The organism is Enterococcus thailandicus (assembly GCF_001886265.1).
Classification (GTDB): Bacteria; Bacillota; Bacilli; order Lactobacillales; family Enterococcaceae; genus Enterococcus_B; species Enterococcus_B thailandicus.
Map to the genome: position 1 here is coordinate 1 of NZ_JXLE01000006.1, position 57,671 is coordinate 57,671.

Genomic DNA, 57,671 nt, shown 5'->3' on the forward strand with positions numbered 1-57,671 from the left:
AACACCCTACGAAATATTTTTTGGAGTAACGTTGCTTTGGGAAATCTAAAAATCGATAATGTTTCTGTCACATTTTGTCAAAAATTGGCGAATAGTTGGTCACGTGAGCATCCAAAACGATTCAAACAATATTTAAATTATGCTGGGATGGTCTTCAAATATGCTGAAACACTTGATGAAATAAAAAAAAATCCTTTGGATCGTATCATTATTCCAGTAGTGTTTGATGACGAAAGAGCAAAGAAGAATTTCTATTCGAGAGAAGAATTATTGGACTTTTTAGCGGCATACAAAAAAGTTGATCAACCTAAACGCTACACGCTGTTCTTGCTGTTAGCCTATACAGGACTTAGAAAAGGCGAAGCGTTATCTCTGACTTGGCGTGATATTGATTTTAAGAGAAAAACAATTACAATTAATAAAACATTGGCTTCTGGTAAGAATGGTGTTCGACTTATCCAACGACCAAAAACAAAAGCAAGCAACGGTACTATTAGCATTGATGATACTGTCATTAATGCTTTAAAAGAATGGCGCGCTCAACAAAATAATATCTTGAAAAGATTCGGGCATATCGCTTCTATTGATCAATTAGTTTTTAGCCAAGATGAAGATAACTCCCTTTTGTACTCAAGGACACCACTCACTTGGCTTCAAGTTTTTTACCAACATCATCCAAACATGAAAAAAAGTACGGTTCATGGATTTCGTCATACCCATGCTTCTTTACTTTTTGAGGCAGGTGCAGATATGAAGCAAGCACAAGATCGATTAAGACATACCAATATTAAGACAACAATGAATACCTATATCCATGTTACACAAGAAGGAAAAGATGAAACAGCCTCACTCTTTGATAATTTTATGGCAAATGGTAAACATGTGGGTCAAACTTTGGGTCAAACAAAAAACCCGCTCGAATGAGCGGGTTTTAACGTTGATAAATCAACGTTTATAAGCTTATTTGTTTAATGAATCTTTTGCTTGGTCAGCTAATGCAGTAAAAGCTGCTGCATCGTTAACAGCAAGGTCAGCTAACATTTTACGGTTGATGTCGATTTCAGCCAATTTCAAACCGTGCATTAATTTTGAGTAGCTTAAGCCATTCATACGAGCTGCTGCGTTGATACGAGCAATCCATAATTTGCGGAAGTCGCGTTTCTTTTGACGACGATCGCGATATGCGTAGTTATATGAATTCATTACTTGTTCTTTTGCTGTTTTAAATAAAGTGTGTTTTGAACCGTAGTAACCTTTTGCTAATTTTAGCATTTTTTTACGACGTTTACGAGTTACTGTTCCACCTTTAACACGTGCCATGTTTAATTCCTCCTAAAAATAAATCTTCTCATTGAAATTTTTCTAAATTTGCGTTGCTTATTTCATTTTTGCTAGTTGTTGACGGATACGTTTAAAATCGCCACTAGCAACCATACGTGCTTTACGCAATTGACGGCGTTGTTTTTTTGTTTTGCCGTGGAAACGGTGACTTGTAAACGCGCGGTAACGTTTCAATCCGCCTTTACCAGTACGTTTGAATCGTTTTGCTGATCCGCGGTGTGTTTTTTGTTTTGGCATGACTATATTTCCTCCTCAAAATCTTTCGTTATCCGACCATTGACTGTTCAACAATCAGTTAGTCATTCAAATTACTTACTGTCGTTTTTCGGTGCCAGCGTCAAGAACATGCTGCGTCCGTCCATTTTCGCTTTTTGTTCCACTGTTGCAATATCAGCAGTTTCTTCAGCTAAGCGATTTAAGACTTTTTGACCAATCTCTTTATGGGTAATGGCACGGCCTTTAAAACGGATAGAAGCTTTCACTTTATCGCCTTTTTCTAAGAACTTACGTGCATTACGAAGTTTTGTATTGAAGTCATTTACGTCAATTGTCGGACTTAAACGTACCTCTTTAACATTGATCACTTTTTGTTTTTTACGCGCTTCACGGTCTTTTTTCTGTTGTTCAAAACGGAATTTCCCGTAATCCATGATTCGCGCAACTGGTGGTTTCGCACCTGGGGCAACTAACACAAGATCCAAGTTTGCTTGTTCAGCAATCTGTAATGCTTCTGCTTTTGTTTTAACACCTAACTGCTCGCCTTCTGAACCGATCAATCGTAATTCTCGTGCACGAATGCCGTCGTTAACCATCATATCCTTTGCTATGGTCATTCACCTCCAAATATTATGAGAGAAAGAAAAGCTTACCGAATTTTCGGTAATAAAAAAACGAGTTCTTTTTATCAGAACCCGCGCATAATCCACCTAAAGAATCGGCGAAAACTATCTAGCCCAGTGACTATATCAACTAAGGCGAGAAGCGCGTGCTTCTGCTTTTATTTCTCAACTTCACCAGTTTATCAAATTTACTTGAACATGTCAACTCTTTATCTAAAATAAAGGACCTATTTTAAAAAGATATCCTAGCATTTTCTCTTTATTTTATTTATCTTTAAGATAAGAAAATAATTTGGAGGCAACCTATGAAAAAGAATGATCCTATTGCACCTATCTTATCTCACCTAGAGGAAGGCGACTTTTATTTAGAAGATGAAGAACTCTTTTCAAATCTTTTAGTCAAAGATAGCGACCAAAGTTATTTATCCGCAAAAAATTTGATTATAAGAGACAGCCACATTCAAAAATTAACCATGCAAAAAACTATTTTGGAAAGTTTTGAATGTAGCAATGTCATTTTCGACCACTGTGATTTTTCCAATTTAGAATGGATTGGTGCCAGTTTTCACCAAGTAACTTTTCAACAATGCAAGTTAACCGGAACAAATTTTGCGGAAGGCTATCTTCGTGATTGCTCATTCAATGAATGTTTAGCTTCGATGGCCACTTTCAGCAACACGAATTTGAAAACTGTCCGCTTTTCTGACTGTCAACTAGAAGACACCGAATTTTATGAAGTTCGATGGAAAAACTTATCCCTGCTCAACAATCAGCTCACAGGATCTAATTGGTTCCGTACACCTCTAAAAGCATTGGATTTTAGAACAAATGACTTTACTAAAATTGCACTTTCTCTAGAAAATCTCTCTGGTTTATCAGTCGACCAAGAACAAGCTTTAGTCATCGCAGCTAGCTTGGGACTTATCATTGAAGAATAATTTATTTAATTCGACGCCATAAAGCAACTAACATCCAAACGGATAAAATCAGACTGATGACCAGCGCAATTCCCCAACCAAACACAGAGTGAGTAAATGGTAACTGTAAGTTCATTCCAAAAAAACCAGTGACGATCGTCGGAACGGTCAACAATAATGACCAGACAGTTAAGAATTTCATCGTGTCATTTAGGTTGTTATTCAACAAGTTATTATAAGTTCCAGATAACTGGTCTAAAATTTGTGATGCCAGATTCGTCATCTCGACTGCCTGCTTGGCTTCAATCAATGCGTCATCCAATTGTTCCTTTTCGCCTTCAGACATTTTACGATAAATAGCTAAAGCTTTTATCTGCTCAATCAACACAGCATTTTGTTTTGTCCCTGTGACTAAATAAACTAGTCCGATTTCTAAGTCAGATAATTGCAATAAGTTTTGATTACTTGTTTTTTCTCGTAACTTTTGATTTAAGCGTTGTCGCTCGCTATTCACTTCTTCAACTAATGGGAAAAAGGAATCTGAAATCAAAAATAAAGTTTGAAATAGCAAGCTATATACACTCATGTTAGGTGTGCGTTGTAGCAATGATTCCATTAGACGTACTACATAACCAGTATTTTCTGTAGTAAATGTAAAAATACCGTTCTCTTTCAAAATAAAGGCCATCGGTGTTGTTTCATAATGATTTTCACTTTTCCTTTGGTGAGGAACATTGTAGACAAGAAGCATTGCCTCATCAAGCACATCATATTCTACCCGTGCGCGTTCGTTTTTATCGAGAGAGTAAGTTAGCATCTCGTCGCTTAATTTATACTCTTCTTTTAAGTTTTTAACACCAATAACATTGTCACGTTGAATATTTAGCCAAAAATTTTGGTCAGAATTAAAAAAACGTTTATTACTCATTATTGACCTCCTCATAACACTTTCTCTTAACAGTATAAAGAAAAAAACTATTCAAACAAGGTAAAAGCCATTGCTTGAATAGTTTTTATTTAATATACAAATTGTTCTTGACGGATTTCAGCTAATTTTTCTTTCACGATTCGGACCACTTCATCTTTTGCTTGTGGATCTTCGACAAAATTGTAGCGATCTCCATCAATTTGAATTTTAGGACTTTCATTGTAGTTTTCGTACCATTGATCATAACGACGATTCAATTCTTGATAATAATCATATAACGATGGGTCAAAAGATAATTGCTCATATGAACGACCACGTTTCTCGATTCGTTCCAACATTGTATCAAAAGAAACTCGAATATGAATCAGTAAATCAGGATTTTTTTTGTGGGCTGCATAAGGTAGCTCTTCCATCATATTTTCTAGTAATTCATCATAGACACGCACTTCTGTTTCTGTCGCTCTTCCTAAATCTGCATTCAAATGGAATAATAAAGAATCTTCATAGATTGAACGGTCCAAAACGTTGTTATCATCTTTCATTGCTTGTTTAATACTTGCAAAACGTTTATTTAAAAAATAAATTTGTAATAAAAAAGCATATTGCTCAGGGTTAGCATAAAACAAAGGTAACACTTCATTATCATCAATTGATTCATAAAAAGCCTGACTATTAAATTCTTCAGCTATCATTTCTGTTAAACTTGACTTTCCTGCACCAATTGTACCAGCTAAAACGATCACGCTCATTTACCTCCAACTCACTTCATTACTAAATATTGTATGTGTTTTTCAATCTTTCTAAATATACCCCCAATATCTAGTAGTGTCAAATGGAATTTATTGAACGCCCTTCGAAAAAAAACTCAAAAAAATTCTTAAGAAAACAGTGATTTTTTGACAGAAAACGCATTCTTGGTTTTACTTATTGAGCGGATTTAGTAAAATAGGGAGGAAATGATTTTTGGTTTGCTTTTTTTCACATCATCAAACCAAATTCTCGTTGAGTAGCGCAACTATTTAGGGCGCTTTATTTTTTGTCTAAAAGTTACTGTTATGTGAGGAAAAGGAGTTAAGTTATGGCAAACTATGGCCAAGGGGAATCAAGCGGAAAAATTATCTTGATGGGTGAACATGCCGTTGTATACGGCGAACCAGCAATTGCCTTTCCATTTTATGCAACGAAAGTCACTGCACAATTTGAAACGTTAACTGAAGATGTTACCCAAGATCAATTGTTTTCAGCCTATTATGTAGGAAAGTTGATTCATGCACCACAAGCACTCAAAAATATCAAAGCTTTAGTCACACATTTAAAACAGGATCATGGTGTCAAGGAATCAGTCAGCCTCACCATTGAAAGTACCATTCCTGCTGAACGCGGAATGGGTTCTAGCGCTGCTGTTGCAGTAGCAATCACACGCGCCTTTTATGATTATCTTTCACTTTCACTAGCACATGAAACATTGTTAAGCTATGTTCAGATTTCTGAAAAAATTGCTCATGGCAACCCAAGTGGAATCGATGCTGCCGCTACAAGTAGTCATAACCCAATCTATTTTATCAAAGGGCAACCTTTCGAGTATTTCACAATCAACTTGGATGCTTTTTTGATTGTTGCTGATACTGGGATCAAAGGACAAACGCGGGAAGCTGTTAAAGACGTCGCTCATTTATTTGAAAAAGACTCACACAAGACTGGACAAAAAATTCAACAATTAGGACAACTCACACAAAAAGCAAAACAAGCAATCATCCAAAACAATCCCGAAAATTTAGCGCAAGTCATGAATCAGGCACAAGTTACATTGAGAGAATTAACAATCAGTAATCATTTTCTAGACCTATTGATTGAAACAGCGTTAGATGCTGGTGCTCTAGGAGCGAAATTAACTGGAGGCGGACGCGGTGGTTGTATGCTCGCTCTTGCCAAAACAAAAACAGAAGCCCAAGCGATTTGTACAGCTCTGGAAGATGCCGGTGCTGTAGCTACTTGGATTCAAGGATTAGGAGTACATACCCATGTTTAAAGGAAAAGCTCGTGCTTACACGAATATTGCACTCATCAAGTATTGGGGGAAAAAAGATGAGGAATTCATTTTACCAATGAATAATAGTTTATCTCTTACACTAGATGCTTTTTACACCGAAACAGAAGTCATCTTCTCTGATACTTTTACTAAGGATGAATTTTATTTGGATGGTGAGCAACAAGACGAAAAAGCAACGAAAAAAATCAGCACTTTTCTTGATCTTGTACGAGAAAAAGGCCAAACAACGCTCAATGCGCAAGTTATCAGTCAAAATTTTGTTCCTACAGCTGCTGGACTTGCTTCCTCCGCAAGTGGCTTAGCTGCATTAGCTGGTGCTTGTAATGAGGCACTTCAATTAGGCTTAGATAACGCAGGATTATCTCGATTAGCTCGTCGGGGCTCTGGTTCAGCGTGTCGTAGTATTTACGGCGGATTTGTGGAATGGGAAAAAGGGGTTGACGATTTTACCTCCTACGCAAAGCAAATCCCTTCCGATCATTTTGAAGATGATTTAGCCATGGTCTTTTTATTACTAAACGATCAGCAAAAAGACGTTTCTAGTCGTGATGGCATGCGTCGCACAGTTGAAACTTCAAGCTTTTATCAAGGCTGGCTTGACTCCCTAGATGCAGATTTAGCGCAGTTAAAGCAAGCCATTACTGACAAAAATTTTCAATCTTTAGGGGAAACAATGGAACGAAACGCATTAAAGATGCATGGCACTACACTAGCAGCGAACCCACCGTTTACTTACTGGTCTCCTGATAGTTTAAAAGCAATGCAAGCAGTCCGGGATTTGAGAAAGCAAGGCGTTCCGTGTTACTTTACAATGGATGCTGGACCAAATGTAAAAATTTTAGTCGAGAAAAAACATTTAGCTGCAGTTAAAACAGCTTGTAATCATTTATTTAGTGAAAAACAAGTAGTTTCAGCCCAAGCAGGTTCTGGAATTACGATTATCAAGTAAAGGGAGATTTTTATGATTGAAGTATCTGCACCAGGAAAGCTTTACATTGCTGGTGAATATGCAGTTGTAGAAACTGGGCACCCTGCCATCATCGTGGCGGTTGACCAATTTGTCACGGTAACAGTCGAAGCGGCTAGAAAAGTGGGAAGTATCCAGTCTGCACAATATAGTGAGATGCCGATTCGTTGGACTAGAAGAAATGGTGAATTAGTTTTAGATATTCGAGAAAATCCATTTCATTACATTCTGGCAGCAATTCGGTTAACTGAAAAATACGCACAAGAAAAAAATAGTTTGCTTTCTTTTTATGACTTGAAGGTAACCAGCGAGCTAGATAGTTCAAATGGCCGAAAATATGGTCTTGGTTCAAGCGGTGCTGTTACGGTCGCAACTGTTAAAGCATTAAATATTTTTTATGATTTGCACCTAAGCCAGTTAGAAATTTTCAAAATTGCTGCTTTAGCAAATCTAGCTGTTCAAGACAACGGTTCTTGCGGAGATATTGCCGCTAGTTGTTATGGTGGTTGGATTGCTTTTTCTACTTTTGATCATCGTTGGGTTCAGCAACAAGAAAAACAGCAGACAATTAGTGAGTTACTTGCAATGGATTGGCCAGGACTTTCGATTGAGCCCCTTGAGGCACCAAAAGATTTACGATTGCTTATTGGTTGGACAGGTAGTCCAGCTTCTACTTCTGATTTAGTTGACCAAGTCCATCGTTCACGAGAAGATAAAAAAACGGCTTACGAAACATTTCTTAGAAATAGTGAAAATTGTGTCAATCAAATGATTCAAGGATTCAAACAAGATGATGTGGCTCTGATTCAAAAACAAATTCGGCAAAATCGCCAATTGCTACGCAACCTATCTACCGTTACCGGTGTGGTCATCGAAACACCTGCGTTAAATGAATTGTGTAACTTAGCAGAAGAATATGAAGGAGCCGCTAAGTCTTCTGGTGCTGGCGGTGGTGATTGTGGAATCGTGATCGTGGATCAAAAATCCGGCATCTTACCTCTCATGAGTGCATGGGAAAATGCAGAAATCACACCACTTCCACTTCATGTTTATAGTTATCGCAGAAAGGATCAATCATGAATCGAAAAGACGAACATGTTTCATTAGCCAAGGCTTTTCACAATAAGCAAAAAAATGAATTTGACGCTGTTCACCTCATTCATAATGCGTTGCCCCAGCTAGCAACAACTGATGTCGACTTATCGACGACTGTTGCTGGCTTTACGTTGACCAGTCCGTTTTATATCAACGCTATCACTGGTGGCAGTGAAAAAACAAAAAAAATCAATCGTGACCTTGCAATTGTTGCACGCGAAACTGATTTGATGATCGCAACAGGTTCAGTGAGTGCTGCTTTGAAAGATTCCAGCTTAGCTGACAGTTATACCGTGATGCGTGAAGAATACCCTGAAGGAAAGATTCTTGCTAATATCGGTGCTGGAACTTCTGTTGAAAAAGCCCAAGAAGCTATTCAATTGTTCCATGCAGATGCTTTACAAATTCATCTCAACGCCCCACAAGAGTTAGTTATGCCTGAAGGTGACCGTGATTTTTCAAACTGGTTGGAATTGATTCAAGAAATCCAACAAACAATTGCTGTACCTTTAATCGTAAAAGAAGTCGGTTTTGGCATGACACGTGAAACAATTGAGCAACTTGCACAAATTGGCGTCAAAACAATTGATGTCAGTGGACGTGGTGGGACTAGCTTTACTCAGATTGAAAATGCGCGCCGAGAAAAGCGTGAATTAACTTATCTTGCTGATTGGGGACAATCAACCGTCACCTCATTACTCGAAGCACATGAAGCAAATGCCACTGTTGATATCCTTGCATCTGGTGGTATACGTTCTGCCTATGATATTTTCAAAGCTCTTTGCTTAGGGGCTCAAGCCGTTGGTACTTCTGGTACAGTTTTAACACATCTAATGAATCATGGCGTAGAAGAAACGATTTTATTGATTAAACAATGGCAAGAAGAACTACGTTTGCTCTATACTTTAGTTGGTGCTAGAACAACAAATGAGTTAAAATATCAATCACTTATTTTTTCTGGTGCTGTTAAAGATTGGTGTGAAGCCAGAGAAATATCCTTAGTAAAATATGGCAGACGAAACTAACTGTTGCTAAAAAAAGTGACTGGGACATAATCATTTTGATTAATGTCCCAGTCACTTTTTTGTTTATATTGAAGGAAATACTCTTTTATCTCACGACTATTTTCCTATGGTTGCTTTCCAATGTATGCCAAAATACCGCCATCAACATACAGGATGTGTCCATTAACAAAATCTGAAGCACCTGAAGCAAGGAAAATTGCTGGTCCAGCTAAATCACTTGGTTCACCCCAACGCGCAGCTGGTGTTCTTCCTACGATAAATTGATCGAACGGATGGCGTTCACCATTTTCTTGTTGCTCTCTCAGAGGTGCTGTTTGTGGCGTCGCAATATATCCAGGGCCAATGCCATTACATTGAATGTTGTATTGTCCATACTCAGAAGCAATGTTCTTTGTTAGCATCTTCAAGCCGCCTTTTGCAGCAGCATAGGCACTAACTGTTTCACGACCTAACTCACTCATCATCGAACAAATATTGATAATTTTTCCGCCACCCTTTTCAATCATATCTGGGATAACGGCCTTTGCTACGATAAATGGTGCATTCAAATCAACATCAATGACTTGACGGAAATCAGCAGCACTCATTTCGATCATTGGTGTCCGTTTGATGATTCCGGCATTGTTCACCAAAATATCTACCGAGCCAACCTCTTCTTTGATTTGCTTAGTCATCGCTTGAACAGCTTCTTCATCCGTCACATCACAAACATATCCTTTTGCTTCAATACCAGCTTCTTGATAGTGTTTGATTCCTTCATCGACAGATTCTTGCGTCAAATTATTAAAAACGATTGTTGCGCCTGCAGATGCTAATGAACGGGCAATTTCAAAACCAATCCCATAAACTGCACCTGTAACAAGTGCAACTTTTCCATCTAATCGAAAATTATCCATTGTAAAATCCATAATGATTCTCCTTTATATTGGTTTATTTTAATTGATCCATTTGAACCATATCCATGTCCGTATAAGTGATATTTTCGCCACACATTGCCCAAATAAATGAATAATTACTTGTACCAACACCTGAATGGATTGACCAACTTGGTGAAATGATTGCTTGTTCATTCGCAACCACTAAATGTTTTGTTTCATCTGGTTTACCCATCATATGGAATACACGCGTGTCTTCATTTGCATAATCAAAATAAACATAAGCTTCCATTCGACGTTCATGCGTATGACAAGGCATGGTATTCCAAGCACTACCTGGCTCTAAAATTGTATAACCCATTTGAAGTTGACAACTTTCGCAAACATTTGGGTGAATGTACTGATAAATTTTTCGTTCATTCAAGGTAACACCTTCACCAGTTTCCATTGGCTTGATTTGGTCGATACTAATTTTTACATTTGGATATTTATGGTGGGCTGGTGCGCTACTCAAATAAAATTTTGCTGGGTTTTCCGCATCTTCTGAAGAAAAAATCACTTCTTTCGTTTCTTTCCCAATATAGTAGCCATCTTGTTTTTGCATTGGTTCTTTTTGTCCATCAATTTCAATAAAACCTGGACCACCAATATTGATGACACCTAGTTCACGACGTTCTAAGAAATAGTCAACGCCGAGTTCTTTATCTAATTTGACTTCTAAAGTAGTTGTTGTAGGCGTCACTCCGCCAAAGATCATGCGATCGTTGTGAGTATAAGTTAAACGAATTTCTCCAGGAACAAATACTTTTTCAACTAAAAATTCAGTTCTTAATTGTTCAGTTGAATAATGACGGATATCTTCCGGACTATGTGTATAACGTGTTTTCATTTCTTGCATAATAAATACTCTCCCTATCGTATAATTTTCCCAGAGCCACAGGTTAAAAATTGTGTGACTTCTTCTTGACTGAATTGATTGCAATCACCATGAACCGTATGTTTTAACGCGGACGCAGCTGTCGCAAAGTTGATTATTTCCTGCGGCGGCATGTCCGTTAACATACCATGTAGTATTCCGCCAGCAAAAGCATCACCACCTCCAACACGATCAACGATCGGTTCGATTTCATGAACTTGTGATTCAAAATAAGTTTCATCCATCCATAAGGTTCCCACTAATTGATTTGCGCTAGCTGAATAAACTTTTCTTTTGGTTGAATAGAATGCTTTAATCATAGGAAATTTCTCTTGCATTTTTTGATAATAATAAATCAGGGATTCTGTTTCTTCTTCTGGTGCTTTATCTACTCCCAACAAGTAAAGCGCATCCATTTCTCCAGCTGAACAAATGTCTACTAAAGGTAACAATTGCTTGATTACTCGGCTTGCTTCTGCTTGTGTCCATAGTTTTCCGCGATAATTGATGTCAAAACTAATCAAACAGCCTGATTCTTTCGCAGCTTCCATCAATTTTTTTGTCATCTGCTGCCATTCGCTAGACAAAGCAGGTGTGATTCCAGAAACATGAAAGATGTCAACGCCTTCAAATAAATTTTCTAATGACCATTCGATTTCCGTCATTGTCGCAAAGCTGGAACCTGCTCGATCATAGATTACTGAGGCCGCTCGTTCTCCAACCCCAGCCTCCATGTAATATGTCCCTAATCGCTTACCACCGCGTAACAAGTAATTAGTTGACACCCCATAACTTTGAAGATGTTTCTGAACTGCATCGCCTAATGCATGAGTCGGAACTTTACTAGCAAAAATAGTTTCATGTCCATAGTTTGCTAATGAAATAGCGACATTAGCTTCACCGCCACCATAATCAGCTCTGAACTGCTCACTTTTAATGATACGCGTTCCTTGAGTTGTAGATAACCGCAACATGATTTCTCCAAGAGTTACCACTTTTCCCATCATGAATTACCCCGCGATTTCTTTCATTTTCGCCGCGTACTGCTTAGCTACTTCTGTCACTTTCTCAAAATCACCTGTAGCAGCCGGCGCAAGTAAATTACCACCCACACCAACAGTTACCACACCTGCATCAAACCAATCCTGCATATTTTCCAAGCTTACACCACCAGTTGGCATAATGTTGACTTGTGGCATAGGTGCTTTGAATGCGGAAACAATACTTGGACCAAATGCACTGCCAGGAAATAATTTCACAATATCAACCCCACTCTTCAGTGCTGTTTTGATTTCATCAATCGTCATACAACCTGGTAAATAAGGTACTTGGTACAAATTACATAGCTCTGCTGTTTCTTTATCAAAACATGGGCTCACAATATATTCTGCACCAGCTAAAATTGCTAAACGAGCAGTAACCGCATCTAACACTGTTCCAGCACCAATGACAATCTCTTCTCGTTCTTGATAAGTTGCTAAAAGTTCTTTGATTACTTGGTCAGCTTGTGGCACGGTAAACGTAAGTTCGATGCCCGTTAAGCCACCTTTGATAATTGCATGACAAGCATTCAGTGCTTCTTCACTCGTTTTTCCACGAACTACAGCAATCACACCAGCATTTTTCAATCGAGATAAAATTTCAATTTTTTTCATTTTCCCCACCTCTTATTTCCTATTTAGAAATTAAGTTTTATAATTTGGAAATCTATACTCGTATTATAAAGGAGAAAAGAAAAAATGCAAACGCTTTTTCATTTTTTTGTTAATGTTTCTTCTATTTTTTGTTTCGTTTGCTTTACTGCTGCAACAATTTGATTTTTAATTTCGCCTGTTAAACGATATTTAGGCATACTGATACTAAATGCACCAATGATTTCATTATTTTTGACAATAGCTGCACCGATACAAAAAATATCTTGTTCCATTTCTTCATCATCGTAAGCAATTTTGGACTGCTGTACTTTTTCAATCTCGCTTTTTAAACGCAGTGGATTAGTAATCGTGTATTCAGTAAATGGAACTAGCGGATGTTTCGTTAAGTATGTATCATATTGGTTCTCATCAAACTCAGCTAATACAGCTTTTCCCATAGCAGAACTATAGAGTGGTCTAGTCACACCGATTTTGGACGACATTCGGATCGTTTGGTTTTTCGCTTCTAGTTTATTGACATATAAAATTTCTTCATTATTTAAAATTCCTAGATGAATGGTTTCATCAATCGTGTCTTGGAGTTGTTCAAGATACGGACGCGTTGCTTCCACTAAATCTTGTTCCTCAATACTTTTGTTCGCATAACGGATAAATTTACTACCTAAACGATAATTTTTGTCCGAGTTTTTATTTGTATATCCTATTAAAGTTAATGTATCTAAAATTTTTAAAGCAGTTGAAGCAGTCATTCCCGTGCCTTTAGCAATTGCTTGTAATGAAGAATCTGGCGCTTCTGCTAAGTAATCTAAAATAGTTGATGCCTTAATCAAAACAGTTCCGTAAGGTTTTTTATTTTCCATATTGCACACTCCCGTTTCTTTATAGGAAAATTATAACGGAAAACTTTTGATTTTAATAGTACGACTGATTCAAACTTCAAATACAGGAGTTAGTTCTTGTGCCACAGGCGAATCCTCGTCATTGGTTTCCATAAAAGGAGCCATATACGTCCACCATTTTTGGTTAATCGGCGTTCGAGCAAAGTCTTCCTATAATTTTTCATCTGCGATTTCTAATTGAGAAAAAATATCTAAAATTGCTCTTATGTTTTAAATTTTTACATATCCTAATAATTTATAGCTAAGTGATCCTTGAAATGTTTCTCTCTTTTTTGTTAGACAAGGATTTTTTCAAAGTAATTCTAAAGGTACATATTGGAACACATATTTTTATCTTTACATAAAAAAATTGTCTGAATGAGAGAATCATCCAGACAAACTTATATGAATCAATATGATTTTAAATCCCCCACACAAATTTGAGCGGAAATTTGTGTGGGGGATTCATGTAGCGAACAGCTGCCAGCCGTACGCTAACTAGTGGTAATTATTAAGCTTTGTAAGCATCAATAATGATTTGTTTTAATTCACTAATTAATGGTTCTTTTGGATTAGCAGTTGTACATTGGTCTTCGTAAGCTAATTCAGCCATACGATCAACTGTTGTATCAAGTGTTTCTTGTGTCACACCTTGTGCTTTCAAGTTCATATCGATACCTACGTTTTGACCTAATTCATAAACAGCTTTTGCTAATGCATCTACTAATTCAGCAGTTGTTTCGCCTTTTAGACCTAAGAATTTAGCAATATCTGCATAATCTGTATCTGCACGGAAGTAGTCATATTTAGGGAACATTGCGTGTTTTTGTGGATCTTTCGCATTGTAACGAATAATGTGTGGTAACAAGATTGCATTTGTACGTCCATGAGGAATACCATATTCTCCACCAATTTTGTGGGCGATTGAATGACAAATTCCTAGGAACGCATTTGCAAACGCCATACCAGCCATCGTTGACGCATTATGCATTTTTTCACGTGATTCCATATCAGGTGTTTTTACTGATTTTTCTAAATAATCAAAGACTAACTTGATTGCTTGCAAACTTAAACCACGAGTGTAATCAGATGCCATGACAGATACATATGATTCAATTGCGTGAGTCAAGACATCCATACCAGTATCTGCAGTTACAGAGGCAGGAACTGACATAACAAATTGTGGATCAACAATTGCAACATCTGGTGTTAATGCATAGTCTGCTAATGGGTACTTAACATGTGTGTCGCTATCAGTGATAACTGCAAATGGCGTTACTTCTGAACCTGTTCCTGAAGTTGTTGGAATACATACAAATTGAGTTTTTTCAGGTTTTGCAATTTTGTACGTACGTTTACGAATATCCAAGAATTTTTGTTTTGCTCCAAAGAAAGAAGTATCTGGGTGTTCATAGAACATCCACATTCCTTTGGCAGCATCCATTGCAGATCCACCACCTAATGCGATTACTGTATCAGGTTTAAAATCAGCCATTAGTTTTGTTCCAGCGTAAACAGTATCTGTTGAAGGGTTTGGCTCAACATCAGAGAAAACTTCAATTTTTACGTCGTTTTTACGGCGAGCAAGTACTTCACGAACTGTATCACAGTAACCAAATTGGACCATTCCTGGGTCACAAACGATCATGACACGTTCAACATTTTCCATTTTTTCTAAGTAAAGTAATGAATTCTTTTCAAAGAAGATTTTTGGTGGTAATTTGAACCATTGCATGTTATTTCTCCGTTTCGCTACAGTTTTGACGTTGATTAAGTTGACAGCAGATACATTACGAGAAACAGAATTTTTACCATAAGAACCACAACCTAAAGTTAATGAAGGAATCATTTCATTGTAGATATTACCAATTCCGCCTTCAGCTGATGGTGTGTTAACTAGAATACGACAAGCTTTCATTCGTAAACCAAATTTCACGTGTAAATCTTCATTTTCTGAATGAATAACAGCTGTATGTCCTAGTCCACCAAGATTTAACATACCTTCACATAATTCAAATGCATGGTCTGTATTGTTTGCTTTAACCATTGCTAAAACTGGTGATAATTTTTCACGTGAAAGTGGGTAATCAGCACCTACACCTTCTAATTCAGCAATTAACATTTTTGTTCCTTCTGGTACTTTGATACCTGCTAATTTAGCAATTTCCATTGCTGAATGTCCAACGATTGCTGGGTTAACAGCATACTTACCTTCATTCATCACTGCATCTTCTAATTTTGCTAGTTCGCTTGGTTTTACGAAGTACACTTGATGCGCTTGGAATTCTGCTTTTACAGCTGCATAAATTTCTTTATCAACAATTACTGCTTGTTCAGACGCACAAATCATTCCGTTATCAAATGTTTTTGATACGATCAAATCGTTCACTGCACGTTTTACTTTTGCTGTTTTTTCAATGTATGCTGGCACGTTACCTGGTCCAACTCCTAAAGCTGGTTTCCCAGTTGAATAAGCAGATTTAACCATTCCTGCTCCACCTGTTGCTAAAACAATTGCAATTCCAGGATGGTTCATCAACATTGAAGTTGCATCAATTGATGGATGCTCGATCCATTGGATACAGTTTTCTGGTGCACCAGCTGCGATTGCCGCATCACGAACAACACGTGCTGCTTCTGCAGAAGATTTTTGTGCACTTGGATGGAAAGCAAACACGATTGGATTTCTTGTTTTCAATGCAATCATTGATTTGAAAATCGTTGTTGAAGTTGGGTTAGTCGTTGGTGTTACACCACAAACAACTCCGACTGGTTCAGCAATTTCGATTAATCCTTTTTGAACGTCCTCATTAATTACACCAACTGTTTTATCATGTTTAATGTTATTCCAAATATACTCTGAAGCATACATATTTTTAATTGCTTTATCTTCATAAATACCACGACCAGTTTCTTCAACTGCCATTTTTGCTAGAGGCATATGTTGATCTAAGGCAGCCATTGCCATTTCATGTACGATATGGTCCACTTTCGCTTGATCAAAGTCTTCCATTTCCTTTAGGGCTACATTTGCTTTTGTTGCAAGATCATCGATCATTGCTTGCACGTCGATCGTTTTTACTTGTTCTTTTTCCAATGTCTTAGCCATTGTCTTCCTCCTAGTGGGTATCACATTTGTTTGTTAATTATTTCACATATGTATCATACAATAATTTATTTTAGTTGTAAATAGTTTTTTGTGATTTTTTTCACAGTTTTAAAATCAAAGATAAACCTTGATATTATAAAGTTATTTAGCTATAAGCATTTTTTGAACTATCTAAGAAAAAAATATTTTTTATTTATCAATCACGTTCACTATTGAACTTATTTTCTCGCTTTTGATTTTCAAATAAAAAAAGAGACACAACTAATTAATTAGTTGTGTCTCTTCAGATGAAAAATAATCATAGAATCTATGCTTATTTCTCGTCTTTGTTTTCTTCAGAAACTTCTTCTGTTACTTCTTCAGTGATTGTTTCTTCTTTTGTTTCAACTGGTTCTTCGATAGTTGTCACTGTAGCATCGTTTTCTACAGTCACTCCTGGTTTAACCGTTTTGATTGACGCACGGTCAAACTCTAAGAAGATACCTTCACAGTCTAAAACGACTGTGCGTTTGTCTTCATCGATTTCTGAAATTACGCCATGCAAGCCACCAATTGTAACAACTGCATCGCCTGGTTTCATACTATCTAACAAGTTTTGACGTTCTTGTTGTTGTTTCTTTTGTGTACGTGACATAAAGTACCACATTGCTAACAACGCAACGAACATCACAATCATTGGTAATGATCCCATTTTTTTCACCTCACTCAATCTATCTACAAAAAACACTTTAGCATAAAAAGTACTATCTACACTAGCTTTTTACCTAAATTTCACATAAAAGTCATGAATTTAGAAACTCTTAGCATTTTCTTTGTTAAATCCGTATTCTTCAAAGAAGGCTGCTCTGAATTCTAATAAGTTATCATCCATGATTGCTTGACGAACTTGTTTCATCAAATTCAATAGGAAATAAAGATTATGATAAGAAGTTAAACGAATACCGAATGTTTCATCACACTTGATTAAATGACGAATATAAGCACGAGTATAGTTTTTACATGTATAGCAATCACATTTTTCATCAATTGGACGAAAATCATGTGCATATTTTGCATTTTTAACAACTAAACGACCTTGCGAAGTCATACAAGTTCCATTACGTGCGATTCTTGTTGGCAATACACAGTCAAACATATCTACTCCACGAATTACTCCATCAATCAAGGAATCAGCTGCACCAACCCCCATTAAGTAGCGTGGTTTGTCTTCTGGAATTAATGGTGTCGTAAATTCTAAAACACGGTTCATGTCTGCTTTTGGTTCCCCAACAGATAATCCTCCGATTGAATAGCCTGGGAAATCCATGCTAACTAAATCTTTCGCACTTTGACGACGTAAATCTTCAAATCCTGCCCCTTGGATAATTCCAAATAGACCTTGTGTTGCTGGATTTGCGTGAGCTTTTAGTCCACGCTCTGCCCAGCGTGAAGTACGCTCTACAGATTTTTTCACGTAGTCATAGCTTTCATCGAATGGTGGACATTCATCAAAACTCATCATGATATCTGAACCCAATTTATTTTGGATATCAATTGCTTTTTCAGGTGATAAAAACATCCGAGAACCATTCAAATGATTTTTAAAATGGACCCCTTCTTCTTCAATGTTACGCATATCACTTAATGAAAATACTTGGAAACCACCAGAATCGGTTAAAATCGGTTGATCCCAATTCATAAATTTATGCAAACCACCAGCTTCAGCGACTAGATCTTCTCCAGGTCGCAACCACAGATGGTACGTGTTACTTAAAATGATTCCTGCACCCATCTCCTTTAATTCTTCAGGAGACATAGTTTTTACTGTCGCCAATGTTCCGACAGGCATGAACATGGGAGTTGGAAAAGTACCGTGTGGCGTAATAATTTCACCTAAGCGGGCACCCGTATGTTTTTCTTTTTTGATTAAACGATAGCGAATGGCAGGTTGTGACATTCAATTCCCTACTTTCTCTATAAAATAGCGTTGACAACTCACACAATCATAATCGTTTCGGCACTTTTTTGCAAGAGTTTATCTATTGTTTCTGTTCTATTTAATCCTCTTTTTTTAGAGACATTTCCGGCATAATCAATGCAAGATGAAAGGCAAAAAAGTGAATCTTTGTTATAATAATTTTAACTTATGGAAAAGGAGTGAAAAATAGATGAAATCTTCTGCTGAATTAAAATCACAAGCTAAGGCTAGTTTGAAAGGTCGTTGGGGGCAAGCGGTATTATTGAATTTGATTCCGTCGTTAATTGCTATTGCACTTATTCTTTTGATTCTTGTACCATTCATCTTGTTTATTGCAAGTATGTCAGATGTTTCAAGTATCTAGGAAACGATTGCTAATGATAATGGTGGATCTGGTGCTGGCGGTGGTAGTGGTGGCGGAGTTGTTTCCGGCATTATTAGCGCATTGTTCATGAGTGGTATTTCTTGGACTTATCTTGATGTATTACGTGGACAAAAATCACAAATCGAACCATTTAAAGATGCATTTCGTGGATTTTCAGGTATCTTTATCAGTGGCGTAATCGGTTTAGCTATTTTAATTTGGTTATTCACCACATTATGGACATTGTTGCTTATTATCCCTGGGATTATCAAAAGTTATTCTTACTCTCAAAGCTACTTTATCTACTACGACACGATTCAAGAAACAGGTCAAAAACCTCGTGTGCTTGATACGATTACAGCAAGTCGTAAGTTAATGGATGGTTACAAAGGGAAATTGTTCTGGTTGGATTTGTCGTTTATCGGATGGCACATTCTTGCATTAATGACTGCAGGAATCGGCTATTTATGGTTGAATCCATATATTACAGCAACAAAAGCTGCTTTTTACAATGAATTGCCTAAAGATGTTGCTTACTAAACTAAACAACAGGTACACAAAAAAAGCTGCGGTTAATACCGCAGCTTTTTTGCTACACTTTTTTATTTATTCTTCTTCATCATCCACATCTGGCAGTTGATGGAACTTAATCAGCTCGCTCACTGCAATTGGTGTAACTGATAAAATGAAGACCAGCAACCAATGATTCAAACTAATATGAACAAGTCCAAAAAGTTCTTGAGTGAATGGGAACAGTGCCATTGCCGTAGTAATTACTACAGCTAAGACGGCCATTTCTAATAGCGATTTATTGGAGGATAGACTTACCTTAAATATTGATTGACTACTTCTCACATTAAAAACATGCAAAATTGAAGAATAGGCTAAGACTAGGAAAGCAACCGTTTGACCAACTTCTTGACTAGCATCAACCCAAGGGCTAATTGTGTCAACAAAACTTCCTAGATAGTAACCAAAAAGTGTTACAACGGTAAACACACTTGCGTTCACTGCAATTTTTTGCCACAATCCACGTGCAAAAATCCCCTCATTTCGCGGTATTGGCATTTGATCCATAATTCCTGCTTCCGCCGGTTCCCTTCCTAGTGCAAATCCTGGTAGCCCATCAGCTACTACGTTGACAAATAGTAATTGAACTGCCGTAAATGGCGCACCCCAACCTAGAAGCATCGCAATCAACACAATGAAAATTTCTGAGATATTACAGCTCAAAAGAAAATTAATCGCTTTTCGAATATTTTGATAAACAGAACGGCCTTGGCTAACTGCATCAACAATCGTTGCAAAATTATCATCCGTTAAAATCATATCTGAAGCACTTTGAGCTACATCCGTCCCAGTGATTCCCATGGCACAGCCAACGTCACTTGCTTTCAACGCAGGGGCATCATTTACTCCATCACCAGTCATCGCTACAACTGCGCCTGTTCGTTGCCATGATTTAACAATCCGAATCTTGTCTTCTGGCGTTACTCGTGCATAGACAGACAATTCTTTTACACGTTCATCTAGTTCTTCATCAGTCAACGCGTGCAATTTTGCGCCTGTTAAAGCTTCTGAAGAATGCTCCAAAATTCCAAGTTCTTTTGCAATCGCACTCGCTGTCACCACATGGTCACCAGTAATCATTACTGTTTTGATCCCAGCTTTTTTCGCGCGAGCAATTGCTCCTTTACTTTCTGGGCGAGGTGGATCAATCATGCCAATCAACCCGATTAAACGTAAATCTTTTTCTAACGCTTCTGAACTAATGTCTTGTGGCTCTTCGTCATAGACAGCAAAACCAACTGCAATCACGCGAAGCGCACGTTTTCCGAAACGGTCATTGACAACTGTGGCTTGTTCGATGTCTCCATAACGAAAGCGTGGAGCTAATACGTCAAAAGCACCTTTGGTAATGGAAATATATTTTTTTCCCATCTTATGTACCGTTGTCATCATTTTTCGCTCTGAGTCAAACGGCAATTCTCCAATTCGAGGATAATTTTCTTCCAACTCTGCTTTTGTATGATAGTTTTCTTCCACAGCACGCACAATTGCGGCTTCTGTTGGGTTCCCTTTGATAATCAATTCATCATTTTCTTTTTCAACACTTACATCTGTACATAAGGCTGCCATCTTCAAGACTTCCATTGCACTATCTGTCATAGCATCTTCTGTATCAGTAACTTCATCGCCGCGACTCCAAACTCGACGCACGCGCATTTTATTTTGGGTTAGCGTTCCCGTCTTATCAGAACAAATTACGTTAGCTGTTCCTAATGTTTCAACTGCAGGCAGTTGACGAATAATTGCATGTTTTTTTGCCATTTTCTGAACGCCAAATGCTAAAGTTAATGTCACGATAACTGTCAATGTTTCTGGAACTGCCGCAACTGCTAAAGATACAGAAGTCATAAACATTTCCAGTAGCGGTTCTCCTTGCAACTCACCGATAATAAAAACTAATGCAGCCGCTCCTAATGCAATAAAACTAATTCGTTTACCTAACTGATTCAAGCGAACTTGCAAAGGTGTTTTCTGCATCATATCGCCACTTAATAGTCCAGCGATTTTTCCCATTTCAGTTTGCATCCCAATTGCTGTAACAATTGCTTGACCACGACCGGCAGCTACACTGCACCCTTTAAACACCATATTAATCTGATCGCCTAAAGGTACCTCTTCTTTACTAACATAAGTAGCATCTTTCTCAACCGCTTCACTCTCACCAGTCAAAGCTGATTCTTCTACTCGGAGTTGTGAACTTTGAATCAACCGAGCATCTGCAGGAATGGTTGCACCTGATTCTAAAATCAAAATGTCCCCAACAACTAATTGTTCTGCATCAATTTGTTCTCGTTTGCCATCACGTAAAACCAGTGCCGTCTGCTTATTCATATCCTGCAACGACTCTAATGCTTTTTCTGCATTTCCTTCTTGAACAATTGTAAGTGCGGAGTTGATAACAACGATAGCGATAATCAACAGACCTTCAAATAAATCTCCGTGTTCTGTTGCAAAGGCCGTATAAAAAGAGATCACAGCAGCAACCAATAAAATAATCGTCGTAAAATCTGCTAAACTTCTAAAAAATTTTCTGGCTAATGATTCTTTCTTTGCCTCATCAAAACGGTTAAGTCCCTGCTCCTTGCCCCGCTTAGTTGCTTCTTGCGAAGACAATCCTTGTTCTAGGTTTGCATTTGTTTCTTCTTGGACTTCCCTCACCGTTTTTTTATATTCTTCCATCCTATTCCTCCTTCAATCTTCATTAAATAATAATCCTATATTAAATATAACATCATTTTTTTATTTTTTTCAACTTAATAAACTATTTCAGACAATTTATGAATTTTGTTCATAAAAAAGGCATAGAATCGCAAGCATCTCATTTGCAAACGCTAACATTTCGTGCTACTATATAGGTGTAAGGAAGGAGGATAACATCAAATAAGTTGAAGGATTTCTCGATGAAGTATTGTAAGCAAACAAAGTTGTTAGAAGTACAGGTTTCACCAAGTATACGTGTGAAGTACAAAGCGTCAAACTGATGAAAATAGTGAATGCGTATAAAGAGTTTGGATGATTCGTTTCCCAAAACCAGAAGTAACAAAGATACGTAAAATAAACAATGAACATCTGAAAATTGAATACTAGTAAAAGATGTGTCAATGAGTGTTGAAGATGTAACGAAAACAAGATTTTTTGTTTATCAAGAAGAAATTCAACAAGGTACTTTACATGTATCATGGAAAGTAACAAAAATTCTACTTATTTGATTCCTTCCGAAATACAGAGGCTGGACTTGTCGAGAGTCCAGCTTTTTTGTGTTGTCTACTTCCAAGTATCCATGCGTTCTTTTCTCCTTACTAGTACTTCGAAAAATTTGATAGCTAAGAATATTTAGCAAAATAAACACTTCGATTCAGCCACTCTCTACAAAAAATTTAATCACGGCTACCCTCGTCTTCTGCCAAAACATAATTAAGTAACGTGTGAGGTACTGTTTCATTTAATCGGTAGCCCGCTGCTTCTTTATAAAACGTCCAGCTATCTGTTTTAGCTAATTCGAGAATCTCTGCCTCAGTAGTTTTTTCTGATTCCAATTCAAGTAAACTTTGAATGATTTGTATCCGAGCATCTAATATCAGTAGTTGTTTCAACTTGGAGAAAAAATTTTCTGAAGAAATTTGGTCAACCAGATAATAGGCTTCTTTTTTTATTTTATCGTATTCGCGATAAATGAGTGGATACTCGTATTCAGTCATCAACGAAAAATATTGGTCGTATTTATCAAAATAATGGTCGAGGCTTTTATTGGTCAAAAGCATTCCATCAGCTCCTGTCTTTTTTATTTTATTTTTTATAATCGTACCTTTTTCATTTGTATTTTTATTTACCTTTTTCCTAAAAAAAAACTAAATTCATAAAATTTATTATCAAAAAATGGCGGTTGAACAAGCAATTTTTGATACTCTCTGCGCAAAAGAAACATTTATATTGAAAATGAAAAACAGACCATTTATTTGATCCAAAAAATACTGTCTTAACATTGATTGATTATTAGCCAAGGAAAATTACTCCAGCTAATTCAATTGCTCAGAGCTAGTTTAAAATTCGGAAAGTAAGCCTCACCTTGCTTATGTGATTCATTAAAAGTGGAAAATAGAAAAGAGAGTGAATGATCGCTAAGGATCATTCACTCTCTTATTTTTATTCAAACATGTAATTGTCAACCCATTTATTTGACGAACATCGCATCTCCAAAACTAAAGAAGCGGTAACGTTCGTCAATCGCATGTTGGTATGCAGACAGAATTAATTCGCGACCTGCAAAGGCACTTACTAACATCACTAAAGTTGATTTTGGCAAATGGAAATTTGTTGAGAACGCTTGGACGACTTTAAATTCATAACCTGGTGTAATAAAAATTTCTGTCCAACCACTGTCAGCTTTGATTTCACCATTGAACTTTGTCCCAATCGTTTCTAATGTCCGAATAGAAGTTGTCCCTACCGCTACGATTTTCCCGCCATTCTCGCGAACTTGGTTCAAACGTTTCGCAGCATCCTCTGTCAACCGATAAAATTCACTATGCATGTGGTGATCTTCAATCTTATCTACGCTAACTGGACGGAATGTTCCTAGACCAACATGAAGCGTCAAGTAGACTAATTCAATTCCTTTGGCTTCGATTTCTTCCAATAATTCTGTTGTAAAATGTAAGCCTGCTGTTGGGGCTGCCGCAGAACCATTTTCTTTCGCATACACTGTTTGGTAACGATCTGGATCTTCTAGGCGTTCTTTGATATAAGGTGGCAAGGGCATTTCGCCCAGCGATTCTAAGATTTCAAGAAAAATTCCGTCATATTTAAACGTAATGATTCGTCCACCATGCTCTAGTTCTTCTTCCACCACAGCTTTTAGTCGACCATCACCAAATGAAATCGTTGTCCCTACTTTGGCACGTTTAGCTGGCTTGATCAACGTTTCCCATGTATCACCTTCTGTATTCGTTAAAAGCAATACTTCTAAATGAGCGCCAGTATCTGGTTTTTCTCCATATAAACGAGCGGGTAGCACGCGTGTGTCATTCATGACCAAGGCGTCCCCCGGGTTCAATTCATCAATAATATCATGAAAATGTTTATCTTCTAACTCCCCTGTTGTACGATTGACCACTAACAAACGTGACTGGTCACGATCTTTTAACGGTGTTTGTGCAATGAGTTCTTCTGGCAAATCAAAATCAAAATCCTCTGTTGTTAACATCTTATCCACTCTTTCTAGTCATTTATCTCAAGCTATTCTAACACTTTTTTAGAGACTTGGCGAACAGCTCAGTTCAAACTTTTTAGTACACCCCAATCCATATTCCAGTAAAAAATCTCTTCTTTCAAACCCTTCGATTTGTATGTTAACGATTTTTCAGCCATACTAGTTATGTGAAGATTAAAAAAATGATAATTTGAGGTGAGAAAATTTGATTGAATTTCAACATGTATCAAAAATTTATAAAGGAAACAAAGTTGCTGTTGATGACGTGAATCTTTCGTTTGAACAAGGAGAATTTATCTGCTTTATCGGAACTAGTGGTAGTGGGAAAACAACGACGATGCGCATGATAAATCGAATGACCGACCCGTCTAAAGGAAAAATTTTGATTGATGGAAAAAACATCCTAGATATCAATCCGGTTGAACTACGCCGACAAATTGGCTATGTTATTCAAAATATTGGTTTGATGCCACACATGACCATTCGAGAAAATATTACACTTGTACAAAAGCTACTGAAAGTTAGTCAGGAAGAACGTAATAAAACTGCCGAGAAAATGATTGACCTTGTCGAATTACCTCGTGAGATGCTTGATCGCTATCCAAGCGAACTCTCTGGCGGACAACAACAAAGAATTGGTGTCGTTCGGGCATTAGCTGCTAATCAAGATATTATTTTGATGGATGAACCATTTGGCGCGCTAGATCCAATTACGCGTGACGCCTTGCAAGATCTAGTGAAAGACTTACAAGAACGTCTAGGGAAAACCATTGTCTTTGTTACCCACGATATGGACGAAGCATTAAAATTAGCAAGTCGTATCGCTATCATGAGTGAAGGAAAAGTGATCCAGTTTGATACACCAGAAAATATTTTACGTAACCCTGCCAATGAATTCGTAGAAGAACTTATCGGTGAAGATCGTTTGCTTCAAGCAAAACCGGACACGACACGCGTCAACGAAGTCATGTTGAACACTGCCATTACGATTACTCCAGAAAAATCATTGCAAGAAGCAATCAAACTCATGCGCGAAAAACGCGTGGATACCCTTTTAGTAACAGACAACTCAAATGTATTGAAGGGCTTCATTGATGTTGAAACACTTGACCGAAAACGTGGCAAAGTTTCGAGTGTTGGGGATATTTTAAATCCTAAAGTTTTCTACGTGAAAGAATCCGCTTATTTACGTGACACTTTACAACGGATTTTAAAACGTGGACTAAAATACGTGCCTGTCGTTGATGAACAAAACCGAGTAGTTGGTATTTTAACTCGTGCTTCACTAGTTGATATTGTTTATGATGTGATTTGGGGAGAAGATCAATCTATCACAGATGCGATTGAGTCAACGAAGCCTGTAGAAACAAAGGAGGTCTAGCTCATGCAGCAGTTTTTTAATCAGCATGGCGCCGAAATTTTAACAAAGAGTGCTGAACATCTTTATATTTCTTTTTTCGCTCTAGCACTTGGTATTTTGGTTGCAGTTCCGCTAGGGATTCTCTTAACTCGTTTTCAAAAAGCGGCAACGATTGTGATTGGTATTAGTAGCGCACTTCAAACGGTTCCCTCTTTGGCACTGTTAGCTCTGATGATACCCTTGCTAGGCGTTGGAAAAACACCCGCAATTATTGCTCTCTTTATTTATTCGCTATTGCCTATTTTACGAAACACCTATATTGGGATGAAAAATGTGGATTGGAACTATCGAGATGTTGCCAAAGGAATGGGCATGACCAATCTGCAGTCCATTCTTTCAGTGGAACTTCCAATCGCGATGCCAACGATTATGGCTGGGATTCGTTTAGCTGCAGTCTATGTGATTGCTTGGGCAACTTTAGCCTCTTACATTGGTGCAGGCGGTTTAGGTGATTTGATTTTTAGTGGACTAAATAATTATCAACCAGATCTGATTTTTGCTGGAACGATTCCGGTAACGATCTTAGCTCTGCTTGCTGATTTCTTACTTGGTTTATTAGAAACACATCTCACTCCGATTGCGCTTAGAAAGGAGAATGATGAATGAAACGACTTAAACAACTCATTTTGCTTTTTGGACTCTCACTCATTCTCGGTAGCTGTTCTTTGCCAGGCTTAGCAAGTAATACGGATGACCAAACGATTTCGATTACTGGTGGCATTACTTCAGAAGCACAAATTCTTGCAGGGATTGTCGCTGGAATGGTTGAACATTATACAGACAAAAACACAACGATTATCAACAATTTAGCAACAACAACGATTAATCACCAAGCTATGATTAATGGGGACGCTTCGATTTCTGCGGCACGCTATACAGGAACGGACTTAACAACTACCTTAGGGCTACCGCCTGAAAAAGATCCTAAAAAAGCATTTGCCATAGTGAAAGAAGAATTTGAAAAACGGTACAATCAAACATGGTTTCCTTCTTATGGATTTGAAAACACGTATGTCTTTCTCGTTCGCAAAGACACAGCTGAGAAATACAATCTAACGAAAGTCAGTGATTTGAAAAATGTAGCGGATGAACTCGTTGCAGGTGTCGATACTTCTTGGATCAACCGTAAAGGTGATGGCTATGATGGCTTCCAAGAAACATATGGCTTTTCGTTTGAATCTATCTTGCCAATGCAAATTGGTTTAGTCTATGACGCTGTTGAAGCAGGAAAAATGGACATCGTATTAGGTTATTCTACTGATGGACGAATTGCAAGTTATGATTTGGTGATGTTAGAGGATGATTTAAGCTTCTTCCCACCTTATGATGCTGCACCGGTCGTCGCAAACCAAGTGTTGAAAGACACGCCTCACCTAGAGGAAGCCTTACAAAAATTAGGTAGTACGATCACTACAGAGGAAATGCAAAAATTAAATTATGAGGCAGACAACAATTTGGTGGAACCTTCTGTTGTTGCCGAACGCTTTTTGAAAGAACATCATTATTTTGAGGAAGGGAAGTGATTGCATGGATAAAATGAATTTATTTCAACAATTCGTCTATTATTTTCAAGAAAACGGTGCCTATGTCTTTAGTCAATTTATCCGTCACTTCTTGATTTCAATTTACGGTGTCTTTTTCGCCGCTGTTGTAGCGATTCCGATTGGGATATTGATCTCTCGTAAACGCAAACTTGCCAATTGGGTCATTCGCTTAGCAAACATCATTCAAACTGTCCCCTCTTTAGCAATGCTTTCTATTTTGATGATTGGACTGGGGCTAGGTGTTAACGTAGTTATTGTTACGGTCTTCTTGTACTCCTTATTACCAATTATCAAAAACACTTATACTGGCATGATCCAAGTAGATAAAAATATTTTGGATGTCGGTAAAGGAATGGGTATGACTGCTCGTCAACGTTTAATCATGGTGGAACTACCTTTATCTGTTTCGGTCATTATGGCTGGGATTCGTAACGCTTTGGTTGTTGCGATCGGAATTACTGCGATTGGTGCATTCGTTGGTGCCGGCGGCCTTGGTGACATCATTATCCGCGGGACCAATGCAACAGACGGTGCTTCAATCATTCTTGCAGGTGCGTTACCAACAGCTTTAATGGCGATCATTACCGACTGGGTACTTGGTATCGTAGAACGACGCTTAGATCCTGCAGCAAAAAAAGCTTAGTGTACGAAGCTGAACAATAGAAAAAAAGGCCCTGCGACAGTTTGTCACAGGGCTTTTTTTTCTATAAACAGTGTTCCCAAAACAACTCCTCAAAATAGCTCACATTCACTTCAAAATATGAAAAACTATTTTGAGTGTCTGCTCGCTATCTTGTCAGAGCTAAACGTTTTGCACCACAACCTTATTCACAGTGTTCCCAAAGCAATTCCTCAAAATAATTCATAACTGTTCAAAAATATGAGTAGCCATTTTTGACAGTTATGAATTATTTTTTCGAAACTGAGCACTTGGATCCACAATCTTTGTTTATTGATAAAGTAATCGCTATGCTCCATTACTTATTTTTTCAGATGATAACTATAGGTACTGATAACAATATTTTCTCGCCAAGAAAGTCGCAAACGTAAACGCAAACTTGTTTGGTTGTGCAAAATATTTTGCCAACGACGGTTTGGTACAAACTGTGGAATCAACACCGTTGTCGTATAGTTTTGTTTTGCTGCATTTTTGCTCACTAGATCCACATAGCGAATAATTGGGTTTTCAATTGAACGATACGAAGAATGAACAACCGAAAAACGAACATCAGGAAAATGTTTTTTGAATTCGGCTTCGATTTCTTTTTCCTTCGCCACATCTTCATCTAAGGATACGTGCATTGCTACTACATAGTCCCCAATCGAACGTGCATAATTCAACGCTCCAATGTTTACACGAGTAACATTTCCCACTAAAACTAACACCGTATTTCCATCAAAATCATGTAACTTAGCATCTTCTTCTAAGCGAAGTTGTTCTGCCACATTTTTGTAGTGTCCATGAATTTTGTAAAAAACAAACAAAACAATAGGCATAATGATAAAGAATGGCCAGATATCACCTAAACGATAGATGAACAAAATAATAATAATCGAGTAAGAAATAAATGCTCCAACAATGTTTGCAATTGATTTTTGCAACCACTTCTTACCTTCTTTTCGCCATTTGATAACCATCCCTGTTTGAGAAAGAGCAAATGGGATAAATACACCAATCGAATAAAGTGGAATCAATCGTTCCGTTGATCCTTGGAAGATAAACAATAAGATGATTGAACCAAAGGCTAAAGTCATGATCCCATTTGAATAACCTAAACGGTCACCACGATCCTGATACATATGTGGCATGAATTTATCTTTTGCTAAATTAAACGCTAAAACTGGAAACGCAGAGAAACCAGTATTTGCGGCTACTGCTAAAATCAAAGCAGTTGCAAATTGTAAAACGTAATACAACACACCATGTCCAAAGACAGCTTTACCGATTTGAGACAAGACCGTCACTTCTGTTTCAGGTACGATGCCATACCAGTAGTTAATGAATGTAATTCCCACAAAGAAAAATCCTAAAATGACAGCCATCATTGTTAACGTACCCGCAGCGTTTTTCGCCCGTGGTTTTTTAAAGAACGGTACCGCATTACTGATTGCCTCAACCCCAGTCAGTGAAGAGGAGCCAGATGAAAAGGCACGTAAAATCAATGCAATCGAAACACCTGGAACGGCCGCGCCTGGCAAGGCAGTCGCATTTAACGGTACTGCACCAGTCACAATGTTGAACAGACCAACGACAATCAGCAAGGTAATGACAATAATAAATGTATAAACAGGAACTAATAAGAAAGAGGCCGATTCACGTAACCCTCTTAAATTCAGCATCATCAATAACAAGACAATTGCGACGGAAATACCTACCTGATGACCATACAAAGCTGGGATCGCCGACGTTATCGCCTCTGCCCCAGCAGAAACAGATACCGCAACAGTCAGCATATAATCGATCAACAATGATCCCCCAGAAATCAGACCAGCGTTTTTCCCTAAGTTTTCACTACTTACCACATAAGCACCACCGCCATGAGGATAAGCATGAATAATTTGTCGATAAGATAAAGTTAATGAAATAAGTAAAATAATAACAAATGCTGCAATAGGTAATGAATACCAAATTGCTGCGGTAGACAAAGCAACCAACACAACAACGATTTGTTCTGTCCCATATGCAATCGAAGATAGTGCATCAGAAGACAATAATGCTAGCGCAGCAAATCGACTCAATTTATGGTCGTCATTTTCAGCAGACTTTAACGGTTTACCGACTAACAACCTTTTTAAGTAATCCAACTCTTAAACTCCTTTACACTTTTTTTCATGTTAAATATTGTTTTCGAAAATTTACAGTAAACAAGATGATATAGTACGCTCATCAAATATAAAAGTCAACATTCTACTAAAAAAATCTTTCAAAAAACGAAAAGATTTTTAATTATAGAAAAACTGGAATCTCCATTCACTCAAGAGATTCCAGTTCAATTTTTGATTCATCGCAACATACTCAGTGGAAAATATGACTTTCGTGTGAGTATTCCTGCAATTTTTTCATTTTAGATTCAATAAATGGATAAACAGCCGTTCCGACAATCCCAAAGACGATGAACAAACCAATCATAATCCAAATCGCATTCGTTGCCGTTGGCCAGTAAATACCACCAGCTGATTCACGCAATAAATTCACCGCGTGAGTGAACGGTAAGAATGGATTGATCATTTGGAAGAATTTTCCAGAAACTTGAATTGGATAATTCCCACCACCACCTGAAATTGACAGCACGAGGATGATAATCGCCAGCCCTTTCCCTACGTTGCCGAATAAGGACGCTAGCACATAAACAATCATCATGAAGGATAAGGACACTAATAACGCAAATAACACGCTATACACTGGATTATGAACGTCTACGCCCAATAGGAAGATATTTCCAAGAGCAACGATCAATCCTTGTGCCAAACCAATCGTTAAGAATGTCAACATTCGAGCAACATATTGTTCTCGCTTCGTGAATTTTGTTTTATCTTTTTTCTCAAGATAATAGTCAGTAGTTGCTACACTTGAAAGTAAGACTGCACCAACCCAAATACATAATGCCGTGTAGAATGGTGTACTTGCTGAACCATTATTGGCAATTGGATACAGTTGATTTGTTTTCAATTCAACTGGGTTTGTAAAGAAATCACTTTCTTTTGTCGCATCTAATTTCAATAATTTAATTACTTCACCAAGATCGACTTCTTCTTCCCCTTTACGGATAGCATCAGCAGCTTTTTCAATTCCTGCCTTGATACTTGGCCAATCATTTGTAATCAAGTCTGCGGCAGCATTAACAGCTGTCTCAACTTCTGGCATCTTTTCATTGACCGTTGTCAACGTGCCCGTTAATTCACCTTTTAAAGTTGGCCAATCATTCTTAATAAAATCAGCAGCTGTGTTTAATTTTTGCGCAACGACTGGCAAATCATTATTATACAAGTCAGCGCCTTTATTGATGCCGTCAACGATCGTATTCATGTTTCCATTCAGCATGGTGTTCGCATCATGGACTTCTTGACCAATTGCGGGCATTTCTTTTTGATATTTTTCTAGGATACCAACTGCATTTGAAACAGTTGTCTTTGTTGAACTTAATAACGAATCAAAGTCGATTTGGTCTGCTTTGTCTAAGACACCATTTGCTGTTTGAATCGTGTGAATCAACTGATCTAAGATTGATTCAACAGTTGAGCCAACTGCATTAACATTCAAATCAGTCGCTGCTTTTCCGATCTCTGAAGCAATCTCTTGGATGCCAGCTAATAATTTTTTTACATCGTCTGTACTGCCGGTTTTAACAATCTCATTTAAATTGCCCACATGCTCATCCAAATCAGCAAGCATCGTCTTAATACGATTCAATCCAGCAATAACGTCGTCTAGTTTATTGTTTCCAGCACTTGTTTGTAAGTCTGTCATAAATTGGACAACTTGATCAATGGCTTCTTGTTGACGACCCAAACTAGCAGAAAAATCAGTTAAGATTTGACCGATATTCGCTTTTTCTTCAGTTGTCGGTTCACCATCTGCAATCGCTCCTTCGATTGTTTCAATAATCGAATTTGTCGTAGTGGCAACTTCGCCAATTGATTTTAAAGTCACTTGCACGCTGGTCACAATACTTGGAACAGCCTCTTTTAATTGTGTCGCACCGTTTTCAGTTGTCGACGCAAGATTACTTGCCTGTGATTCCAATCTTTTGATATCTGGCAAAGCATCTTGCACTTGGCCAATAATCACTAATCCTTGTTTTGCTTCATCAATTCCTTGATTCATTGTATCTTGGATTGAAGCAAAATCTTCATCAATCATCGCTAATTGTTTCCCAGCGTTTTGGATTTCAGGAATTTTTTCTTGTAGATCCAAAATAATCTTCGCTTGTTCTTGAAGTTCAGGCATCTTGTCATTCAATGCAATGACTTTTTCACCCATTTCGTCTACTTTTGGTAGATAGTCAACAAATTCATTTGCTTTGTTGAGCTTTTCTTTGATGCCAGGAAGTTGGCTTTGAAGTTCTAGCACTTTTTTGGTATACCCTTCAATGTCATCCAAGTTTTCATCAGTAGAAAGAATCATATCTTTTACTTTATTGATGCTCACTAAGTTGGAATCAATATCGTAACCAATTTCGTTAAAAACTTTTAGCAAGGTTGAACTTGCTGTGTTAATAAATTCCTCTGTGATTTGTGACTGAATCGAACTTGCACCTTTATCAGTGATTTTCGGCGCAATCGCGTTAATTTTTTCATTAACGGTGTATTCGATTTTTGGTTTCTTAATGTTCCCACTGGTAAAACTTAATAAGTCTTCAGAAAAATCAGTTGGCAGATAAATACCTGCATAATATTTTCCTGAACGAACACCAGATTCTAATTCAGCTTTTGAGTCAACAAATTGCCAACCCAGCTGGTCATTTTTGTGTAGTGACTTTATTACTTCTTTCCCAATAGCTACTTCTTTTCCTTGAAATTCAACTGGCTTATCCGCACTGTATACGGCGATTGGTAACTCTCCAGTATTTCCATATGGATCCCACAAAGCTTTGATATTAAACCATGCGTACAGTGAAGGGATAATCATGATAGCGATAATCAGAAGTGTCGCAATCGGGTTTTTAAAGATTCGTTTCCAATCAAGTAAGTAAAGTTTAAATGTATTTTTGATTGATCCCATAATTTTCCCCTTCTTTTTTTCTAGCTGAACTACTTTACCATGCAATTCTCTATGATTTCAATGAACATTAATCAAAAAAAGCGAGAATTTTGACATATAAGGACAACTGTCGAACTGTAATCTCTTACAATTTAAAAAACTATTAAATTTTATTTCCTTCACTTTATCATGAAATAACGTGGAATGATAATTTTATGATAAAAATTTAGCCCTAATCCATGAAATCTCTTTCGCAAACATAAAAAAGTGAGGACAAAACTTTTTTCTTGTTTTGTCCTCGCCAAAAAGTTTCTGACAGAATTAAAAATTATTTACCTATTTTTTCTTCAAGATAGGTTTGCATCAATTGTTCAAATATTTCATTTAACTGTTGTTGATTACTTTCATCTCTTACGAAAGATTGGACAGAAGAACCACCATTATCAAAACATTTGATTGGAACTGGTTCATTTGCTATTTCTTGAACAGTGATTTGCGGGTGATACATGAAATCACCACAGGGACCTGGTTGTAAAAAAGCAAATTCATAGTATTCTCCTTGTTTACGTAAACGATAATAACCATTCGTTAGCCATTCTTTTTCAGTTAACTGTTGTTTGATTGCTTGCCAATTTTTATTCATCCTCTCACCTCATGCGAAAGTATAGCATAACTAAGCGAGTGTCAATACAATTTTTCCAGCAGGAGGATGGCCTTCCACTAACTGATGTGCATGGATGACATTCTCTAATGTTGCTGGCAACAGTTGACTAATAGGTACAGTGAATGTTCCTTTTTCATATGCTCGTAATAAATAAGAAAATGCTTCTTGATCTTGATATTCCTTTCTTGGAACAAATGATTCATAAAAACCACTTTTTTTCTCTCGTAGATCCAAATCTGGTAGTTGCGTCAATGCAACATAACGCCCCCCTGGTTTCATAATCTCGATACCCGAAGTCCCGCGTTTGCTACCTTTTGTTGCATCAATTACAATATCTGCTTGATTCGCAAAACGTTCGCCGGCATCTTCTTGATCGTAAGCAGCGAATTCCGCTACTCCAAGCTCACGTACTTTTTCTTCATTTTTTTTGGAAGCACTGGCTAACACTTTGATCCCTTTAGCATGCAATAACTGGACAAGGCTTGAACCAACACCGCCAGAAGCTCCTTCAATCATCACAACATCCGTTGGTTGTACATCAAGTAAATGTGTCAATAAATTATACGCAGTCAATCCTGTTGTTACCATACCCGCTGCTTGCGCCCAATCCATTTTCTCAGGAATCTTTGCTACTTTTTTCGCGGGAACAACAATTTCTTCGCCATAGGTCCCTCCAACTGCGTGGACAACTACTCGATCACCAACAACAAAATCAGTCACGTCTGAAGCAATTTCGGTTACAATTCCGGCACCATCATTTCCCAAAACATAAGGAAATTTTAACGGACGAACCTCTTTCATATTTCCAAGTCGAAGAGATACATCATATGGGTTGATACTAAATGCCTTTAACGCTACTCGAAGGCGTCCATCCTTTACTTCACGTGGACTCGCATCGATTTCTTCAAATACATCCTGTGCTAAACCATACTCTTTTATCGCAAATCTTTTCATACTTGTCACACTCCTCTTTATTAGTTTACGTGGAAGTGCTATTTTTTACAAAAAAAGTGTATGAGTAAAAATAGTTGTCTTTTTTAATCAGACGTGCTAAATTATGAACGGACATCTCATAATCGTAACAATTACGATTTATATCAAAATAAAAAATAAATTTTAAACAATTGGAGGAAACACAATGGCAAAAAAATCAAAAATTGCAAAAGCAAAGAAACAGCAAGCAACGATTGAACGTTATGCGGCAGTACGACAAGAATTAAAAGCGAACCATGATTATGAAGGCTTGCGTAAGCTCCCTTTAGATGCGCGCCCAGAACGTTTGAAAAATCGCGACTTAATTGATGGTCGTCCACGCGGATACATGCGTAAATTCGGAATGTCTCGCGTGAAATTCCGTGAATTAGCTCATAAGGGATTGATTCCCGGCGTTAAAAAAGCTAGCTGGTAATTACAAAGTTCTGTTTTGAATAAGTTGAAGAATTTCCTTTCACGGAAAAAATGCGGTTCAAAAGTTTTGCGCTTCAAAACTTGCGGGTGACTACTTTTGTCCCAATCTCTTTTTCGTATACTTTGCAAGCAAGACTGACTGAAGAACTAATTAAAAAGGTGAGGGCAAACGAGATTTCGTTTGCCCTCACCTTTTTTTGCCTTCATATCACAATTGTTTGCGAACACTGCTTATTCTATGTAAATATAATTTATCAAGTTAGTCAGAGCTGCTACATATCGACTAAATTTCATTCAGGCAAGTCACATCATCGTTACTTTGATACTGGAGCGATTGCCTCCACACCAACACTGATTTTTAATGCGCGATCGACATCTTGCATAATTTCACGATCTAAGTGACACACTTTTTCTTTCAATCTTGATTTATCAATGGTCCGAATTTGTTCTAATAAAATGACGGAGTCTCGGTCTATTCCTGTTCCCGTTGCTTTGATCCCTATATGCGTGGGTAATTTAGGTTTCGCCATTTTTGCAGTAATTGCTGCCACGATTACCGTTGGACTAAAATGGTTTCCTAAATTATTTTGAATAATCAGCACAGGGCGTGTTCCGCCTTGCTCTGATCCCACAACTGGAGAAAGATCAGCAAAGTAAATATCTCCTCTTTTTACCATAGGATCCTCCTTATTTTTGATATTCTCTTGGTATCCGTGTTCCTAGTATACAAGCTACTTCATAATGAATCGTTTCTAATTGATCGGCTACATCTTGCATCGCAATCACCTGATCCTGGTTTTTCCCAATCAGAGTCACAGTTGTTCCTACAGGTAATTCATAAGGTAAGCGAACCATCAATTGATCCATACAAACTCGCCCCACTATTTCACAAAATTTTCCATCAACTAATAAAGAAAATCCTTGCATCTTTCTCAACCAGCCATCTGCGTAACCAATTGGTACGGTTCCAATCCATTCTGGTTTTGATGTGATGTATGTTTCACCATAGCCAATTCCTTCATTAGCAGCTAATTCTTTCACTTGAATCAATTCAGAAACAAGTTCGAGTGCTGGTTGTAATGGATAAATTTCTGGTAACGCATGACCAGATGGATTCAATCCATACATCGCAATTCCGTAACGAATCATATTCCCAATTGATTCGTCGTGCCACAAAGCTGTTGCACTGTTACTAACATGCACATAGCGAGGTAACTCTGGTAATTCTTCAAGAACAGCTAAAAAACGATTTTTTTGTAAATTCCAATACGTATCATCTTCTTGGTCAGCAGTAGAAAAATGTGTAAATAACCCTTCCCATTCAAAATACGATATTGCTTGAGCAAATTCAACTGCTTCTCTGATTTCTTTTGGTGTTAAAAAACCAATTCGTCCCATTCCTGTATCTGCTTTTAAATGAATTTTCAACTGGCCTTCAATTGCATGTTCTGAAAAATATTCTTTGGCGTCATCTAACCATTCTTTGGTTCCCACCGTTACTGCCAAATCATTGGCAATTGCCAATTCGATTGCGGTAAAAGGAATCATATTTAAGACTAAAATTGGCTGAGTGAAACCTGCTTCTCTTAATTCTAGACCTTCATCTAAGTTAGCTACACAAAAGCCTGTAGCACCTCCCGCAATCGCTGCATGTGCCGTTTCAATCGCACCATGTCCATAACCATTTGCTTTCACAACTGCAAATAATTCTTTTCCTTTTGGAAGTCTTGCTAATTCATTTGCCACATTCTCTGTAATAGCTTGTGTATGTATAATTGCTTTTGTCGGACGATTCCAAGCGACAACCATTTTCTTTCCTTCTTTCTATTCTTCCAAAATAATTTGTGCAAAAGCCAATTCATCTGTGTGTGTGATACTTACCCAAACAGTTCCTTGATGTGGGGACTGTGTGACAACAGGCTGACCGAGCACATCTTTTAAAATTTCAATTTCTTGAAATGTTACTTTACCGATTCCTGTTCCCCAAGCTTTTGAAAAAGCCTCTTTACATGCATAACGCCCACCTAAAAATTCTACTTGGCGATGGAAGGGTAATACACGAAACAATTCAATCTCATTGACTGTTAGTACGCGATCAATAAAATTTGTTTTTTCTTGAATAATTTTAGCAATCCTTGGTAATTCAACTGCGTCGATTCCAATCCCTTTTATCATTTATCTTCTCTCTTCATCAAATTTCGAACAATCTCATTCTACCAAATTCCTGCCAATTTACCACAATTAAGTCTATATATAACAAAAATGAAAGCTCCTCTTAAAATAAGAGAAGCTTTCATTTGTTTTTTAATCGTTATTTGAGCGAATTACAAATCCACGTTTTTTATCGTTTTGACGACGACCGCCGTCTTTATGATTTCCGTTGTTTTTGTTATATCCGCCTTTAGATTTATTTCCACGGTAATTTCCGCCTTCGCCTCGACGATTACGATTATTGCCGCCACCACGTTTACCATTTTTATTGAACCCTTTTTTCTGAGATGGTAATGGACGTTCTGGTGTGATTTTCACTGGAATTGCATCTGAAGGATCTTTTGCAACAGTTTTTAATAATAGTGCAGCCAAATCTTGTGCTGAATATTTTTCCAACAATTTATCTGCTGGTGACAAGTATTTGTCCAAACCGTTTTCTTCAAGTTTTGCTTCAACTTCTTCAAAAGCAGCGCCTAGTTGGCCTTTAAATGCTTCTTTTTCGGTTGGTGGACGCAAAGCAGTCATACGTTTTTTCGTTAAGTTTTCAATTACGTGTAAGTAACCCATTTCGTTTGGTGTAACAAAAGTAACTGACATTCCGCCTTTACCTGCACGACCTGTACGTCCAATACGGTGAACGTAGCTTTCTGGATCTTGAGGGATATCGTAGTTGTAAACATGTGTCACACCAGAGATATCTAATCCACGGGCAGCTACATCGGTTGCAACTAAAATATCTAAATGACCGCTCTTGAATGAACGTAAAACGCTCATACGTTTTTGTTGTGATAAATCACCGTGAATTCCTTCTGCGCGATAGCCACGTGCTTCTAATCCACGAGCTAATTCATCTACACGGCGTTTTGTGCGACCAAATACAATCGTCAATTCAGGTTTTTGAACATCGAATAAACGAGTCATGATATCAAATTTTTCATATTCTTTTGCACGTACATAATATTGATCAATCAAATCAGCTGTCATTTCTTTTGCTTTGATTTTTACGTGTGTTGGATTTTTCATGAATTTGACACCAATGTTTTTGATTGCTGGTGGCATTGTTGCAGAGAATAATAATGTTTGGCGTTCTTCTGGAACAGTTGAAATAATTTTTTCAATATCTTCCAAGAAGCCCATGTTCAACATTTCATCTGCTTCATCTAAAACTAATGTTTGAACAGTTCCTAATTTTAATGTGTGACGGTTAATGTGATCTAACATACGTCCCGGTGTCCCAACAACGATATGTGGACGATCTTTTAAGCCACGGATTTGACGACCGATATCTGCTCCGCCGTAAACAGCTTGTACACGAATTTTTTTATCGCGACCTAAACGATAAAGTTCTTCTTGTGTTTGGATAGCTAACTCACGTGTTGGTGAAATAACTAAACCTTGTAATTCATGGCGTTGAGGGTCGATTTTTTCTAACATTGGTAGCCCAAAAGCAGCTGTTTTACCAGTACCTGTTTGTGCTTGACCAATAACGTCTTTCCCAGCTAATGCTAAAGGAATTGTTTCTGATTGGATCGGTGTTGCTTCTTCAAAACCAGCACGTTCAACTGATTTCAATAATTCTGGTGATAATTCTAATTCTTTAAATTTCAAATGAATCCTCCTATGTGGTTGTTAACTGAGGATGTAGCTTCTTTTTGCTACCCCGTCGATTTGTTCGGTCAAAGTGAAGTCGTTCTCTTTTTGACAGTGGCCACTATAACTATTTATGCGCAGAGCCGCTGTGACACCACCGAAAAATCACTTTGCGAAGTTTAGTTAGGCATTAGAAAAGCCAAACGGGTCACGTTCAGCTTTATCATTGTTATGACATCTGATCTCCGGATGTAACGACATTCAAAGTCAGTCCAATTTATCTTCATCTTTCGGCAATAGGTTATTCTACCATAGTAACTTGTTTTCTGCAAGTTTCCAGTTTTTATTTCAAGCAAGAACAATCTTTTTACAAAACTAGTTCTGCTACAAGAGAAATAAACTTCTTTACTTCTTTTTTTGTTATAATTCATAAAAAACTGAAAGGAGATCTAATTTATGCTAGTTCTCGCACTTTTGACAGGTATTGGTACATTTTTCAATTACTCTGCTATTACGAACCATACTTATTCATTGTCTTTAGCGATTTTTTTCCAATTAATTCTTTTTGGCTTAACATTAATTCCTTTGCTTAGTTACAAAGGTAGACGTTCTCGCCCAAGTTATGATGGCGGCTGGTACACGATTTGGACGATTCCTTTTGCACTGATTATTCTATCTTTTCTAGGTAATTTAGCTGCGCTAGTTATCTTTTTGTTGAACCAATTTGGTTATCTCTCAGGCTTCTAGAATTTTCTAGAAGCTTTTTTATTGGCATGCAATATCTCTACGATGTTTCGTCAACATATTCCAATAAGTCAGCAGGTTGGCATGACAATACCTGACAAATTTTTTCAAGTGTCGAAAATCGAATTGCTTTTGCTTTACCTGTTTTTAAAATGGACATGTTTGCTTGGGTGATTCCGACACGCTCAGCCAATTCTGTAACACTCATATTACGTTTGACTAACATAATATCAAGATTCACTTTTATCATTTTTGTTCACCTCTTCAGTCTGGTTAAGAAATCGAATACTCATTCTCTGTTGGTTAAATAGTCAACTCATAATCTAACTTCAACTCAATTGCATTTTTAAGAAGCTTTTCGATAATCGAAACGAAGGTCGCTACTGCTAGTGGAATAATCAACATACCCAAGCCAATAATCATCACGCCTGGTGCATCATCATTGTCTGCAATATAATAAACAAAAGGTACAGTCCCTATAAGTACGATAAATTCCATGATTGTTAAACGAAAAATTGCCCGAACGTAAATCAAGCTCATCGCCGAGAATGCACGATCATTATCCACTAAAACTAACATTCGATACATGTAATAAATGATTAAAAGGGAAGCAATCGCTGACAAATAAAGTGAGATGCTGGCAAGTACTTGCTCTGGAAACACGGAATGCTCATTGATTGAAAACAGTAGTCCCATGGTTAGTAAAAAGCTGAGAAACAGAATAAATGCCACTAAACCTGCTAAAATAAATTTTAAAAAAGTTGTTTTTGGTTTCATAAATACAATCTCCCCTACCTTTAAGATAAAAATAGTATAACGTTCTCTATATCGTAAAACAATATGTACATATTGAAAAACAATAAAATTTTAAACAAAAAAGAGTACGATTTCTCGTACCCTTGCTATTACTAAATTTAGTTGAGCTTTTGTAATCTTTCAACTACTTCATACAAGCCCATTCCATTACTTCCTTTTAAAACAATACTGTCTTCTGCTTCCAATTGTGTTTCAATTTCTTGAATTAAAGCTTGCTTATCCTTTTCAAAATAAAAAACAGGTAGTTCACCACTTACTTGTAGGGCATCACGTAAATTTTCCATTTGACTACCATATAAAAAGATTCCCGCGAATTTATCAGGATCGATATGCTCACTCATTTGGGCATGCATTGTTGGAGAGTCCGGACCAAGTTCTAACATGTCAGCAAGAACCGCAAAACGGCGACCATTCGTTGGTAATTTTTGGAAAGTTTCTAAGACTAATCCCATCGCTGTTGGATTTGCATTATAAACATCGCTCAAAATCGCTGCTCCATTTCCAGCTGTTAACCATTCCGTTCGATTTTGCGTTATTGCAACTGTCGCAAAGCCTTGACGAATTTCTTCAATGGATAAACCAAAGAAGCGACCAACGGTATAAGCAATCAACGCATTCGTTACATTGTAACTTCCTGGTAAAGGTATCGTGAATGATTCGCCTGCAACTGTAAATGTCGTAGCTGTTTTTTCTTCCCTTGTTACCTCGCCTCGCACGTCACCCTCAGCAAGCCCAAATGTTGTTACTTCTTGTGACAAATTCTGACTTAGTGGTTTCAATAATGGCTCATTCGCTGGAATGATCAATAGACCTTTCTTCGACAAACCATCAACGATTTCCATTTTTGCTTTTGCAATCCCTTCACGAGAACCAAGATTTTCAATATGGGCTTCTCCAATCATAGTGATTGCAGCAACTTTTGGCTGTGCCATTTGAGATAACTCCGTGATCTCATTAGCATGATCCATTCCCATTTCTAAGACCAATTTTTCTGTTTCTTCCGGCATATGCAAAATAGTGTACGGTAAACCAATATTGTTGTTATAGTTTCCTTGCGTTTTATACGTCCGATATCGTTGTGCTAAAACGGAAGCGGTCAAATCTTTCGTTGTTGTTTTTCCGTTACTTCCTGTAACTGCAATTACTTCTGCGCCAACTTTTGCTAAATAATATTTTGAAAGTGCCTGCATTGCCTTCAATGTGTCTTCGACTGGAATCACTGAAATTTCTGTAGGTGCTTGAGCCATGTCCCAACTCCAGAAAGTGGCTGTTGCTCCATTTTCAATGGCTTGTTGAATAAACTCATGGCCATCACGCGCACCCGCAAGTGGTACGAACAAACTACCTTCAGTGACTTTTCGACTATCAAATTCAACATTTGTGATTTCAACGCTCTTCTCGCAATGACTTGAAAGTGCCTCTGCAATTTCTTGACTTGTTACCTTCATGTATTTTCTCTCCTCAGAAGAGGTCACTCCAGAAAAAAAAACAGTTACTCCTTTCTGAAATGCCTGTCTATTCATAAAAAGGGGTTGCGACAATCATTGTCACACCCCTTCTTTTTTATTCGTGTGCTTCAAAAAAGCCTTGTCTTTGTTCATAGCGGTTCATTCCTAATTGAATCAGTTCTTCAATTAAGTCACCATATTTTAATCCCATGTTTTCCCATAATAAAGGATACATACTGAATTCAGTGAATCCCGGCATTGAGTTTAATTCGTTTAAGAACAACTCATTTTTACTTGTCAAGAAGAAGTCACAACGGCTTAAGCCACTTCCACCAAGCATTGTGTAAGCCAATTTTGCATATTCCTGTGCTTTTTGATGTACTTCTTCAGGTACTTCAGCAGGAATTTTCATTTCTATTTTATTATCAATGTATTTTGCATCATAGTCATAAAAAGCAACATCTTTCACGATTTCTCCAGGTAAAGTTGTTCGCACATCTTCATTACCTAAAACAGCTACTTCAATTTCACACGCTTCAATTCCTTGTTCGACGATTGCACGAGAATCAAATTGATAAGCTGTTTCCAACGCATTTTGAAGCTCTTCACGATTTTCAGCCTTTGTAATTCCAACACTTGAACCCATATTTGCTGGTTTAACAAACATTGGATACAACAGGGAACCTTCACATTGATCAAAAATCTTTTTCGGATTTTCTTTCCATTGATTTTTTAATACGGGTACATAAGGAACTTGTGGAACACCCGCAGCCTGTAAAATGTACTTCGTCATAATTTTATCCATTGCACAAGCACTTGTCAGTACGCCTGCACCAACATAAGGCAGATTTAACGTTTCCAAAAATCCTTGAATCGTTCCATCTTCTCCATTCGGACCATGAAGGACTGGAAAAACGATTGTTCCTTCTTCTTTGATTTCACCTGGGTTAATGACTTTCCCAGTGAATCCTTCTGTTACTTTTCCACTTGGATCCCATGTCAAATGTAATAATTCTTTGTTATCAGGTTTTTCTGTTAATAATGGGCCCTTGACCCACTGTCCATCTTTGCTAATAAAAACGAGTTGAACTTGATAATATGCGTAATAAATGGCATTTAAAACAGAAAACGCCGAAAGAATAGATACGTCGTGTTCTGCACTACGTCCACCATATAGTAAAGTAATCTTCAAAAGATTGTCCTCCTGTATTTTCAAATCATTCAGTGATTTACCTCCATATTTTAGCACAAAATGAAAATAATCGACCAACTTATTTGTAAAAAAGTGCGACAAAAATCATTCACAACTTTTTTTCACGGTAAACTCCTTTGAAAAAATTTTTTCTTTTCTTCCTTGCTTAAAGCAAAAGAAAAAGACCAAGTAATCTTTCAACTTGATCTTTTTTATTTTATTCAATTAACATTAAAAAAAATCGTACAAAAAAGAAATTTTTATTTGCGTAGCTCTTTCATTGCATTAGTTAACGCGGACAAAAAATCTTCATGTTCTTTTTGCGTAAATGGTTTTGGTCCTTTTGTTCGCAGACCCGCCTTCCTTAATTTGCTACTGTGATAACGTTGTTCTAATAAAGTATCTATATTTGTTTCATCAAACTCTTTACCTGTTTGGTGAAATACACGAACACCTTTAGCTAATACTAGAGAAGCCAATCCATAATCTTGTGTCACTAAAAAGTCCCCTGCATGGATTAAGCCAACAATTTTATAATCTGCACTGTCTGCACCACGATCAACATAAACAAAGCGCACATTTTCCGGATATTCTTTCGTCGTATAGTGATCCACGCTCGTTACAATTACGACTTCTAGATTAAAAGCTCGTGCTACTTGAATCGCATCATCTTTGACTGGTGAACCATCTCCATCAATGAATAGTCGCATTCTTTTTCGCTTCCTTCCATAAATAATAAACAATAACTGTCAGCAGAATCAGCACACTTAGGTTAAACCACTTTGCCTGCTCTACTAGTTGAATACTTTCAGCAGATTGCCTCATGGTACCTGTCATTCGTAGTAAGAAACGAATAGGCTGCCCCAACTGTTTCGTTAAGAAAAGTAGGACACCCATCAAGAAAAATTGATGGGTCAAACTCCCTTTATTTTGCGTCGTATACTTCACGATTAAACGTTGATCTGGCGAAATTTCTTCCAACTGCTCATACAATTGATTTAAGTGACTACCAAGTAACGTATGTACCAAACTCAGTAAAAGGATGCCAATTGAGAAAGCATTGGGGCTAAATAATACGCCAAATGAAACAAGTAGTCCTAAGCAATAACTAGCAATCGAATGACCTTCAGGTAATTTTTTTGTTACAACTGGTCCGACTATCTTTGCCAAAATCAGCCCAACGATATATGGAAAATAGAGCGTCGTAGCTAATTGATTAAAGCCAGCAATGATTCCTAGATAAAAAGTGCCAAATAAAAATAAAAAATTGCCAAGCATTCCATCTAAAAACGTCAATAAATTCAGCCAACTAGGTAATACCCATGTCTGCTTCTTTCGGCTTAAGTAGAACGTAATCAAAATATACAACAATAAGATACTGAAAAGAGCAACATCAAATAATACCGTATCCATCAATAGTCGCGCAGTTCGCAACAAAAAAAGAGAAATAAAAAAGCCAAAAAATAAAATTAATTCCTTTTTTTCAATCAAATTTCTTTGCACGTCTTTAAAATCTAACTCATAACGTGGGTAATGTTTGACTGTGTGATAAGCCATCACGTAAAGCAACGTATAAAAACCTAGTGTTGCTGCTAATTGTAAAGGCATTGGTAAGCGAACAGCTTCATAAAGAAGTGCCAGCATAATTAACGCATAAATATATTTTTTGCCTTTAATATTGATGAATCCCTGTTGTTTTTCATGGAAGTTAACAGTGACATTTGCGGGAACGAGCCAAGCAGCACTAAGCCCTAGGCAAATCGCCGAAAGATAAAACAAAGGGAACGACAATAACCCGAACAAGCCAAGCAGTGAACCTGCACCTCCAACCAAAAGTGAGATCATCAGCAAAGTGTAACTATCTAAACCAGCATGAATTCCTCGAATCAAAAACAAACCAGTCATTCGGAACGTATAAAACAAAGTAAATGGCAAAACGGTTGCCCAATTGTAACCGTTATTCAAACTCAAAAATAAAAGATACGGAATAAAAATCACCGTATTACTCAAAATAAACGGGGTTGTCTCAGTAAAATTACGACCAAATTGTTTCAGTCTGTCTAACATAATCAAAACTCCTCGAATGGTCAATGACAAGTTTGTCGACCTTTAGTTAGTTCAAGTTTATCATTAAAGAGTGGACAAACCAATCTTATCAACCTCTGATCACACCCAAAATAATCTTGATTAAAAAAAAAGAGGCACGACAAAATGTCGTGCCTCAACTGGTACTTGAATAATCAAGTAGATAAGCCCTTCTCCACAAAAGTCTTACCCGACACTGCCTACATCCGGTAGGTGATGAAAATCATCGCGTGCCTCCAAAATCAATTAGGTACTCTGTAAACCAGAGACCTTCTCGACCCGTCGCATGTGACTACTTTATCACAAGTTACACTGTCATGCGAGTTCTTTTTTCATTTTATAGTCAACCATTTGAAAACCTTCGCCAATATCTGAGATTAATTCTTCCTCCAACTGAAAGCCTTGGTGCTTATAAACATCTATTGCATGGAGGTTATCTTGATTCACACGCAAAAAAATTTCGGAGACTTTTTCTTTTTTGGCAAGTTCTTCGTACCAATCGAAAACGGCTGAAGTTAGCCCTTGACCACGCACACTCGCCAATAAATATAATTTGCTTAAGTAAATGCTAGACTCAAATTTTTCATAGGCTGTGTATCCAACAGGTTGATCATCTTTTATTAATAAAAAATAATACACATCATTGCCTAATTCTTTTTGAATTTGTTCTTTTGATTGATAAGTGGCTAGCATGTAGTCCACTTGTGCTTGACCAATAATTGGCACAAACGCTTCTTGCCAAACATCATGAATGATTGGTAAAAGCTGATCAAGCTCTTCTTCTGTTGTCACACGCTTTTTTTCTAACATTGACTAACTTCCTTTCCGTACAGGTTGTTGCTATTATTCCATGAAAAAACAAATGCTACAAACCTTGTGCTTTTCTAAATAAATAAAGCATCATAAGTCCATATATTCCCACTGACCACGGCTTTAAAATCAAAATAATTCGCATGTATTCACGAAAAGACATTTTTGTTAAGCCGGCTACTAAGCAAACGAGATCGTCTGGTGCAAAAGGTAAAATCAACGTCCAAATCAAAAAACGGCGGATGTTTTGGGTATGTGCAGTCAATAATTGATTAAATTTTTGATATTTTTTTGGTGATAAAATCAATTGAACGAAGCTTACGCCGTAGTAACGCACAAGTAAAAAGCCAAGTGCTTCACCGATTACTAATCCAATGTAGCTATAAACTAAGCCCCACCCAGTGCCAAACATCAGCATCCCTACAACAGATGAAATACCACCAGGCAAAATGGGAATGATTACTTGGATAATCTGTAACAAAATAAAAATCAATACCGCATATTGACCAAATTGTTGAATAAATACTTGCAACGAATCCGTTGATTGAAAAATTCCATGGCGATACGCATAGATGGCAAGTATGAAAAATAAGCTAAAACCAATTATAGGTAAAATTTGAAAGATTCGCCGAATCGTTGATCGATAATTTTCCATAGCAGGTCTCCATCTCTTTTAAATTTTGTTTTTTCCTATACCTACGTTTTTAGAAAAAAGTTCCACAGAAAAAAGCAGCTGCTGAATCTTCTAGTCAAAACCCAACCGGAAATGTTGATTCAGTCAACTGCTGTGTATTAAAAAGTCTTACTTAATTATGGTTTAAGAAGCTAGCTACTTTTGTATTGATTAAATCAATTGCTACGTGGTTTTCGCCACCTTCTGGAACAATAATATCCGCATACCGTTTAGTAGGTTCAATGAATTGATGATACATCGGTTTCACTACCGTTAAATATTGTTCAATAACAGAATCCAACGTGCGGCCTCGTTCTTCCATGTCTCGTTTGATGCGGCGAATAATGCGAATGTCATCATCCGTATCAACATACAATTTTATATCCATCAACTCACGTAAACGTTCATCTTCCAAAATCAAAATTCCTTCAAGAATAATGACTTCTTTTGGCTCTTCAACAATCGTTACTTGACTTCTAGTATGTTCTACGTAGTCGTACACGGGTTTTTCAATGGCTTCATAATTCAATAATTTTTCGACATGCTCAATTAGTAAGTCGTTATCAAAAGCAAATGGGTGATCATAGTTCGTGTTCAATCGTTCTTCAAAACTAAGATGACTTTGATCTTTATAATACGAATCTTGTTCAAGCATCATGATCGAGTGGTCTGGGAAATTACTAAAAATCGCACGACTGACGCTCGTTTTGCCACTTCCTGATCCGCCCGTCACACCAATGATAATTGGCTTGCTTTTTGTCATTAACTAAAACCTCTTTCATATCCTATTTTTCATTCCTATCTATTATAGCGGAAAAATATGAAAATGCTACGATTTTTCTGAAAATTATTCATTTCCATTCTCTAAAATAGTATAAATTTCAGCTAACGAATCAATTCGGTAAGTCGGTGTGATCTTCTCGCTTTCTGGTAATTGATTTTTATTGAACCAAATCGTATCAATCCCAGCTTGATTACCTCCTTGGATATCTGAGGTTAGTGAATCACCAATAATGACAGTTTTTTCTCGATCCAACTCTGGAATTCGATCAAACACATAATCAAAAAATTCTTTCATCGGTTTTTGTGCGCCTACATCTTCAGAAACAAAAATTTTTTTGAAATAAGGCAATAATTCAGCATCCGTTAAACGTTGATACTGCGTTTGTGAGACGCCATTCGTTACAATATAAAGATCCGCTTTTGGTGCCAAAGAATGAATCAGCTCTCGACTGCCTGCTACTAAATCATGACCTTGATTCAAATAATGACGATATCTTGCTTCCATTTGAGGACCATCCACCGTTTGACCAAATTGTTGGAACAACAAGCCAAAACGATTTCCTGTTACTTCTTCTCTCGTCATGTTTCCCTTTTCAAATTCTTGCCATAGATGATGGTTCAATGCTTTATAACTCGTTTTTACTTCTGGCGTAAGCGTAATGCCTTGTTCAGCGAATAATTCATTGAGCGCACGTTCTTCTGTTTTTTGAAAATCCAATAAAGTATCATCTACATCAAATAATAAAGTGGTATATTTCATTTGATTGCCTTCCTCTCTCATTTAAAATAATTGCTCAGTTGTCGTAGCTCAGTCAATGTCAGCGCACGGTAAGCGCCTGGTGCTAATTGTTCATCTAACGTCAAAGGGCCCATTGAAATTCGGGTCAATGCACTCACCTTTTTCCCTTGCGCCAAAAACATTTTCTTCACTTGGTGAAATTTTCCTTCTTGAATCGTCAGGAATGCCTGACTTCCTTTTGAAGTAGCACAACTAATTGTTAATGTCGCTGGTTGACACTTTGTTCCATCTGCAAAACGAATTCCTGAAGCAAAAGCACGAATATCTTCTGCACCTAATTTAGCATTTACCGTAACCTGATATGTTTTTTCTACTTTTTTATCAGGCAAAAGTAATTCATAACCCAGTTGACCATTGGATGTCAGCAGTAATAATCCTGTCGTGTCTCGATCTAGCCTGCCAACAGGATAAAGTGACGGTTGTTGATCTGCCGATGCAATCAAGTCGATGACTGTTACCTTATTTGGATCTTTCACAGCAGTTACGACACCACTTGGTTTATTCAAAAGATAATACACTTCATTTGTTTGCAATCGCTCGCCCGCTACTTCAATTTCGTGCAATAAACTATCGACATTCCGATTTTCTTGAAATTCGACTACGCCGTCTACCTTGACTTTTTTCGTCGTAAATAAGCGTTTCATTTCTTTTCTCGTTGTTTGTAATTCTTTCTCAATCAATTTATCTAATCGCATACAAGTTCCTTTCTTACTAAAAAGCATTATAACTTGAAATCAGTCGCTTGCAAATGAACAAACACCTTATCCCTTGACTTAACTTTTGATTCGCGCTACGGTTAATAGGTAAAGTGAATCGGATTTCTCATACACAGCGTAATGACCTGGTGGAGAAAAGTTGAATCATAACTTTCCTTAGACAGATGTACGCATCTGTCTTTTTGCGTTTTTCAAACGCACAACCCAATAATGTGCAAGAGATTAGCCATGCAAATTCACTTAAATAAAACTTGTCTTATGACCTAAGACAATCACATTTTAAGGAGGAATTTAGGTTATGTCAGTATCATTAGAAGTAAGTAAAAGAGCAGTACGTCCCCGTTCATTAAGAAATCAATTGCGTCACGAAGGAAAGGTGCCTGCAGTGGTTTATGGCTACCAAATGGAAAGTACCCCTATTTCATTTGATGGACAAATTTTCAGCAAAATGTTGCGTGAAAATGGTGCTAACACAGTTATTACCATGGACGTTGACGGCAAAAAAGTGAACACTTTAGTTCATAAAGTTCAAACAAATACATTCAACAATCATTTTGAACACGTTGAATTTTTATCTGTCAACATGACAGAAGATACCGAAGTTGAAACAGAAGTTGTTCTTGTGGGTGAATCTGCTGGTGTTAAATCTGGTGGTGTATTAGCTCAAAACTTGTATACAGTAATTGTTTCAGCTACACCAGATAAATTACCAGAACGCATCGAAGTTGATGTAACTGATTTGAATATCGGTGACTCAATTACAGTTGCTGACCTTCCTGCAAACAAAGACTACGCAGTGATTACTGATGGAGAAGAACAAATTGCAGCAGTTGTCGAAGCACAAGTGGAAGAAGAAGCTGAACCAGCTGAAGCAAGCGAACCAGAAGTAATTGGTTCAACTGAAGAATAAAGGTTGTGGCTCCAAACGGCCAGCTCCGACAAGCTAGTGAGTAATCACTCAAAATAGCTTTTCATATTTTGAAGTGAATGCAAGCTAGCTCGAGGAGTTGTTTGGGGAACACCGTGTATGAGGTTATAAAAGAAATGTTCAACTCCAATAAATAAAAATAAATTTCCAGAAATCACTTCTCAAATTTTTGTGAAATTTAGACTTATTTTGAAGATTACTTTGAACAATACACACATTTCGGAGGAGGTCGACGTAACACGTCCGACCTCCTCTACTTTTTTAAAAATCATTAAAAAAAAGATCCTTTAAGACAAACTGACTACTTATTGTTGCATTTTTAACTAATCTTTATTAGAATAAATCCTCACAAAAGCAAGTTTTTTCAATTTGTCTTATACTATTTAATAGAAGGATTGAAGAAACAAAGGAGGTTAAACAGATGTTTGAAAGTTTTGACAGCGAACGCAATCGTTATGCCTCTGTCGGTGTAGTATCGAGTATGCCCGGTGAATTGATCGACAGTATCTGGTTTATTATTGACTTAGACCTCAAAGGAGTTATTCCGTTAGACAATATCCTTGCCTTTGATATTGTTAACAATCATGGAAAAGTAACTATGCACTTTTCTCAACCAGGAAGTTCTGTTGAGATGGACATTGATTTACCTTTTGCATATTCTAGTCAGTTTCCTACACAAGTTTATGCTTATGATGATGGTACAAGAGAAACGATTCTTTTACCTAGCGAAATCAAACAATACTAGTCTAAAAATAGTTTAGGTTTTAATGAAAAAAGAAAGCTGAGAACTTGGAGAAAATTCCAAGCCTTAGCTTTTTTTATTTTCACGAATTTTTTATAGTATTTCCACGATAAAAACTCTATACTACTAACTAAATATGTTACGAATAGGAGTTGTACAGATGCGTGAATTAACCAAAGGGAATCCAGCGAAACTAATTTTTATTTTTACGATTCCCCTCTTGATTGGGAATATTTTCCAACAATTTTACAATATGGTCGACATGATCATTGTAGGTCAAACTTTAGGAAAGAATGCCTTAGCTGCTGTTGGTTCAACCGGAAGCTTAACTTTTTTGATTATTGGTTTTGCTCAAGGGTTAACAGCAGGTTTAGCAATTATTACGGCTCAACGTTTTGGTGCCCAAGATTATCGTGGTCTAAAGAAAAGTTTTGCTACCAGCATCATCATTAGTCTCGTCGTTACAATCATTTTAACCGTTCTCAGTCTCTTATTCATTCGTCCGATGTTACAGCTCATGCAAACTCCTCCAGAAATCATTGATCAAGCCCAAGCATTTATTTCAATCATCTTAATGGGGCTTTTCGCATCCATGAGCTTCAATTTATTATCAAATGTCATTCGTGCATTGGGTGACAGTCGTACACCCCTCTTTTTCCTGATTATCGCTGTGATTATCAATGTGATTTTAGATTTAGTTTTTATTATTCACTTCGGCATGGGCGTAGAAGGTGCTGGGATTGCAACAGTGATTGCTCAAGTTGCGTCGAGCTTGCTTTGCTTGATTTATATCAAAAGAAAGATTCCGTTACTTCAATTACGCAAAAAAGATTTTGTTTTTGATAAAAAAGAAATTCGTACTCATTTAAATATTTCGTTACCCATGGCCTTTCAAGCATCAATCATCGCTATTGGGGCAATCATTTTACAATCAGCTCTTAATAGTTTAGGGACAGATGTTGTTGCCGCTCAAGCCGCAGCAGGTCGGATTGATCAATTCGCTACGCAACCAATGATGTCTTTTGGAATCACAATGGCGACATTTACTGCCCAAAACTATGGTGCCAAAGAATATGGCCGCATATTAAAAGGGGTGAAGCAGTGTCTCCTGATGAGTGGTGGCTTTAGTATCATTGCAGGAGCAGTCGTTATTATCTTTGGTCACTCTTTTGTCCACCTATTCGTCGATGCCAGCGAGACGCGTGTGTTTGAGTTAGCACAAATTTATTTTAATATTAATGGTTCGCTTTACTGGATACTAGCCATTTTATTTATTTTACGCTACACGTTGCAAGGACTTGGTCAAAGTAAGATTCCAACAATTGCTGGGATTATGGAGCTTATTATGCGTTCATTCGCAGCCATTTTTCTAACAGCTTTGTGGGGCTATCCTGGTGCTGCTGCAGCTTCACCTTTAGCATGGATTGGTTCTGTTGCCGTATTACTTTATTCTTATTTCAAAGCAATCAAAAAGCTACGAAAATTGGATGAGCAACAACAATTAGAGCGTACTTTAGAAGCATAGAAACAAAAAAGGTTGGGACAAAATTTTGTCCCAACCTTTTTACTCGTTTTCTTTTCGTTCTTTCAACCAAGTCTTACGTGTATGTCCAATAAATAATGGGACTGTTTCATGTTTGACTTCACTATATTCTAAACCAAACCATGTTTCTGGTGACGTCGTGTATTTTTTGATAGCTAATTTTGCTTGCATAATTTGTCGATCCCACTTGCTTAATGATGTGACATTCGACAAAACTTCATCAATCAAAATAAATTGGAAATCGCCCACTTCTCTGCCTGGTGTGAGTGAATAACGTTGTGGTTGTTTCGGTAATCGGCCTTCCTTCATCAAATCGTGAATGATTTGACGAATATAAACATTGATTTCCTGCTCTACACGAAAACCAAGGAACAGTTTTACTTGAACAATGAAATCAGTATCCATCATTTCGATTTGATACTCTTTAGTATAAGGCTCATCCGTAACTTCTACATGCACAAACCAATAGACACCCGCACGCTTTGGTCGCTTATCTAAAATCGAATAAACAAATTGTTTCCCAATCTGATCGTCTTCCATGTTAGGTACCAAAAAGACGACGTTTGTTTGATAAACAGGTAACGACGTATCTTTTCTCAATTGTGCTAACTGAGGAATATATTCGCGAAGTGGAACATCTTCAGCCACTGACTCTCGAATAATATTTCCTCTTTCCCAAATAAACATGACAGTCAAAATAAGTAACGCAATCAAAACTGCCACAAAACCACCATGGAAGAATTTCACAATACTTGATAAAAAGAAAACTATCTCAATCGCTCCAAAGAAAAATGTTACAAGATGTGCTAACCAATGACTATGTCCACTTTGAATCAAATAAAAATAAAGTAGTGCTGTCGTCATCAACATCGTAACCGTAATTGATAACCCATATGCTGCTTCCATACGATGTGATGTTCTAAAAGTAATCACGATAATCGAACAAGCCAGCCATAGCATAAAGTTCACTGCTGGAATGTACATTTGACCAATACTGCTTCCGGGGTACATAATTTTCAATCTTGGTAATAGTTTCAATTTGATTGCTTCAGAGACTAACGTAAACGAACCTGAAATCAATGCTTGTGAAGCGATCACCGCAGCAATTGTAGCAAATACAACGCCAAAACCAGTTAAACTATTTGGCATCATTTGGAAAAATGGATTCAGATTTTCAATTTTTTGAATTTCTGGATTTTGATACACGTTGATTAACCAAGCTGCTTGTCCAAAATAATTCAACATCAGGCAAAGCTTGACATATGGCCAGCTCAAACGAATATTTAGTTTACCAACATGACCTAAATCTGAATACAATGCTTCTGCCCCAGTTGTTGCCAAGAAAACATTTCCTAAAATAAATAAACCTAGCCGATTATCTGGACTAAGTAATAACTGAATTGCGTAATAAGGATTGATTGCACGCACAACTGTCCAGTCTTGACTAAAGTTCATGACACCCATCACGCCCAAAAAAGTAAACCATAAGAACATGATTGGGCCAAATGCTTTCCCAACTAATTCAGAACCAAAGCGCTGAACCATAAATAAAGTCAAGATGATCACTAAAGTAATGATTACGATAATTGTTTGATCATTTCCAAACCGTTCAAAAAACAGCGGTATACCTCTTAATCCTTCAATTGCGGTTGTAACTGTTACTGCTGGCGTTAAGACACCGTCAGCAAGTAATGCCGCTCCACCTATCATTGCTGGAATAATTAAATACTTGCCACCTTTTCTCACTAAAGTATACAAAGAAAAGATACCACCTTCTCCATGGTTATCCGCATTTAGTGCAATCACAACGTATTTAATCGTTGTTAATAAAGTCAATGTCCAAAAAATTAGTGAAACTGCGCCAATGACAAAGTCAGGATTTATTCCTTGCAGTCCCCCGTTATCACCTACAATTGCCTTCATTACATACAATGGACTAGTTCCGATATCACCGTAAACCACACCCATTGCTACCAAAAGACCTGCAGCTGACAATTTTTTGACATTCTTTTTTGTTGTCAACTTTTCTCCCTCATTTCTGTCCCCAAATTAGCATTTAGAAAACAAAATAAAAAAAAGATTCAAGCAACAGCCAAAACAACTATCACTTGAATCTGATAAAAAGCATCAAACCAGCGATATCTTTGCTACGCTAGTAACCTAAAATCATTATTTTTTATCGTTTATTTCCTAAACTTCTTCTCATTATCTTAGGAAACATCCTGCGTGTCAACCACTTTTAGTAAGTGATTCAACTGCGAAATAACCGCTCAATAATGAAGTAATAAATGACTAAGCACAAAATTGCGCCAAGCAAAGCTGGAATTAAATAAACGTCTATAATTACTGGACCAAATTCACCTAAAATCAATTCACCCAACCAGCTACCCAGAGCACCAACGACAATATTTCCTGTACAGCCACCGGGAACATCTTTTCCCAAAATCGCTCCGGCAATCATTCCTAATACGCTACCAACAACAAGCGCGCCCAAAAAGCTTAACATGTCGCGTCCTCCTTCAGTCTTTATATACTTGATTTTACGCTTATTTAGTTAGTCTTACCAATGGATAAGCTTTTTTCAGTAAAAATTCTACCGGCGATTTCTGTTTTCTCACATAAAAAAGCTGAAAGCAGAAACATTTATAATGTCTCGCTTTCAGCTTTTAATGAATCAGTTTTTATTTCGTTTCTTTTGAAGCTTCATCGTCGTTCAACAAAACTTTTCTAGATAAGTTTACACGACCTTGTTTGTCGATTTCTGTTACTTTCACAAGAACTTCGTCACCAAGTTTAACGACATCTTCAACGTTGTTGACACGTTCGTTTGCTAATTGAGAAATATGAACCAAGCCATCTTTTCCTTTAATCAAGTTAACGAATGCGCCAAATTTTTCAATTCGGACAACTTTACCTAAGTAAACTTCGCCAACTTTTACTTCTTTTGTAAGATCTTCGATGATCTTAATGGCTTTTTTGATCATTTCTGAATCAGCGGAAGCAATACTTACTTTACCATCTTGATCAATATCAATTTTAACACCTGTTTCTTCGATGATTCCGTTAATCGTGTCGCCACCTTTACCAATCACATCTTTGATCTTAGAAGGTTCAATTTGAATCATTTCGATTTTCGGTGCGTATTGGCTTAACTCTTCACGTGGTGCAGCAATCGTTGAAGTCAATTCTTCTAAGATTTCCATACGCGCTTGTTTTGCTTGAGCCAATGCTTCTTTTAGAATTTGTTCAGTGATCCCTTGAATTTTGATATCCATTTGTAAGGCAGTGATTCCGTCTTTTGTTCCAGCAACTTTAAAGTCCATGTCGCCAAGGTGATCTTCTAGCCCTTGGATATCAGTTAAGATTGTGTAGTTTTCGCCATCAGAAACAAGTCCCATTGCAATACCAGCAACAGGCGCTTTAATTGGAACACCTGCATCCATCAATGCTAATGTACCTGCACAGATACTTGCTTGAGAAGAAGAACCATTTGATTCTAAAACTTCTGCTACTAAACGAATTGTATAAGGGAAGTCTTCCTCAGCAGGAATAACTTGTGCCAATGCACGTTCACCTAAAGCCCCATGTCCAATTTCGCGACGACCTGGTGAGCCTGCGCGACCAGTTGAACCAACAGAAAATTGTGGGAAATTATAATGATGAATGAATCGTTTGCTCACTTCAACCCCTAAGCCATCAATGATTTGATGTTCTCCTAACGGCGCAAGTGTACAAGCAGATAATGCTTGCGTTTGTCCACGAGTAAATAAACCTGAACCATGGACACGTGGTAATAAGCCAACTTCTGAAGCAAGTGGACGAATTTCATCTAATTTACGACCATCTGGACGAATTTTGTCAATCGTGATTAATTCACGAACAACATCTTTTTCTAGATCTTCTGTAATTTGTTTCACTTCTTTAGCTAGATGTGCTTCATCTTCGTGATCGGCAAATTTTTCAGCGTATGCTTCACGAATATCAATTTTTACTTGTTCGATATTGTCTTCTCGTGCAAGTTTTTCTTCCGTCATAACGGCAGTTTTCATTGTTTCGTATGAAGCAGCAAAAATTTCGTTTTTAAGATCTGCATCTACTTGCAATAAAGTAACTTCCATTTTTTCTTTGCCGACAGCTTGAACGATTTCTTCTTGGAAAGCAACTAATTCTTTGATTGCATCAAATCCAAAAAGCAATGCACCTAGCATATCTTCTTCAGAAACTTCTTTAGCGCCACTTTCAACCATGTTAATCGCTTGTTTTGTTCCTGCAACAGATAGCTCGATATCCGTTTGTTCTGCTTGTTCAACAGTTGGGTTCAAGACATACTCGCCATTTACACGACCAACTTCAACACCTGCGATTGGGCCATCAAAAGGAATATCAGAAATTGATAATGCTAAAGATGAACCTAGCATAGCAGCCATGGCTGGTGAACAATCTGTTTCAACACTCATTACGATGTTTGTCACTTGAACTTCATTACGGAAGCCTTCCGCAAACATTGGACGGATTGGGCGATCAATCAAGCGTGCAGTCAATGTTGCTTCTGTGCTTGGACGACCTTCACGTTTGATGAAACCACCAGGGATTTTACCAGCCGCATACATTTTTTCTTCATAGTTGATTGTTAATGGGAAGAAATCTGTATCTTTTGCTTCTTTAGAAGAAACTGCTGCACTTAATACTACAGTGTCACCATAACGAACTAAAACAGCTCCATTCGCTTGTTTTGCTAATTGACCGACTTCTACTTCTAAGGGACGGCCTCCCCATGTCATTTTAAATACTTGTTTTTCTGACATAACTTCTCCTTTTCCATTTCGTGAAAGCAAGACGCTACTAAACAAATGAAAACCGCCAATCCTTTTTGGCGAGTTAGCAACTTTCATTTGGTTAGTAGGAGTCCATCATGCTTAATCACAGATTCTTTTGGTTTCACAGTAAAAAAAGTGAGATTCATGTGAACCTCACTCTCTTTAAATTAAATTAACGACGTAGACCTAGACGTTGGATTAATTCGCGGTAACGTTGAACGTCAGTTTTACGTAAGTAAGCTAACAAGTTACGACGGTGACCAACTTTTTTCATCAAGCCACGGTATGAATGGTGATCTTTTTTGTGAACACGTGCATGTTCATTCAAGTGATTGATTTCTTC

Annotated in this window: 55 protein-coding genes, 1 pseudogene and 1 other annotated feature (1 of these 57 running past the window's edge); of the genes and pseudogenes, 16 read left to right on the forward strand and 40 right to left on the reverse strand. The window is 37.4% G+C overall.

What is annotated here, in order from left to right; genetic code table 11:
- A partial coding sequence (locus RV17_RS05340) for a site-specific integrase (protein WP_071868711.1) occupies positions 1–924 on the forward strand: 924 nt, incomplete at its 5' end.
- A gap of 36 nt (positions 925–960) precedes the next feature.
- On the opposite strand, the gene rplT is transcribed toward RV17_RS05340, so the two are convergent.
- From rplT to infC, 3 genes are all read right to left on the reverse strand, one after another.
- Positions 961–1,320 carry a 50S ribosomal protein L20 gene (rplT, locus tag RV17_RS05345; RefSeq protein ID WP_071868712.1) on the reverse strand — a complete coding sequence of 120 codons (360 nt, stop codon included), beginning with the start codon at positions 1,318–1,320 and terminating at the stop codon, positions 961–963.
- A gap of 57 nt (positions 1,321–1,377) precedes the next feature.
- Positions 1,378–1,578 carry a 50S ribosomal protein L35 gene (gene rpmI / locus RV17_RS05350; protein WP_067483297.1) on the reverse strand — a complete coding sequence of 67 codons (201 nt, stop codon included), beginning with the start codon at positions 1,576–1,578 and terminating at the stop codon, positions 1,378–1,380.
- A gap of 71 nt (positions 1,579–1,649) precedes the next feature.
- Positions 1,650–2,174 carry a translation initiation factor IF-3 gene (gene infC / locus RV17_RS05355; protein WP_067483298.1) on the reverse strand — a complete coding sequence of 175 codons (525 nt, stop codon included), beginning with the start codon at positions 2,172–2,174 and terminating at the stop codon, positions 1,650–1,652.
- 43 nt (positions 2,175–2,217) lie between these two features.
- Positions 2,218–2,344 (reverse strand) — a sequence feature (ribosomal protein L20 leader region).
- A 141-nt stretch (positions 2,345–2,485) separates the two neighbouring features.
- Here infC and RV17_RS05360 point away from each other — a divergent pair.
- On the forward strand, positions 2,486–3,118 hold the full coding sequence (locus RV17_RS05360) for a pentapeptide repeat-containing protein (protein ID WP_071868713.1): 633 nt from the start codon (positions 2,486–2,488) through the stop codon (positions 3,116–3,118).
- A gap of 1 nt (position 3,119) precedes the next feature.
- Here RV17_RS05360 and RV17_RS05365 read toward each other — a convergent pair whose 3' ends face one another.
- Both RV17_RS05365 and RV17_RS05370 read right to left on the reverse strand, forming a co-directional pair.
- On the reverse strand, positions 3,120–4,025 hold the full coding sequence (locus RV17_RS05365; RefSeq protein ID WP_067483303.1) for a magnesium transporter CorA family protein: 906 nt from the start codon (positions 4,023–4,025) through the stop codon (positions 3,120–3,122).
- An 89-nt stretch (positions 4,026–4,114) separates the two neighbouring features.
- Positions 4,115–4,774 carry a deoxynucleoside kinase gene (locus tag RV17_RS05370; RefSeq protein ID WP_172843715.1) on the reverse strand — a complete coding sequence of 220 codons (660 nt, stop codon included), beginning with the start codon at positions 4,772–4,774 and terminating at the stop codon, positions 4,115–4,117.
- A gap of 329 nt (positions 4,775–5,103) precedes the next feature.
- On the opposite strand from RV17_RS05370, the gene mvk reads away from it, so the two are divergent.
- Genes mvk through fni form a run of 4 tightly spaced genes read left to right on the forward strand, consistent with a single transcriptional unit; the run spans position 5,104 to position 9,162 of the window.
- Positions 5,104–6,054, forward strand: coding sequence for a mevalonate kinase (mvk, locus tag RV17_RS05375; protein ID WP_071868714.1), 951 nt, complete (start codon positions 5,104–5,106; stop codon positions 6,052–6,054).
- Complete coding sequence (mvaD, locus tag RV17_RS05380; RefSeq protein ID WP_067483307.1) at positions 6,047–7,024, forward strand: diphosphomevalonate decarboxylase; 978 nt, start codon at positions 6,047–6,049, stop codon at positions 7,022–7,024. The genes mvk and mvaD overlap by 8 nt, the downstream gene beginning before the upstream one ends.
- 12 nt (positions 7,025–7,036) lie before the next feature.
- Positions 7,037–8,122, forward strand: a complete 1,086-nt coding sequence (locus RV17_RS05385; protein ID WP_067483309.1) for a phosphomevalonate kinase — start codon at positions 7,037–7,039, stop codon at positions 8,120–8,122.
- The gene (gene fni / locus RV17_RS05390) at positions 8,119–9,162 is read left to right on the forward strand and encodes a type 2 isopentenyl-diphosphate Delta-isomerase (protein ID WP_071868715.1); all 1,044 of its coding nucleotides are present in this window, start codon (positions 8,119–8,121) and stop codon (positions 9,160–9,162) included. The genes RV17_RS05385 and fni overlap by 4 nt, the downstream gene beginning before the upstream one ends.
- Positions 9,163–9,266: 104 nt before the next feature.
- Here the strand turns inward: fni and RV17_RS05395 are convergent, their stop codons facing one another.
- The 9 genes from RV17_RS05395 to tgt all read right to left on the reverse strand — a co-directional run bounded on the left by RV17_RS05395 (position 9,267) and on the right by tgt (position 18,531).
- Positions 9,267–10,070 carry a gluconate 5-dehydrogenase gene (locus RV17_RS05395; RefSeq protein ID WP_067483314.1) on the reverse strand — a complete coding sequence of 268 codons (804 nt, stop codon included), beginning with the start codon at positions 10,068–10,070 and terminating at the stop codon, positions 9,267–9,269.
- A 22-nt stretch (positions 10,071–10,092) separates the two neighbouring features.
- Positions 10,093–10,935, reverse strand: coding sequence for a 5-dehydro-4-deoxy-D-glucuronate isomerase (gene kduI, locus RV17_RS05400; RefSeq protein WP_071868716.1), 843 nt, complete (start codon positions 10,933–10,935; stop codon positions 10,093–10,095).
- Between the two features lie 14 nt (positions 10,936–10,949).
- The gene (locus tag RV17_RS05405; protein ID WP_067483318.1) at positions 10,950–11,957 is read right to left on the reverse strand and encodes a sugar kinase; all 1,008 of its coding nucleotides are present in this window, start codon (positions 11,955–11,957) and stop codon (positions 10,950–10,952) included.
- A gap of 6 nt (positions 11,958–11,963) precedes the next feature.
- A complete protein-coding gene (locus RV17_RS05410; RefSeq protein WP_067483320.1) occupies positions 11,964–12,608 on the reverse strand; it encodes a bifunctional 4-hydroxy-2-oxoglutarate aldolase/2-dehydro-3-deoxy-phosphogluconate aldolase in 645 nt (214 codons plus the stop codon).
- A 98-nt stretch (positions 12,609–12,706) separates the two neighbouring features.
- Positions 12,707–13,468, reverse strand: coding sequence for an IclR family transcriptional regulator (locus tag RV17_RS05415; RefSeq protein WP_067483322.1), 762 nt, complete (start codon positions 13,466–13,468; stop codon positions 12,707–12,709).
- 69 nt (positions 13,469–13,537) lie between these two features.
- Entirely contained in the window at positions 13,538–13,636 is a 99-nt protein-coding gene (locus tag RV17_RS13810) for an L-rhamnose mutarotase (RefSeq protein ID WP_071868761.1), read from the reverse strand.
- 361 nt (positions 13,637–13,997) lie between these two features.
- Complete coding sequence (gene adhE, locus RV17_RS05425) at positions 13,998–16,595, reverse strand: bifunctional acetaldehyde-CoA/alcohol dehydrogenase (RefSeq protein ID WP_067483323.1); 2,598 nt, start codon at positions 16,593–16,595, stop codon at positions 13,998–14,000.
- A gap of 313 nt (positions 16,596–16,908) precedes the next feature.
- The gene (yajC, locus tag RV17_RS05430; protein ID WP_067483326.1) at positions 16,909–17,286 is read right to left on the reverse strand and encodes a preprotein translocase subunit YajC; all 378 of its coding nucleotides are present in this window, start codon (positions 17,284–17,286) and stop codon (positions 16,909–16,911) included.
- Positions 17,287–17,385: 99 nt separating this feature from the next.
- Positions 17,386–18,531, reverse strand: a complete 1,146-nt coding sequence (gene tgt / locus RV17_RS05435; RefSeq protein ID WP_067483328.1) for a tRNA guanosine(34) transglycosylase Tgt — start codon at positions 18,529–18,531, stop codon at positions 17,386–17,388.
- Between the two features lie 211 nt (positions 18,532–18,742).
- Here tgt and RV17_RS13745 point away from each other — a divergent pair.
- Positions 18,743–19,456, forward strand: a pseudogene (locus tag RV17_RS13745) (DUF975 family protein).
- A 66-nt stretch (positions 19,457–19,522) separates the two neighbouring features.
- On the opposite strand, the gene RV17_RS05445 reads toward RV17_RS13745, so the two are convergent.
- The 3 genes from RV17_RS05445 to queA all read right to left on the reverse strand — a co-directional run bounded on the left by RV17_RS05445 (position 19,523) and on the right by queA (position 24,689).
- A complete protein-coding gene (locus RV17_RS05445; RefSeq protein ID WP_071868717.1) occupies positions 19,523–22,165 on the reverse strand; it encodes a cation-translocating P-type ATPase in 2,643 nt (880 codons plus the stop codon).
- Positions 22,166–22,863: 698 nt separating this feature from the next.
- Entirely contained in the window at positions 22,864–23,247 is a 384-nt protein-coding gene (locus RV17_RS05450; protein WP_067483334.1) for a DUF7006 family protein, read from the reverse strand.
- Positions 23,248–23,657: 410 nt separating this feature from the next.
- Positions 23,658–24,689, reverse strand: coding sequence for a tRNA preQ1(34) S-adenosylmethionine ribosyltransferase-isomerase QueA (gene queA, locus RV17_RS05455; protein ID WP_071868718.1), 1,032 nt, complete (start codon positions 24,687–24,689; stop codon positions 23,658–23,660).
- A gap of 211 nt (positions 24,690–24,900) precedes the next feature.
- Between queA and RV17_RS05460 the strand changes: the two genes are divergently transcribed.
- From RV17_RS05460 to RV17_RS05475, 4 genes are read left to right on the forward strand one after another with little or no spacing between them, the layout of a single operon-like run.
- A complete protein-coding gene (locus RV17_RS05460; RefSeq protein ID WP_067483338.1) occupies positions 24,901–26,076 on the forward strand; it encodes a betaine/proline/choline family ABC transporter ATP-binding protein in 1,176 nt (391 codons plus the stop codon).
- Positions 26,077–26,079: 3 nt separating this feature from the next.
- Positions 26,080–26,721: an ABC transporter permease gene (locus RV17_RS05465; RefSeq protein ID WP_067483340.1), complete on the forward strand. Its 642-nt coding sequence runs from the start codon at positions 26,080–26,082 to the stop codon at positions 26,719–26,721.
- Positions 26,718–27,638, forward strand: a complete 921-nt coding sequence (locus RV17_RS05470; protein ID WP_071868719.1) for an osmoprotectant ABC transporter substrate-binding protein — start codon at positions 26,718–26,720, stop codon at positions 27,636–27,638. The genes RV17_RS05465 and RV17_RS05470 overlap by 4 nt, the downstream gene beginning before the upstream one ends.
- 4 nt (positions 27,639–27,642) lie before the next feature.
- The gene (locus RV17_RS05475; protein WP_067483344.1) at positions 27,643–28,302 is read left to right on the forward strand and encodes an ABC transporter permease; all 660 of its coding nucleotides are present in this window, start codon (positions 27,643–27,645) and stop codon (positions 28,300–28,302) included.
- Positions 28,303–28,640: 338 nt separating this feature from the next.
- Here the strand turns inward: RV17_RS05475 and RV17_RS05480 are convergent, their stop codons facing one another.
- From RV17_RS05480 to RV17_RS05495, 4 genes are all read right to left on the reverse strand, one after another.
- Complete coding sequence (locus RV17_RS05480; protein ID WP_067483346.1) at positions 28,641–30,464, reverse strand: amino acid permease; 1,824 nt, start codon at positions 30,462–30,464, stop codon at positions 28,641–28,643.
- A 211-nt stretch (positions 30,465–30,675) separates the two neighbouring features.
- The gene (locus RV17_RS05485) at positions 30,676–33,381 is read right to left on the reverse strand and encodes a YhgE/Pip domain-containing protein (RefSeq protein ID WP_071868720.1); all 2,706 of its coding nucleotides are present in this window, start codon (positions 33,379–33,381) and stop codon (positions 30,676–30,678) included.
- Between the two features lie 307 nt (positions 33,382–33,688).
- A complete protein-coding gene (locus RV17_RS05490; protein ID WP_067483350.1) occupies positions 33,689–34,003 on the reverse strand; it encodes a hypothetical protein in 315 nt (104 codons plus the stop codon).
- Positions 34,004–34,033: 30 nt separating this feature from the next.
- Complete coding sequence (locus RV17_RS05495) at positions 34,034–34,978, reverse strand: NADP-dependent oxidoreductase (RefSeq protein ID WP_067483351.1); 945 nt, start codon at positions 34,976–34,978, stop codon at positions 34,034–34,036.
- Positions 34,979–35,162: 184 nt separating this feature from the next.
- Here RV17_RS05495 and rpsN point away from each other — a divergent pair, with 184 nt between their 5' ends.
- On the forward strand, positions 35,163–35,432 hold the full coding sequence (gene rpsN / locus RV17_RS05500) for a 30S ribosomal protein S14 (RefSeq protein WP_067483353.1): 270 nt from the start codon (positions 35,163–35,165) through the stop codon (positions 35,430–35,432).
- A 313-nt stretch (positions 35,433–35,745) separates the two neighbouring features.
- Here rpsN and RV17_RS05505 read toward each other — a convergent pair whose 3' ends face one another.
- The 4 genes from RV17_RS05505 to cshA form a co-directional block, all read right to left on the reverse strand.
- The gene (locus RV17_RS05505) at positions 35,746–36,108 is read right to left on the reverse strand and encodes a type II toxin-antitoxin system PemK/MazF family toxin (RefSeq protein WP_067483355.1); all 363 of its coding nucleotides are present in this window, start codon (positions 36,106–36,108) and stop codon (positions 35,746–35,748) included.
- A gap of 10 nt (positions 36,109–36,118) precedes the next feature.
- Complete coding sequence (gene alr, locus RV17_RS05510) at positions 36,119–37,240, reverse strand: alanine racemase (RefSeq protein ID WP_071868721.1); 1,122 nt, start codon at positions 37,238–37,240, stop codon at positions 36,119–36,121.
- Between the two features lie 15 nt (positions 37,241–37,255).
- Positions 37,256–37,606, reverse strand: a complete 351-nt coding sequence (acpS, locus tag RV17_RS05515) for a holo-ACP synthase (protein WP_067483359.1) — start codon at positions 37,604–37,606, stop codon at positions 37,256–37,258.
- Between the two features lie 129 nt (positions 37,607–37,735).
- Positions 37,736–39,250 (reverse strand): degradosome RNA helicase CshA, encoded by a 1,515-nt coding sequence (cshA, locus tag RV17_RS05520; RefSeq protein WP_067483362.1) that lies wholly within the window; start codon positions 39,248–39,250, stop codon positions 37,736–37,738.
- Positions 39,251–39,688: 438 nt separating this feature from the next.
- Between cshA and RV17_RS05525 the strand changes: the two genes are divergently transcribed.
- The gene (locus RV17_RS05525) at positions 39,689–39,979 is read left to right on the forward strand and encodes a hypothetical protein (protein WP_071868722.1); all 291 of its coding nucleotides are present in this window, start codon (positions 39,689–39,691) and stop codon (positions 39,977–39,979) included.
- A 37-nt stretch (positions 39,980–40,016) separates the two neighbouring features.
- Here the strand turns inward: RV17_RS05525 and RV17_RS05530 are convergent, their stop codons facing one another.
- The 11 genes from RV17_RS05530 to RV17_RS05580 form a co-directional block, all read right to left on the reverse strand.
- The gene (locus RV17_RS05530; protein ID WP_067483366.1) at positions 40,017–40,226 is read right to left on the reverse strand and encodes a helix-turn-helix domain-containing protein; all 210 of its coding nucleotides are present in this window, start codon (positions 40,224–40,226) and stop codon (positions 40,017–40,019) included.
- A gap of 53 nt (positions 40,227–40,279) precedes the next feature.
- Positions 40,280–40,753, reverse strand: a complete 474-nt coding sequence (locus RV17_RS05535; RefSeq protein ID WP_071868723.1) for a DUF2975 domain-containing protein — start codon at positions 40,751–40,753, stop codon at positions 40,280–40,282.
- Positions 40,754–40,890: 137 nt separating this feature from the next.
- Entirely contained in the window at positions 40,891–42,240 is a 1,350-nt protein-coding gene (locus RV17_RS05540) for a UDP-N-acetylmuramoyl-tripeptide--D-alanyl-D-alanine ligase (RefSeq protein WP_071868724.1), read from the reverse strand.
- Positions 42,241–42,355: 115 nt separating this feature from the next.
- Positions 42,356–43,432, reverse strand: a complete 1,077-nt coding sequence (locus RV17_RS05545) for a D-alanine--D-alanine ligase (RefSeq protein WP_071868725.1) — start codon at positions 43,430–43,432, stop codon at positions 42,356–42,358.
- Positions 43,433–43,692: 260 nt separating this feature from the next.
- The gene (locus RV17_RS05550) at positions 43,693–44,142 is read right to left on the reverse strand and encodes a YaiI/YqxD family protein (protein ID WP_067483376.1); all 450 of its coding nucleotides are present in this window, start codon (positions 44,140–44,142) and stop codon (positions 43,693–43,695) included.
- Complete coding sequence (locus tag RV17_RS05555) at positions 44,126–45,499, reverse strand: hypothetical protein (RefSeq protein WP_071868726.1); 1,374 nt, start codon at positions 45,497–45,499, stop codon at positions 44,126–44,128. The genes RV17_RS05550 and RV17_RS05555 overlap by 17 nt, the downstream gene beginning before the upstream one ends.
- 333 nt (positions 45,500–45,832) lie before the next feature.
- Positions 45,833–46,327 carry a GNAT family N-acetyltransferase gene (locus RV17_RS05560; RefSeq protein ID WP_071868727.1) on the reverse strand — a complete coding sequence of 165 codons (495 nt, stop codon included), beginning with the start codon at positions 46,325–46,327 and terminating at the stop codon, positions 45,833–45,835.
- A 55-nt stretch (positions 46,328–46,382) separates the two neighbouring features.
- Positions 46,383–46,982 carry a TVP38/TMEM64 family protein gene (locus RV17_RS05565; RefSeq protein WP_071868728.1) on the reverse strand — a complete coding sequence of 200 codons (600 nt, stop codon included), beginning with the start codon at positions 46,980–46,982 and terminating at the stop codon, positions 46,383–46,385.
- Between the two features lie 151 nt (positions 46,983–47,133).
- Positions 47,134–47,763 (reverse strand): uridine kinase, encoded by a 630-nt coding sequence (udk, locus tag RV17_RS05570; protein ID WP_067483384.1) that lies wholly within the window; start codon positions 47,761–47,763, stop codon positions 47,134–47,136.
- An 84-nt stretch (positions 47,764–47,847) separates the two neighbouring features.
- Positions 47,848–48,543, reverse strand: coding sequence for a YjjG family noncanonical pyrimidine nucleotidase (locus RV17_RS05575; protein ID WP_067483386.1), 696 nt, complete (start codon positions 48,541–48,543; stop codon positions 47,848–47,850).
- 17 nt (positions 48,544–48,560) lie between these two features.
- On the reverse strand, positions 48,561–49,277 hold the full coding sequence (locus tag RV17_RS05580) for a 16S rRNA pseudouridine(516) synthase (RefSeq protein WP_067483388.1): 717 nt from the start codon (positions 49,275–49,277) through the stop codon (positions 48,561–48,563).
- A gap of 319 nt (positions 49,278–49,596) precedes the next feature.
- Between RV17_RS05580 and RV17_RS05585 the strand changes: the two genes are divergently transcribed.
- The 3 genes from RV17_RS05585 (at position 49,597) to RV17_RS05595 (ending at position 52,493) form a co-directional block, all read left to right on the forward strand.
- On the forward strand, positions 49,597–50,208 hold the full coding sequence (locus RV17_RS05585) for a 50S ribosomal protein L25/general stress protein Ctc (RefSeq protein WP_067483390.1): 612 nt from the start codon (positions 49,597–49,599) through the stop codon (positions 50,206–50,208).
- Positions 50,209–50,647: 439 nt separating this feature from the next.
- Positions 50,648–50,971, forward strand: a complete 324-nt coding sequence (locus tag RV17_RS05590) for a DUF960 domain-containing protein (RefSeq protein WP_067483392.1) — start codon at positions 50,648–50,650, stop codon at positions 50,969–50,971.
- A gap of 157 nt (positions 50,972–51,128) precedes the next feature.
- The gene (locus RV17_RS05595) at positions 51,129–52,493 is read left to right on the forward strand and encodes an MATE family efflux transporter (protein WP_071868729.1); all 1,365 of its coding nucleotides are present in this window, start codon (positions 51,129–51,131) and stop codon (positions 52,491–52,493) included.
- Positions 52,494–52,532: 39 nt separating this feature from the next.
- Here the strand turns inward: RV17_RS05595 and RV17_RS05600 are convergent, their stop codons facing one another.
- From RV17_RS05600 to rpsO, 4 genes are all read right to left on the reverse strand, one after another.
- A complete protein-coding gene (locus RV17_RS05600; protein WP_086271069.1) occupies positions 52,533–54,479 on the reverse strand; it encodes a KUP/HAK/KT family potassium transporter in 1,947 nt (648 codons plus the stop codon).
- A 283-nt stretch (positions 54,480–54,762) separates the two neighbouring features.
- Positions 54,763–55,017 (reverse strand): GlsB/YeaQ/YmgE family stress response membrane protein, encoded by a 255-nt coding sequence (locus RV17_RS05605; protein ID WP_067483398.1) that lies wholly within the window; start codon positions 55,015–55,017, stop codon positions 54,763–54,765.
- Positions 55,018–55,192: 175 nt separating this feature from the next.
- Positions 55,193–57,316 (reverse strand): polyribonucleotide nucleotidyltransferase, encoded by a 2,124-nt coding sequence (gene pnp / locus RV17_RS05610; protein WP_067483400.1) that lies wholly within the window; start codon positions 57,314–57,316, stop codon positions 55,193–55,195.
- Positions 57,317–57,500: 184 nt separating this feature from the next.
- Positions 57,501–57,671: the 3' portion of a 30S ribosomal protein S15 gene (rpsO, locus tag RV17_RS05615; protein WP_010734375.1), read on the reverse strand. Its footprint extends 99 nt past the window's final position; 171 of the gene's 270 nt are visible here — the last part of the coding sequence; the start codon falls outside the window, past its right edge; the stop codon is at positions 57,501–57,503.

Excerpts from the sequence above, each read along its gene's own strand:
- rplT (WP_071868712.1), bottom strand. The coding sequence starts at position 1,320 with ATGGCACGTGTTAAAGGTGGAACAGTAACTCGTAAACGTCGTAAAAAA.
- rpmI (WP_067483297.1), bottom strand. The coding sequence starts at position 1,578 with ATGCCAAAACAAAAAACACACCGCGGATCAGCAAAACGATTCAAACGT.
- infC (WP_067483298.1), bottom strand. The coding sequence starts at position 2,174 with ATGACCATAGCAAAGGATATGATGGTTAACGACGGCATTCGTGCACGA.
- RV17_RS05360 (WP_071868713.1), top strand. The coding sequence starts at position 2,486 with ATGAAAAAGAATGATCCTATTGCACCTATCTTATCTCACCTAGAGGAA.
- RV17_RS05365 (WP_067483303.1), bottom strand. The coding sequence starts at position 4,025 with ATGAGTAATAAACGTTTTTTTAATTCTGACCAAAATTTTTGGCTAAAT.
- RV17_RS05370 (WP_172843715.1), bottom strand. The coding sequence starts at position 4,774 with ATGAGCGTGATCGTTTTAGCTGGTACAATTGGTGCAGGAAAGTCAAGT.
- mvk (WP_071868714.1), top strand. The coding sequence starts at position 5,104 with ATGGCAAACTATGGCCAAGGGGAATCAAGCGGAAAAATTATCTTGATG.
- mvaD (WP_067483307.1), top strand. The coding sequence starts at position 6,047 with ATGTTTAAAGGAAAAGCTCGTGCTTACACGAATATTGCACTCATCAAG.
- RV17_RS05385 (WP_067483309.1), top strand. The coding sequence starts at position 7,037 with ATGATTGAAGTATCTGCACCAGGAAAGCTTTACATTGCTGGTGAATAT.
- fni (WP_071868715.1), top strand. The coding sequence starts at position 8,119 with ATGAATCGAAAAGACGAACATGTTTCATTAGCCAAGGCTTTTCACAAT.
- RV17_RS05395 (WP_067483314.1), bottom strand. The coding sequence starts at position 10,070 with ATGGATTTTACAATGGATAATTTTCGATTAGATGGAAAAGTTGCACTT.
- kduI (WP_071868716.1), bottom strand. The coding sequence starts at position 10,935 with ATGCAAGAAATGAAAACACGTTATACACATAGTCCGGAAGATATCCGT.
- RV17_RS05405 (WP_067483318.1), bottom strand. The coding sequence starts at position 11,957 with ATGGGAAAAGTGGTAACTCTTGGAGAAATCATGTTGCGGTTATCTACA.
- RV17_RS05410 (WP_067483320.1), bottom strand. The coding sequence starts at position 12,608 with ATGAAAAAAATTGAAATTTTATCTCGATTGAAAAATGCTGGTGTGATT.
- RV17_RS05415 (WP_067483322.1), bottom strand. The coding sequence starts at position 13,468 with ATGGAAAATAAAAAACCTTACGGAACTGTTTTGATTAAGGCATCAACT.
- adhE (WP_067483323.1), bottom strand. The coding sequence starts at position 16,595 with ATGGCTAAGACATTGGAAAAAGAACAAGTAAAAACGATCGACGTGCAA.
- yajC (WP_067483326.1), bottom strand. The coding sequence starts at position 17,286 with ATGGGATCATTACCAATGATTGTGATGTTCGTTGCGTTGTTAGCAATG.
- tgt (WP_067483328.1), bottom strand. The coding sequence starts at position 18,531 with ATGTCACAACCTGCCATTCGCTATCGTTTAATCAAAAAAGAAAAACAT.
- RV17_RS05445 (WP_071868717.1), bottom strand. The coding sequence starts at position 22,165 with ATGGAAGAATATAAAAAAACGGTGAGGGAAGTCCAAGAAGAAACAAAT.
- RV17_RS05450 (WP_067483334.1), bottom strand. The coding sequence starts at position 23,247 with ATGCTTTTGACCAATAAAAGCCTCGACCATTATTTTGATAAATACGAC.
- queA (WP_071868718.1), bottom strand. The coding sequence starts at position 24,689 with ATGTTAACAACAGAGGATTTTGATTTTGATTTGCCAGAAGAACTCATT.
- RV17_RS05465 (WP_067483340.1), top strand. The coding sequence starts at position 26,080 with ATGCAGCAGTTTTTTAATCAGCATGGCGCCGAAATTTTAACAAAGAGT.
- RV17_RS05470 (WP_071868719.1), top strand. The coding sequence starts at position 26,718 with ATGAAACGACTTAAACAACTCATTTTGCTTTTTGGACTCTCACTCATT.
- RV17_RS05475 (WP_067483344.1), top strand. The coding sequence starts at position 27,643 with ATGGATAAAATGAATTTATTTCAACAATTCGTCTATTATTTTCAAGAA.
- RV17_RS05485 (WP_071868720.1), bottom strand. The coding sequence starts at position 33,381 with ATGGGATCAATCAAAAATACATTTAAACTTTACTTACTTGATTGGAAA.
- RV17_RS05490 (WP_067483350.1), bottom strand. The coding sequence starts at position 34,003 with ATGAATAAAAATTGGCAAGCAATCAAACAACAGTTAACTGAAAAAGAA.
- RV17_RS05495 (WP_067483351.1), bottom strand. The coding sequence starts at position 34,978 with ATGAAAAGATTTGCGATAAAAGAGTATGGTTTAGCACAGGATGTATTT.
- rpsN (WP_067483353.1), top strand. The coding sequence starts at position 35,163 with ATGGCAAAAAAATCAAAAATTGCAAAAGCAAAGAAACAGCAAGCAACG.
- RV17_RS05505 (WP_067483355.1), bottom strand. The coding sequence starts at position 36,108 with ATGGTAAAAAGAGGAGATATTTACTTTGCTGATCTTTCTCCAGTTGTG.
- alr (WP_071868721.1), bottom strand. The coding sequence starts at position 37,240 with ATGGTTGTCGCTTGGAATCGTCCGACAAAAGCAATTATACATACACAA.
- acpS (WP_067483359.1), bottom strand. The coding sequence starts at position 37,606 with ATGATAAAAGGGATTGGAATCGACGCAGTTGAATTACCAAGGATTGCT.
- RV17_RS05525 (WP_071868722.1), top strand. The coding sequence starts at position 39,689 with ATGCTAGTTCTCGCACTTTTGACAGGTATTGGTACATTTTTCAATTAC.
- RV17_RS05530 (WP_067483366.1), bottom strand. The coding sequence starts at position 40,226 with ATGATAAAAGTGAATCTTGATATTATGTTAGTCAAACGTAATATGAGT.
- RV17_RS05535 (WP_071868723.1), bottom strand. The coding sequence starts at position 40,753 with ATGAAACCAAAAACAACTTTTTTAAAATTTATTTTAGCAGGTTTAGTG.
- RV17_RS05540 (WP_071868724.1), bottom strand. The coding sequence starts at position 42,240 with ATGAAGGTAACAAGTCAAGAAATTGCAGAGGCACTTTCAAGTCATTGC.
- RV17_RS05550 (WP_067483376.1), bottom strand. The coding sequence starts at position 44,142 with ATGCGACTATTCATTGATGGAGATGGTTCACCAGTCAAAGATGATGCG.
- RV17_RS05555 (WP_071868726.1), bottom strand. The coding sequence starts at position 45,499 with ATGTTAGACAGACTGAAACAATTTGGTCGTAATTTTACTGAGACAACC.
- RV17_RS05560 (WP_071868727.1), bottom strand. The coding sequence starts at position 46,327 with ATGTTAGAAAAAAAGCGTGTGACAACAGAAGAAGAGCTTGATCAGCTT.
- RV17_RS05565 (WP_071868728.1), bottom strand. The coding sequence starts at position 46,982 with ATGGAAAATTATCGATCAACGATTCGGCGAATCTTTCAAATTTTACCT.
- udk (WP_067483384.1), bottom strand. The coding sequence starts at position 47,763 with ATGACAAAAAGCAAGCCAATTATCATTGGTGTGACGGGCGGATCAGGA.
- RV17_RS05575 (WP_067483386.1), bottom strand. The coding sequence starts at position 48,543 with ATGAAATATACCACTTTATTATTTGATGTAGATGATACTTTATTGGAT.
- RV17_RS05580 (WP_067483388.1), bottom strand. The coding sequence starts at position 49,277 with ATGCGATTAGATAAATTGATTGAGAAAGAATTACAAACAACGAGAAAA.
- RV17_RS05585 (WP_067483390.1), top strand. The coding sequence starts at position 49,597 with ATGTCAGTATCATTAGAAGTAAGTAAAAGAGCAGTACGTCCCCGTTCA.
- RV17_RS05590 (WP_067483392.1), top strand. The coding sequence starts at position 50,648 with ATGTTTGAAAGTTTTGACAGCGAACGCAATCGTTATGCCTCTGTCGGT.
- RV17_RS05595 (WP_071868729.1), top strand. The coding sequence starts at position 51,129 with ATGCGTGAATTAACCAAAGGGAATCCAGCGAAACTAATTTTTATTTTT.
- RV17_RS05600 (WP_086271069.1), bottom strand. The coding sequence starts at position 54,479 with ATGGGTGTGGTTTACGGTGATATCGGAACTAGTCCATTGTATGTAATG.
- RV17_RS05605 (WP_067483398.1), bottom strand. The coding sequence starts at position 55,017 with ATGTTAAGCTTTTTGGGCGCGCTTGTTGTTGGTAGCGTATTAGGAATG.
- pnp (WP_067483400.1), bottom strand. The coding sequence starts at position 57,316 with ATGTCAGAAAAACAAGTATTTAAAATGACATGGGGAGGCCGTCCCTTA.